55 protein-coding genes and 1 pseudogene (1 of these 56 running past the window's edge) are annotated in these 56,060 nt (G+C 74.1%); 28 read left to right on the top strand and 28 right to left on the bottom strand.

The window, feature by feature from the left end; all coding sequences use genetic code 11:
- Positions 1-1,886, top strand: partial view of a glycogen debranching protein GlgX gene (gene glgX / locus MY526_RS17535; RefSeq protein ID WP_436704706.1) — the 3' portion only. Its footprint begins 238 nt before the window's first position; 1,886 of the gene's 2,124 nt are visible here — the last part of the coding sequence; its start codon lies beyond the left edge, outside the window; its stop codon occupies positions 1,884-1,886.
- A gap of 100 nt (positions 1,887-1,986) precedes the next feature.
- Here the strand turns inward: glgX and MY526_RS17530 are convergent, their stop codons facing one another.
- The 3 genes from MY526_RS17530 to MY526_RS17520 are packed head-to-tail and all read right to left on the bottom strand — an operon-like array spanning position 1,987 to position 3,474.
- Complete coding sequence (locus MY526_RS17530; protein WP_436694023.1) at positions 1,987-2,499, bottom strand: DUF1269 domain-containing protein; 513 nt, start codon at positions 2,497-2,499, stop codon at positions 1,987-1,989.
- 59 nt (positions 2,500-2,558) lie between these two features.
- The gene (locus tag MY526_RS17525; protein ID WP_436694022.1) at positions 2,559-2,831 is read right to left on the bottom strand and encodes an SHOCT domain-containing protein; all 273 of its coding nucleotides are present in this window, start codon (positions 2,829-2,831) and stop codon (positions 2,559-2,561) included.
- A gap of 58 nt (positions 2,832-2,889) precedes the next feature.
- Entirely contained in the window at positions 2,890-3,474 is a 585-nt protein-coding gene (locus tag MY526_RS17520; protein WP_436694021.1) for an HdeD family acid-resistance protein, read from the bottom strand.
- Positions 3,475-3,588: 114 nt separating this feature from the next.
- On the opposite strand from MY526_RS17520, the gene MY526_RS17515 reads away from it, so the two are divergent.
- From MY526_RS17515 to MY526_RS17505, 3 genes are read left to right on the top strand one after another with little or no spacing between them, the layout of a single operon-like run.
- Entirely contained in the window at positions 3,589-4,017 is a 429-nt protein-coding gene (locus MY526_RS17515; protein WP_436694020.1) for a hypothetical protein, read from the top strand.
- Complete coding sequence (locus MY526_RS17510; RefSeq protein WP_436694019.1) at positions 4,011-5,453, top strand: DUF2252 domain-containing protein; 1,443 nt, start codon at positions 4,011-4,013, stop codon at positions 5,451-5,453. Before MY526_RS17515 ends, MY526_RS17510 begins: the two co-directional genes overlap by 7 nt.
- A 56-nt stretch (positions 5,454-5,509) precedes the next feature.
- Positions 5,510-6,079: a potassium channel family protein gene (locus MY526_RS17505; RefSeq protein WP_436694018.1), complete on the top strand. Its 570-nt coding sequence runs from the start codon at positions 5,510-5,512 to the stop codon at positions 6,077-6,079.
- Between the two features lie 9 nt (positions 6,080-6,088).
- On the opposite strand, the gene MY526_RS17500 is transcribed toward MY526_RS17505, so the two are convergent.
- Positions 6,089-7,669 (bottom strand): hypothetical protein, encoded by a 1,581-nt coding sequence (locus tag MY526_RS17500; protein ID WP_436694017.1) that lies wholly within the window; start codon positions 7,667-7,669, stop codon positions 6,089-6,091.
- Positions 7,670-8,010: 341 nt separating this feature from the next.
- On the opposite strand from MY526_RS17500, the gene MY526_RS17495 reads away from it, so the two are divergent.
- Positions 8,011-8,364 (top strand): carboxymuconolactone decarboxylase family protein, encoded by a 354-nt coding sequence (locus tag MY526_RS17495; RefSeq protein WP_436694016.1) that lies wholly within the window; start codon positions 8,011-8,013, stop codon positions 8,362-8,364.
- Positions 8,365-8,447: 83 nt separating this feature from the next.
- Here the strand turns inward: MY526_RS17495 and MY526_RS17490 are convergent, their stop codons facing one another.
- The 4 genes from MY526_RS17490 to MY526_RS17475 form a co-directional block, all read right to left on the bottom strand.
- Complete coding sequence (locus MY526_RS17490) at positions 8,448-8,879, bottom strand: DUF7144 family membrane protein (protein WP_436694015.1); 432 nt, start codon at positions 8,877-8,879, stop codon at positions 8,448-8,450.
- Between the two features lie 72 nt (positions 8,880-8,951).
- Positions 8,952-9,326, bottom strand: a complete 375-nt coding sequence (locus tag MY526_RS17485) for a PLD nuclease N-terminal domain-containing protein (protein WP_436694014.1) — start codon at positions 9,324-9,326, stop codon at positions 8,952-8,954.
- An 84-nt stretch (positions 9,327-9,410) separates the two neighbouring features.
- A complete protein-coding gene (locus MY526_RS17480; protein WP_436694013.1) occupies positions 9,411-9,890 on the bottom strand; it encodes a hypothetical protein in 480 nt (159 codons plus the stop codon).
- A 6-nt stretch (positions 9,891-9,896) separates the two neighbouring features.
- On the bottom strand, positions 9,897-10,100 hold the full coding sequence (locus MY526_RS17475; RefSeq protein WP_436694012.1) for a hypothetical protein: 204 nt from the start codon (positions 10,098-10,100) through the stop codon (positions 9,897-9,899).
- Between the two features lie 425 nt (positions 10,101-10,525).
- On the opposite strand from MY526_RS17475, the gene MY526_RS17470 reads away from it, so the two are divergent.
- Together MY526_RS17470 and MY526_RS17465 are read left to right on the top strand one after the other, a co-directional pair.
- Positions 10,526-10,927 carry an SHOCT domain-containing protein gene (locus MY526_RS17470; RefSeq protein WP_436694011.1) on the top strand — a complete coding sequence of 134 codons (402 nt, stop codon included), beginning with the start codon at positions 10,526-10,528 and terminating at the stop codon, positions 10,925-10,927.
- Positions 10,928-10,981: 54 nt separating this feature from the next.
- Positions 10,982-11,614: an Rv1733c family protein gene (locus MY526_RS17465; protein WP_436704705.1), complete on the top strand. Its 633-nt coding sequence runs from the start codon at positions 10,982-10,984 to the stop codon at positions 11,612-11,614.
- Between the two features lie 324 nt (positions 11,615-11,938).
- Here the strand turns inward: MY526_RS17465 and MY526_RS17460 are convergent.
- The 3 genes and pseudogenes from MY526_RS17460 to MY526_RS17450 form a co-directional block, all read right to left on the bottom strand.
- Positions 11,939-12,303 (bottom strand): annotated as a pseudogene (locus MY526_RS17460) (IS5/IS1182 family transposase); the annotation flags it as partial.
- A 366-nt stretch (positions 12,304-12,669) separates the two neighbouring features.
- Positions 12,670-13,179: a DUF6325 family protein gene (locus MY526_RS17455; protein WP_436704704.1), complete on the bottom strand. Its 510-nt coding sequence runs from the start codon at positions 13,177-13,179 to the stop codon at positions 12,670-12,672.
- Positions 13,180-13,410: 231 nt separating this feature from the next.
- Positions 13,411-13,956 carry a DUF7144 family membrane protein gene (locus MY526_RS17450; protein WP_436704703.1) on the bottom strand — a complete coding sequence of 182 codons (546 nt, stop codon included), beginning with the start codon at positions 13,954-13,956 and terminating at the stop codon, positions 13,411-13,413.
- A 324-nt stretch (positions 13,957-14,280) separates the two neighbouring features.
- Here MY526_RS17450 and MY526_RS17445 point away from each other — a divergent pair, with 324 nt between their 5' ends.
- Entirely contained in the window at positions 14,281-15,024 is a 744-nt protein-coding gene (locus MY526_RS17445; RefSeq protein WP_436704702.1) for a YhjD/YihY/BrkB family envelope integrity protein, read from the top strand.
- Positions 15,025-15,605: 581 nt separating this feature from the next.
- Here the strand turns inward: MY526_RS17445 and MY526_RS17440 are convergent.
- Positions 15,606-18,287 (bottom strand): LuxR C-terminal-related transcriptional regulator, encoded by a 2,682-nt coding sequence (locus MY526_RS17440; RefSeq protein WP_436704701.1) that lies wholly within the window; start codon positions 18,285-18,287, stop codon positions 15,606-15,608.
- Between the two features lie 452 nt (positions 18,288-18,739).
- On the opposite strand from MY526_RS17440, the gene MY526_RS17435 reads away from it, so the two are divergent.
- The 5 genes from MY526_RS17435 (at position 18,740) to MY526_RS17415 (ending at position 22,593) form a co-directional block, all read left to right on the top strand.
- Positions 18,740-19,717 (top strand): hypothetical protein, encoded by a 978-nt coding sequence (locus MY526_RS17435; protein ID WP_436704700.1) that lies wholly within the window; start codon positions 18,740-18,742, stop codon positions 19,715-19,717.
- On the top strand, positions 19,714-20,214 hold the full coding sequence (locus MY526_RS17430; RefSeq protein ID WP_436694005.1) for an RDD family protein: 501 nt from the start codon (positions 19,714-19,716) through the stop codon (positions 20,212-20,214). Before MY526_RS17435 ends, MY526_RS17430 begins: the two co-directional genes overlap by 4 nt.
- Positions 20,207-21,469, top strand: coding sequence for an AI-2E family transporter (locus tag MY526_RS17425; protein ID WP_436694004.1), 1,263 nt, complete (start codon positions 20,207-20,209; stop codon positions 21,467-21,469). Before MY526_RS17430 ends, MY526_RS17425 begins: the two co-directional genes overlap by 8 nt.
- Before the next feature lie 135 nt (positions 21,470-21,604).
- Entirely contained in the window at positions 21,605-21,859 is a 255-nt protein-coding gene (locus tag MY526_RS17420; RefSeq protein WP_436694003.1) for a hypothetical protein, read from the top strand.
- Between the two features lie 89 nt (positions 21,860-21,948).
- Positions 21,949-22,593 (top strand): hypothetical protein, encoded by a 645-nt coding sequence (locus MY526_RS17415; protein ID WP_436694002.1) that lies wholly within the window; start codon positions 21,949-21,951, stop codon positions 22,591-22,593.
- A gap of 25 nt (positions 22,594-22,618) precedes the next feature.
- Here the strand turns inward: MY526_RS17415 and MY526_RS17410 are convergent, their stop codons facing one another.
- The 6 genes from MY526_RS17410 to MY526_RS17385 form a co-directional block, all read right to left on the bottom strand.
- Positions 22,619-24,016 carry a dipeptidase gene (locus MY526_RS17410; RefSeq protein ID WP_436704699.1) on the bottom strand — a complete coding sequence of 466 codons (1,398 nt, stop codon included), beginning with the start codon at positions 24,014-24,016 and terminating at the stop codon, positions 22,619-22,621.
- A complete protein-coding gene (locus MY526_RS17405) occupies positions 24,013-24,840 on the bottom strand; it encodes a class II glutamine amidotransferase (RefSeq protein ID WP_436694000.1) in 828 nt (275 codons plus the stop codon). Before MY526_RS17405 ends, MY526_RS17410 begins: the two co-directional genes overlap by 4 nt.
- Before the next feature lie 144 nt (positions 24,841-24,984).
- Positions 24,985-26,253 carry a cation:proton antiporter domain-containing protein gene (locus MY526_RS17400; protein WP_436704698.1) on the bottom strand — a complete coding sequence of 423 codons (1,269 nt, stop codon included), beginning with the start codon at positions 26,251-26,253 and terminating at the stop codon, positions 24,985-24,987.
- 81 nt (positions 26,254-26,334) lie between these two features.
- Positions 26,335-27,210 (bottom strand): DUF1028 domain-containing protein, encoded by an 876-nt coding sequence (locus MY526_RS17395; protein ID WP_436693998.1) that lies wholly within the window; start codon positions 27,208-27,210, stop codon positions 26,335-26,337.
- Positions 27,211-27,285: 75 nt separating this feature from the next.
- Positions 27,286-27,846, bottom strand: a complete 561-nt coding sequence (locus MY526_RS17390) for an STAS domain-containing protein (RefSeq protein ID WP_436704697.1) — start codon at positions 27,844-27,846, stop codon at positions 27,286-27,288.
- 285 nt (positions 27,847-28,131) lie between these two features.
- Entirely contained in the window at positions 28,132-28,530 is a 399-nt protein-coding gene (locus MY526_RS17385) for a response regulator transcription factor (protein WP_436693996.1), read from the bottom strand.
- A 174-nt stretch (positions 28,531-28,704) separates the two neighbouring features.
- Here MY526_RS17385 and MY526_RS17380 point away from each other — a divergent pair, with 174 nt between their 5' ends.
- Complete coding sequence (locus MY526_RS17380; RefSeq protein WP_436704696.1) at positions 28,705-29,754, top strand: AraC family transcriptional regulator; 1,050 nt, start codon at positions 28,705-28,707, stop codon at positions 29,752-29,754.
- 185 nt (positions 29,755-29,939) lie between these two features.
- Positions 29,940-31,307 carry a diacylglycerol/lipid kinase family protein gene (locus MY526_RS17375; protein WP_436704695.1) on the top strand — a complete coding sequence of 456 codons (1,368 nt, stop codon included), beginning with the start codon at positions 29,940-29,942 and terminating at the stop codon, positions 31,305-31,307.
- Positions 31,308-31,337: 30 nt separating this feature from the next.
- Here the strand turns inward: MY526_RS17375 and MY526_RS17370 are convergent, their stop codons facing one another.
- From MY526_RS17370 to MY526_RS17355, 4 genes are all read right to left on the bottom strand, one after another.
- Complete coding sequence (locus tag MY526_RS17370) at positions 31,338-33,101, bottom strand: SulP family inorganic anion transporter (protein WP_436693993.1); 1,764 nt, start codon at positions 33,099-33,101, stop codon at positions 31,338-31,340.
- Between the two features lie 8 nt (positions 33,102-33,109).
- Positions 33,110-33,436: a three-helix bundle dimerization domain-containing protein gene (locus tag MY526_RS17365; RefSeq protein ID WP_436693992.1), complete on the bottom strand. Its 327-nt coding sequence runs from the start codon at positions 33,434-33,436 to the stop codon at positions 33,110-33,112.
- A 100-nt stretch (positions 33,437-33,536) separates the two neighbouring features.
- Positions 33,537-34,253, bottom strand: coding sequence for a CPBP family intramembrane glutamic endopeptidase (locus tag MY526_RS17360; RefSeq protein ID WP_436693991.1), 717 nt, complete (start codon positions 34,251-34,253; stop codon positions 33,537-33,539).
- Positions 34,254-34,286: 33 nt separating this feature from the next.
- On the bottom strand, positions 34,287-36,017 hold the full coding sequence (locus tag MY526_RS17355) for an alpha/beta hydrolase (RefSeq protein ID WP_436704694.1): 1,731 nt from the start codon (positions 36,015-36,017) through the stop codon (positions 34,287-34,289).
- Positions 36,018-36,122: 105 nt separating this feature from the next.
- Here MY526_RS17355 and MY526_RS17350 point away from each other — a divergent pair, with 105 nt between their 5' ends.
- A complete protein-coding gene (locus MY526_RS17350; protein WP_436704693.1) occupies positions 36,123-38,108 on the top strand; it encodes an alpha/beta-hydrolase family protein in 1,986 nt (661 codons plus the stop codon).
- A 63-nt stretch (positions 38,109-38,171) separates the two neighbouring features.
- Complete coding sequence (locus MY526_RS17345; RefSeq protein ID WP_436693988.1) at positions 38,172-38,663, top strand: hypothetical protein; 492 nt, start codon at positions 38,172-38,174, stop codon at positions 38,661-38,663.
- Positions 38,664-38,718: 55 nt separating this feature from the next.
- Here MY526_RS17345 and MY526_RS17340 read toward each other — a convergent pair whose 3' ends face one another.
- Entirely contained in the window at positions 38,719-40,005 is a 1,287-nt protein-coding gene (locus tag MY526_RS17340; protein ID WP_436693987.1) for an MFS transporter, read from the bottom strand.
- A 289-nt stretch (positions 40,006-40,294) separates the two neighbouring features.
- Here MY526_RS17340 and MY526_RS17335 point away from each other — a divergent pair, with 289 nt between their 5' ends.
- Complete coding sequence (locus MY526_RS17335; protein ID WP_436693986.1) at positions 40,295-42,142, top strand: glycoside hydrolase family 15 protein; 1,848 nt, start codon at positions 40,295-40,297, stop codon at positions 42,140-42,142.
- Positions 42,143-42,320: 178 nt separating this feature from the next.
- On the top strand, positions 42,321-43,730 hold the full coding sequence (locus MY526_RS17330) for an MFS transporter (protein ID WP_436704692.1): 1,410 nt from the start codon (positions 42,321-42,323) through the stop codon (positions 43,728-43,730).
- Positions 43,731-43,839: 109 nt separating this feature from the next.
- Here MY526_RS17330 and MY526_RS17325 read toward each other — a convergent pair whose 3' ends face one another.
- On the bottom strand, positions 43,840-46,416 hold the full coding sequence (locus MY526_RS17325; RefSeq protein WP_436704691.1) for a LuxR C-terminal-related transcriptional regulator: 2,577 nt from the start codon (positions 46,414-46,416) through the stop codon (positions 43,840-43,842).
- 412 nt (positions 46,417-46,828) lie between these two features.
- Between MY526_RS17325 and MY526_RS17320 the strand changes: the two genes are divergently transcribed.
- The 3 genes from MY526_RS17320 (at position 46,829) to MY526_RS17310 (ending at position 47,778) form a co-directional block, all read left to right on the top strand.
- Positions 46,829-47,059, top strand: a complete 231-nt coding sequence (locus MY526_RS17320) for a hypothetical protein (protein ID WP_436693983.1) — start codon at positions 46,829-46,831, stop codon at positions 47,057-47,059.
- Between the two features lie 109 nt (positions 47,060-47,168).
- Entirely contained in the window at positions 47,169-47,360 is a 192-nt protein-coding gene (locus MY526_RS17315) for a helix-turn-helix transcriptional regulator (protein ID WP_436693982.1), read from the top strand.
- On the top strand, positions 47,350-47,778 hold the full coding sequence (locus MY526_RS17310; RefSeq protein ID WP_436693981.1) for a hypothetical protein: 429 nt from the start codon (positions 47,350-47,352) through the stop codon (positions 47,776-47,778). The genes MY526_RS17315 and MY526_RS17310 overlap by 11 nt, the downstream gene beginning before the upstream one ends.
- 45 nt (positions 47,779-47,823) lie before the next feature.
- On the opposite strand, the gene MY526_RS17305 is transcribed toward MY526_RS17310, so the two are convergent.
- Positions 47,824-48,489 carry a response regulator gene (locus tag MY526_RS17305; RefSeq protein WP_436693980.1) on the bottom strand — a complete coding sequence of 222 codons (666 nt, stop codon included), beginning with the start codon at positions 48,487-48,489 and terminating at the stop codon, positions 47,824-47,826.
- On the bottom strand, positions 48,486-50,462 hold the full coding sequence (locus tag MY526_RS17300; RefSeq protein WP_436693979.1) for a sensor histidine kinase: 1,977 nt from the start codon (positions 50,460-50,462) through the stop codon (positions 48,486-48,488). Before MY526_RS17300 ends, MY526_RS17305 begins: the two co-directional genes overlap by 4 nt.
- Positions 50,463-50,615: 153 nt before the next feature.
- Between MY526_RS17300 and MY526_RS17295 the strand changes: the two genes are divergently transcribed.
- Together MY526_RS17295 and MY526_RS17290 are read left to right on the top strand one after the other, a co-directional pair.
- A complete protein-coding gene (locus MY526_RS17295) occupies positions 50,616-51,317 on the top strand; it encodes a hypothetical protein (RefSeq protein ID WP_436693978.1) in 702 nt (233 codons plus the stop codon).
- A 64-nt stretch (positions 51,318-51,381) separates the two neighbouring features.
- Positions 51,382-51,882: a DUF2505 domain-containing protein gene (locus tag MY526_RS17290; RefSeq protein ID WP_436693977.1), complete on the top strand. Its 501-nt coding sequence runs from the start codon at positions 51,382-51,384 to the stop codon at positions 51,880-51,882.
- Between the two features lie 6 nt (positions 51,883-51,888).
- Here the strand turns inward: MY526_RS17290 and MY526_RS17285 are convergent, their stop codons facing one another.
- A complete protein-coding gene (locus tag MY526_RS17285) occupies positions 51,889-52,398 on the bottom strand; it encodes a universal stress protein (protein ID WP_436693976.1) in 510 nt (169 codons plus the stop codon).
- Positions 52,399-52,585: 187 nt separating this feature from the next.
- Between MY526_RS17285 and MY526_RS17280 the strand changes: the two genes are divergently transcribed.
- The 3 genes from MY526_RS17280 to MY526_RS17270 are packed head-to-tail and all read left to right on the top strand — an operon-like array spanning position 52,586 to position 54,507.
- A complete protein-coding gene (locus MY526_RS17280) occupies positions 52,586-53,800 on the top strand; it encodes a serine/threonine-protein kinase (RefSeq protein ID WP_436693975.1) in 1,215 nt (404 codons plus the stop codon).
- Positions 53,801-53,856: 56 nt separating this feature from the next.
- On the top strand, positions 53,857-53,985 hold the full coding sequence (locus tag MY526_RS17275) for a hypothetical protein (protein WP_436693974.1): 129 nt from the start codon (positions 53,857-53,859) through the stop codon (positions 53,983-53,985).
- A 15-nt stretch (positions 53,986-54,000) separates the two neighbouring features.
- The gene (locus tag MY526_RS17270) at positions 54,001-54,507 is read left to right on the top strand and encodes a mycothiol transferase (protein WP_436704690.1); all 507 of its coding nucleotides are present in this window, start codon (positions 54,001-54,003) and stop codon (positions 54,505-54,507) included.
- Position 54,508: 1 nt separating this feature from the next.
- Here MY526_RS17270 and MY526_RS17265 read toward each other — a convergent pair whose 3' ends face one another.
- Positions 54,509-55,540, bottom strand: coding sequence for a potassium channel family protein (locus tag MY526_RS17265; RefSeq protein ID WP_436704689.1), 1,032 nt, complete (start codon positions 55,538-55,540; stop codon positions 54,509-54,511).
- A gap of 196 nt (positions 55,541-55,736) precedes the next feature.
- Here MY526_RS17265 and MY526_RS17260 point away from each other — a divergent pair.
- On the top strand, positions 55,737-56,060 hold a 324-nt coding region (locus MY526_RS17260; protein WP_436704687.1), incomplete at its 3' end, for a DUF222 domain-containing protein.

Here is a 56,060-nt window from a genome sequence, read left to right as displayed (position 1 = left end):
ACCGCCCCGCCGAGGGTCCGCGGTGCAACCCGCACAAGCTGCTGTTCGATCCCTACGCCAAGGCGGTCGGCCGCGACGTGCGCCACGACGACAGCCTGTTCGGCTACGGCCTCGGCTCGGCCGACGAGGACCTCACGATGAACCTGGCGGACAGCGCCGGCAGTGCGCCCCTCGCCGCGGTCGTCGACACCGCGTTCAGCTGGGGCGACGACGTCCCGCCCCGCCGGGCACCGGCGGACACCGTGATCTACGAGCTGCACGTCAAGGGCTTCACCAAGCGCCACCCCGGCGTCCCCGCGCCGCTGCGCGGGACGTACGCCGGGCTGGCCTCCCCCGCCGCCGTCGAGCACCTGCTCGATCTCGGCATCACGGCCGTGGAGCTGCTGCCCGTCCAGTACCGGGTCAGTGAACGCTTCCTGGTCGAACAGGGACTGACCAACTACTGGGGGTACAACACCCTGGGCTTCTTCGCCCCGGACCCGCGGCTGGCCGCGGCCACCGATCCGCAGGGCGTGGTGCGGGAGTTCAAGACGATGGTCGCGACGCTGCACGAGGCGGGGATCGCCGTGCTGCTCGACGTCGCGTACGACCACACGGCAGAGGGCAGCGAGCTCGGCCCGACCCTGGCGTTCCGCGGGCTGGACAACGCGGCCTACTACCACCTCGCCGACGAGCACCGGTACACGCACGACGACCAGGGCATCGGCAACGCGCTGGACGTGGGCCACCCGCGCACCCTCCAGCTCATCACCGACAGCCTGCGCTACTGGGTGTCGGAGATGCACGTCGACGGGTTCCGCTTCGACCTGGCGCCGGCGCGGGCCCGTGCCTTCGCCAAGTACGACCAGCTGCCGGCCGCGTTCGAGCTGCTGCAGCAGGACCCGGTGCTGGCCGGGGTCCACCTCGTCGCCGGACCGTGGGAGGACGGCGAGGCCGGGCCTGCCGCCGGCTCCGTCCCTGGGAAGTGGTGGGAGTGGAACGGCCGCTTCCGCGACACCGTGCGCCGGTTCTGGGCCGGCGCGCCGCAGCAGAGCGGCGACCTCGCCGGCCGGCTGTCGGGGTCGCCCGACCTGTACGGAGACGACGACCGGCGCCCCTCGACGAGCATCAACGTCGTCACCGCCCACGACGGGTTCACCCTCGCCGACCTCGTCAGCTACGAGCGCAAGCGCAACGAGGCCAACATGCGGGACAACGCCGACGGCACCGACGCCGACGACAGCTGGAACTGCGGCGTGGAAGGGCCGACCACCGATCCTGCGGTCACCGCCCTGCGGCGACGGCAGGTGCGCAACATGCTGCTCACGCTCATCCTCAGCCCGGGCGTGCCGCTGTTGCAGGCAGGTGACGAGCTGGAGCACACGCAGCTGGGCAACAACCACGCCTACTGCCAGGACAACGAGCTGACGTGGCTGGACTGGACGGCGGACGACGAACGCCGGTCGCTGTTCGACTTCACGCGGCGACTGCTGCGGCTGCGCGCGGACGAGCCGGTGTTCCGCCGTCGCCGCCACCTCTCCCCGGGCCGGCCGCTCCCCGGCGGGGACGTCACGGGCGTCTCCTGGCTGCACCCGGCGGGCCGGGAGATGCGGCAGGAGGACTGGACCACGCCGGTGCAGAGCCTGGGCGTCCTCCTGGTCGGCCAGGAGGTCGGCGAGCGGGACGAGCGGGGCCGTCCCGTCATCGGGAACAGCTACCTGGAACTCCTCAACGCCGCGGACGAGCGGGTCGACTTCGTGCTGCCGGCCGAGCTCACGGCCCTCGGCATCGACGTGGTGCTGCACACCGCCGGCACCGACACGGGGAGCCAGCGGGGAACGGGCGTCGTCGACCTGCCCCCGCACTCGGCGGCGGTCCTGCAGATCCGCCCTCCCGAGGCGGACTGACCGCCCACCCGGGCGGACGGACCGGCCGAGACGACTCAGGGGCCGACACGACTCAGGGCCCGGCTGCCGTCGCAGTCGGGCCCTGAGTCGCTGGTGGTGCTCAGTTCGCGGTCGCGTGCGACTTCTCCTCTTCGGAGAACACCTCGCGCAGCTTGTCCTCCTGCTCGTGGCTGAGGTTCGTCTCGACGAGGATCATCTGCTGGCCCTCGAAGGCCTCCCTCACCTTGTCGGTGACCGCGCCGGAGGAGAGGACGAACAGCGCCGAGGTCCCCGGCTGGATCTCGTCCCGCATCCGGCGGATGAAGGCGTCGTCGATGCCGACGTCGGTCATGCTGCCGGTCAGCGCCCCCATCCCGGCGCCGATCGCCATGCCCAGCAACGGCACGAAGAAGATCAGACCGAACAGCATCCCCCAGAACGCGCCCCCCAGGGCCCCGGCACCGGTCATGCTGGTGAGCTGGCGCGTCTTGGGCTTCTTCGCCCCTTCCGGGTAGGTGACGATGGCGGCGTCGTGGATCCGGATGAGCTCCTTCCGCTGAAGGGTCTTCAGCGTCTCCTCCGCTATCGCTGCGCCGTTCGCGGTCGGGAACTTCCAGACGGTCATGGTGGCCATCGATCTCTCCTTGGGTTGCGCGGCCGGAACCGTTCGGTCCGGGGTCATCGGGTCCGGGGTCAGGAGTTGAGGATCTGACTCTTCTGGAGCTCGAACTCGGCCTCGTCGAGGACGCCGGAGTCCCGCAGCTGGGCGAGCTCGCGCAGCTGGGCCAGCTTGGTGTTGGTGTCGGTGCGTTGCGGAGCCGGCTGGGCGTACTGCGGCTCGGGCGCGGCGGCGGCCTGCTGGCTCGCCCAGCGGTTGCCCTGGCGACGCGAGACGCGGTTGGACACGGCGGTGGCCGTTCCGGCGACAACGGCGGTGCGGGCCACCCCGCGGAGCAGTCCTGGCATGTCGACTCCTGTGTGGTCGGGGCAGCGCCGGTCCGCGGGCCGGCACTGCGGGGACGGGTCAGCTTCCGGTCGGAGTGGCCTCGCGTGCGCCGGGGTGCCAGAAGGCGGCGACGAGCAACAGCACGCCGAAGACGGCGATCTGCGCACCGAGGACCAGGGAGAGGACGAGCACGGTCGCCTCGGGCCAGAGGATGGCGAGCAGGCCGACGAACACGTTCACCGCGCCGGCGAGGGCGAGCCACCCCCAGCCGGGGATCTCGGCGCGACCGACCACGGCGATGCCGACCCGCGTCGCACCGTGGACGATGAGCGACAGGCCCGTGATGAGCGCCAGCGAGAAGAGGGTGATGCCGGGCCACACGATCGCGAGGACGCCCCCGAGCACCAGGACCGCACCCAGGACGAGCGAGCTCCACCGGCGCTGCTCCGCGCCGGCCCAGCCGACGGCGATCTCGAGCAGCCCTCCGACGACGAAGGAGAGACCGACCAGCAGCGCCAGGGTGCGCGCGGCGGCGACCGGCTGGAACAGCAGCACGATGCCCAGGACGACGGCGGCAAGGCCCAGCACGCCCACCAGGACGCGCACGCCGGTGTGCCTGCTCGGGGTCGAACCGGCGTAGTGGCTGGAGACGTTCGCGGTCATGCCGGCTCCTCCCCGGGCGGATCCATCGACGCCGACCCTGCCGCCCTCGGCCCCGGTCGACCTCATCCCCCGCGGATGACGCGGCCGCACGCCCCTGACCGGCACGGTCACGTCATGTCGATGCGTGTGGCCGCGGTAGCGACCGTGGTCGTCGGGGTGGGGCTCACCGCGTGCTCGTCGGACTCGGAATCGGGGACCTCCGCGGCGACCGCCACGACCCCCAGCGTGTGCGACTCCGCCGACGACCTGCGGACGTCGCTGGCCCAGCTGCGCGACGTCCAGGTGGTCCAGGAGGGCACCGGCGCACTGGAAGAGGCCTGGGCGACCGTCCAGGACGCCTGGGACCAGTTCGCGGACGCCGCCCGCACCGAGTACAGCGACGACGTCGACCGCGTGCAGGCCTCGGCCGACGGCGTCCAGGACGCGCTCGACGAGGCGCAGGACACCCCGTCCGCCGCCACGCTGAGCACGGCGGCCACCGCCACCGGGCTGTTCCTCCAGGATGCCGATGCCCTCGTGGACGAGACGGAGGCGACGTGCTGACCGTCGAACGCCCGGGACCTGCCCCCGAGGCCGCCACCACGCACGCGCGGCGACCGACCCCGAAGGAGCGGCGAGCCGCGGGCAAGGCCATCCGGGCGAGCGTGCCGCTCGCCGCGCACGCCGAGTTCTCCCGGACCCAGTCCTCGCCGGACCCGCTGACGCTGCTCGAGGAGCAGGCCGCCGACCGGCTCCCCGAGCTCGGGCCGATCCGGTACGGGCGCATGCTGCAGTCCCCGTTCGCCTTCTACCGCGGGGCCGCCCGGGTCATGGCTGCCGATCTCGCCGGCGCACCGCGGTCCGGCCTGACCGTGCAGATGTGCGGGGACGCGCACGTGTCCAACTTCGGCCTCTACGGGTCACCGGAACGACGGCTGGTGTTCGACGCCAACGACTTCGACGAGACCCTCCCGGGACCGTTCGAGCACGACGTCAAGCGGCTGGTCGCCAGCCTGGTGATCGCCGCGCGCGCCCAGGGTCTCGGCCGCAGGCAGCGACGCGTGCTCGCCGTGGCCGCCGGCGCCCGCTATCGGGAGGCGATGGCCCAGTTCGCCGGGCTCCGCGACATCGACGTGTGGTACTCGCACATCGACGCCGACGAGCTCCAGCTGAAGCTGGCCCCGCAGCTCGACGGCAAACCGCGCCGCCGGCTGGCGCGGGCGCTGGAGAAGGCGCGCTCCCGCGACACCCTCCAGGCCTTCGGCAAGCTCACCGAGGTGGTCGACGGCCGGCTGCGGATCCGCGCCGAACCGCCGCTGATCGTGCCGCTGCGGGACGTCCTCCCCCAGGCCGAGGAGCAGGACCTCGCCTCGGCGTTCCGCGGACTGATCCGGCAGTACCGGGGGTCCCTGCAGTCCGACCGCCGCACGCTGCTCGAGCGCTACTCGTTCGTCGACATGGCCCGCAAGGTCGTCGGCGTGGGCAGCGTCGGCACCCGCTGCTGGGTCGTCCTGCTGGTCGGCCGCGACGAGGACGACCCGTTGCTGCTGCAGGTCAAGGAGGCCTCGTCCTCGGTGCACGCGGAGTTCGTCGGCAGGAGCCGGTACACCAACCAGGGTCAGCGGGTCGTCGCCGGCCAGCGGCTGATGCAGCAAGCCACCGACATCTTCCTCGGCTGGCAGCGGACCACCGGCATCGACGGGATCCAGCGCGACTTCTACGTCCGGCAGCTGCGGGACTGGAAGGGCGCGATCGAGATCGAGGAGCTGCGTCCGGAGGGCCTGCAGAGCTACGGCGAGCTGTGCGCCTGGTGCCTCGCCCGAGCGCACGCGCGTTCCGGGGACCGCATCGCGATCTCCGGGTACCTCGGCTCCTCCGCGGGGTTCGAGGAGGCACTGGCCGACTTCGGGGAGACGTACGCCGACGCCAACGACGGCGACCACCGCCTCCTGGCCGAGGCCGTCGCCGCCGGTCGGGTGCAGGCGCACTCCGACCTCTGAGCGGCTCACCCGGCGCGGGTGACGCCGGTCCGGTCCCGCAGGGCGAGCATCCGGGCATGGACGCTGCCGCCCGAGACCGCCTGGAGCCGGAGCAGGGCGCCCCCGTCCCCGACCGGCGGGCCCTGCTCCTGGGCCTCGGCCGGACGTTGCTGACCGTCGTCGGCCTCCTCGTCCTCTACGGCACCCTGCCGCTCGACGGCCGGTTCGGCGCGCGGACCCTGCTCGCACTCGTCGCCGGCCTGCTGATCGTCGGTCTCCTCGTCGGGTGGCAGGTGCGGGCGATCCTGCGTTCCCGCCACCCCGCCATCCGGGCGGTGGAGGCGATCGCGCTGTCCCTCCCGCTGTTCCTGGTGCTCTTCGCCGCGGCGTACGTCGTCCTCGCGGGCACCGACCCGGACGCGTTCACCGAGCCGCTGAGCCGGATCGACAGCGTGTACTTCGTGGTCACGGTCTTCGCCACGGTCGGCTTCGGGGACATCTCGCCGGTCAGCGATGTCGCACGGGTCCTCACGTCGGTCCAGATGGTGGGTGACCTGGTGCTCATCGGACTGGTGCTCCGGGTCTTCCTCGCCGCGGTCGACCGACGCCGCCAGCGCCCGGAGGCGGACTCCGACGGCCTCCGCTGACCCGACGGGTCACGAGCCGAGGAGCTGGCCCTTCTCTCGACTGAACTCCTCGTCGGTCAGGACGCCGGCGTCGCGTGCCTCACCCAGCCGCACGAGCAGGTTGAGCCGGTCGTTGAGGGCCGAGACCGCCTCCGGCGTCAACGCGGTCCGCACCGGCGGCTCCGGAGCGGGCGCCGGGGGCGCCACCGTGTCGACCATGGTGAGGACCGACCCGTCCCTCGGGCTGCCGTCCGAGGACGGTGCCGCGACGGCGCGCGGGGACGGGACCGGGGACGCGACCACCGCCGACGGCACGGCAGAGGGGGTGCCGGGTGCGGCTGCGGACGTGGGCTCCGGCTCGCCGGTGACCGGCTCGGGGGCCCGGTTCTGCAGCCACTCCAGCGCGCCGAGGTAGAGGGCGACCAGCGCGGCGATCCAGATCAGCACCGACAGCGTCGGCTCGGGCCAGAAGAGCAGCACGACCGCGCCGATCACGATCCCGGTCCACCGGGCCGGGCCGAGGTGTGCGCGGACCTGCGCGCCGAGGCGGGCACTGCGCCGTGGCAGCTCCAGCCCGTCGGCGAAGGCCTGCGTCCACGCGGCGACCCGCCGGGTCCAGGGCTCCTCGGCGGCGGCGGCAGCGGGCTGGTCCGGCGTCCCGCCCTCGGCCGCGAGCGCCCGCGCAGCCTGGGCGTCCGCGCGCCGGCGTCGCAGCTGCGCCTGGGCCGACGCGATCCCGCTCCGCACGCCGGCCACGACGCCGAGCCGGCCCCACACCAGGGTCAGCACGAGCACCAGGAGCACGGCGGCCAGCAGCCACAGCGTCCAGGAGCGCAGGCTGCCGGCCACGACGTCGTAGATCGCGCCGACGGCGTCCCGGTTCTGCGGGCGCACCTGCGGGAGGAGCAGCCCTCGGGTCACCCGGAGGGCGGCGAGCACCAGCAGGGTGAGCACCGTGGCGGTCACCGCCCACGCGCGCAGGGTGCGGCGACGCCGGCGGGAGATGCCGAGGGCGCCGGCGAGCGTGCCCAGGGCGATCAGCCCGAGCCACCACCACACCGACCTCAGCAGGTCGATCGCCGTGTACAGCTGCGGCGCGTCGGCCGGGGTCACGATCGTCACGCCCACGTCGTCCGGCAGCAGGTCCAGCACCTGGCCGGCGATGCCGTCCTGGGCCGCGGCGGGCACCAGGTCCTTCGCCTGCCCGAGGGTGAACTGCACCGGCTCCCCGCCGACGAGCTGGTCGTGGGCGGAGGTCATCGCGGCGGTCGTGAGCGGCCGGAACGGGTCGTTGGACAGCAGCCGCTGCACGCCCGCCGAGATCAGTGACCGGATGCCGTTCTCCACGGTCGGCCGGAACTGCTGCAGCCGCTCCGGCAGCACCGTCACGGCCTCGTCGATGGCGTCCTGCACCTGCGGCTGGGCCATCACGGTCTCGGTCACGCGCTCGGTGATGCGGGTCTCGACCTCTGGCAGGTCGACCATGGTCTCGACGTTGGTCACGAACGTCTCGGTGTCGACGACGTTCTGGCGCGTCCAGAGCGACACGCTGGCCAGGAGCAGCGTGAGAGCGCTCACCAGGATCAGCAGGCCGGTGACGAAGCGGCGCATCGGCTCTTCCTTCCCGCAGCAGGCGGGCGGGGCGCCCGGTCGACAGGGATGAGGCTGGTCCCGGGGGGCGCGCCGCTCATCACCCATCGGGGATGATGACCACGAGGGGTCGGCGCACGGCCGGCGGGCGGCCGGGCGATCTCCCTCGGCCAGCAGAGCGGCGACTCCCCGCAGGCGTGCACGCACGTGGCCCTCGTCGACGCCACGGTCACCCGCGATGCGGCGCTCGACGGACCCGGCCCCCGCTGCCCATCGCGGCGTCGTCCGCACGGGATGAGGACCGACGGCGCGGCCTCTCCCGAGGCTGGGCACCGTAAGCCCCCGCCCGCTCAGGAGGAGCCATGACACAGACCACCCCGGACAACGCACTCGGCCGCATCGCGCAAGGCGAGGCCCCGGTCCTCGAGACGCTCCTGGCGATGAACCTGGACGCGCTGGAGCGCTCGGGGCTCGACGACGAGACCTACCTGCTCGTCCGGCTGGCCGCCCTCGTGGCCATGGACGCCCCACCGGTCTCCTACCTGATCACCCTCGGCGTCGCCGAGGAGGCCGGGCTGACCGTCGAGAAGGCGCAGGCCGTCCTGGTCGCGATCGCCCCCGTCGTCGGCAGTGCCCGGGTGACCGCGGCGGCCGGCGCCATCGTGCGCGGGGTGCTGGGGGCGGCTGCGCTCACCGAGTCGGGCCTCCCGGAGTAGCGCACCGGGTGAGGCGAACCCTCTCGCCCCGGCGCCGGCTCAGAGAGCGGGTTCTCGGGACGCAGGCCGCGGGGCGGGGCCCCTCAGCGCTCGTCCAGCTCCCAGCCGTGGACCGTCAGCGCGTAGAGGGCCACGACGGCCAGCGCGATCATGATCGTCGACCACACGGGCGAGGCACCCAGGAAGCCGAGGTTCACGACCGCGCTGACGCCCGCGACGACGATGGCCGTCCGCCGGGCCCACCGGTGGCCGCCCCACAGGATCCCGGCACCGGCGGCGAGCGCGAGCAGCCCGCCCAGCAGGTGCGCCCACCCCCATGGGGCGTACCCCTGGATGACGAACAGCTCGTTGGTCCGGTAGGTGAAGTACTCGTCGCCCAGCAGGGCGACCACTCCCAGCAGTGCCCAGACCATGCCCAGTACCGCCATCACGCCTGCGCCGAAGTACCCACGGTCCTGCCACGCCGGCGACGGCCTCCGCGCCGTGGCCGGTGAGCCGCGTGAGGCCTGGGACATGACCTGTCCTCCAGAGACGACGGACGGGTTCGGGCCGGCCGGACGCCGCGTCGCGGGCCGTCCGGCCGGAGGTCAGGCGCGTCCCGCCGGCACCATGTGGCGGTACTCCTCGGGCGTGATGGCACCGCTCTCCAGCAGTCCGCGGGCCTTCGCGAGCTGCTCGGCCTCCGCGCCGGCCGCCACGGACCGGACGTAGGCATCGGTCGCGGCCCGCTGCTGCTCGATCGCGCTCGCGGACCGCTCGACCATCCCCCGGCCCTGTCCGATCAGGTAGATGAACACCCCGAGGAAGGGCAGGACGAGGGTGAGGACGACCCAGCCGGCCTTCGACCAGCCGCCGATGTCGCGACGCGTGAACAGGTCCCCGTAGACGCGGAACAGCAGCATGAACCACAGGACCCAGCTGAAGATGATCAACGAGGTCCAGAACAGGTCGAGCAGGGGCATCGTTCCTCCTCGGAAGAGGGAGCTGTGGCAGATCGTGGCCACAGCGTCCCGTCGGCTCATCACCCCGACGGGGTGACGAGGTGCTCAGTCGCCGCGTTCCCGCGGCGCGTCGGGCAGCCTGGACAGGGCGGCCGTCAGGAAGGGGCCGACGAGGCGGTCGGCACTGTCGGCGCCGACGGCGATCTCCAGCTCACCGGCGTCCCTCAGGGTGAACCGCAGGGCGACCGGGTGCGCCCCCAGGCCACGGACCTCTCCCGGCTCGAGGGCCCGGACGGTCACGTCCCCGGCAACGCCGACAGGGAGCGGGTCCAGCCACAGCCGCAGCGCGCCGGCCCGGATCAGCAGCACGTCGCCGACCCAGGTGGCCCGTGTGCGCCGCAGGCGCCACCGCGCGCGGTCCCGGCGCCAGCCGGCGGCCGGCGGTCCGACGCGACAGGGGAAGGACGGCAGGCGGCGGGCGTAGCGGACCCTCCCCCACACCGTCAGGACGGCGAGGGTCAGCAGCACGGACGCGGCAGACCCGATGAGCACGGTCACCCCGGACGCCGCCAGGACGGGGGACACCGTCGCTCACGGGGAGCCGGTGTCGGACGGCTCCGGTCCCGCGGTGCGGACCTCCAACAGGTCCAGTCCCAGGCTGCGCAGCCGTTGCAACATGCCGTGCAGCCCCGGTTGGTCGGTCGGTTCCGTCCGCAGGATGGTCAGTGGCGGTTCCTCGCCGAAGTCCTCCGCGCCGATCTCCTCGAGCAGTTCGGCCGAGACTGGTCCACGCACCCGAAGCTCGTACACCTGACGTCCCATTCTGCGCGCTCCCTAGTGATCGGTGCGGGCTCGTGATCGGTGCGGGCACCATTCCGCAGGGCCCTGCCCCGAAGCCGCTCCGCCGGCCGAACCGCCGGGACGTCCGGCCCCGGGACGGTTGGCGGGTCCGATTCGATGGGCGGAGCCTCGTCCACCCCGGCGTCGGCGGCCTCCTCCAGCCCGGATGAGGCGAGCCTCTGGTCGCTCGACGGGCGTCGGCCACCGGTCGGCGGCAGGTGGTCGTCCCACCTCCGGTCCGGACCGGGCGTCCGGCCCCGCGCCGTCGGCATCACCGCCGGCCGGGCGCTGCGGCGGGACCCAGTCATCCAGGCGGGACGATGGTCGCCGGCCGGCTGGTCCTCATCCTGAGCAGGACGCATCTCTCACGGAGGTAGACCATGACCACGGCCGCTGACGACTACCCGCTCGTCGACCTGATGTGGACGTTCGTCCTCTTCTTCGCGTTGATGGTCTACTTCTGGCTGATCATCACGGTCTTCGGAGACCTGTTCCGACGACACGACCTCTCCGGCTGGGCCAAGGCCGGCTGGATCGTCTTCGTCCTCGTGGTGCCGTTGATCGGCTCGCTCACGTACCTCGTCTCGCAGGGACGCTCCATGGGCGACCGCGACGTCCGGCAGGTCCAGCAGGCGAAGCAGCAGACGGACGCCTACATCCGGTCGGTGGCTGCCCCTGGCTTCCACGGTGTCGACGAGATCGCCCGCGCGAAGGAGCTGCTCGACAAGGGCGCCATCAGCGAGGAGGAGTTCCAGCAGCTCAAGCGGCGCGTCCTCGTCTGAGCCCGGGGCCCACCACCCTGGCCCATGATCCAGCCGCGGACGGAGGGCCGCAGGATGACCGCACCACGGGACACCCTCTTCCGCCGGTCGCTGCGCCGGTTGACGCTCGGCTCCGGGCCGCTCAAGCGCCGCTCGGACCGGATCGAGGTGATCGGCCGGCTCGCCGTCGTCCTGTCGTTCCTCGTCGCCCCGCTGCTGGCCGTGGTCGCGTCGACCGCGACGACGGCGCACCTCCAGGCGGCCGCGGCCGCCCAGGCCGCGGAGCGCTCTCGCACCCACGCCGTCGTGCTGGTGGACGCTCCGGGACCGTTGCGGCCCGGGGGTGACGCCTACGGTGTCCCCTCGACCGACGACCCCTCGCCATCGGTGGTCCCGGTACGGGCCGCATGGTCAGCGCCCGGTGGGATCTCCCGGGAGGGCGTCGTGCTGGTGGAGCCCCGCACGCCGGTCGGCACGGCGGTGCCGGTGTGGGTCGACGGGGAGGGGCGCCTCACCTCGGCACCGCTCGACCAGGCGAGCATCTCGGTGTCGGCGACCGCGATGGGTCTGTTGCCGCTGATCGGCGTCCCCCTGGCGACCTGGACCCTCCACGTCTTCCTCGCGATCGCCCTGGACAACCGCCGGGAGCGCGCGTGGGAGGACGAGTGGGCCGCGGTCGAGCCGGACTGGAACTCCCGGCTCCTCTAAGAGCCTGCGGGATGAGGGGCAGGGCGCCTCGTGGCAGTCTTCGCTGCAGTGCGGTCAGCAGCCAGGGGTGCGACAGAGAGGTCGCCCTGCCCGCGGCTCACGGTGGTGCGGCGGGTGGCGTGAGTCACGTGTTCAGCGCCCAGCGTCCGTCGGTGCCTGTCAGGCCGGGGATGAGCAGTCTGCGAAGGTCGGGCGCAGCGACCCGCGGGTGCAGCCAGGCGTCGTTGTCTGCCACTCCACGGTAGGACTCGCCGGTGGCCGCGGGTGAGCCAGGCGATGCTGCGTTCGTCCATCCTCCGGGTCGGGCACGTACTCGACGTCCTGCCCGTCGACCAGGGCCGCCCGGGCGGCCTCGTCCCAGGCGATCCGCGGCTTGCCGGTGAGAAGTAGTCGTGCCCCGCGGCGGTGCCCGCCGCGGTCGCGACCAGCTCGGCGCCGCCGGGTTGCGACCGACCCGGCGGATCGCCGCGTCAGCTGGGTGACGGAGTCCTGGGTGGCCATCGCGTCCTCCAGCACCGTGAGGTCCAGCGCCCGCCGCGTTCGCACCGACAGGTCACCGGTGGGGGCCACGACCTCCCGGACCGCGTCGAGGATCCGCTGCGGCCGCCTCGAGGCGGCCAGCCGGCGTCGCCAGTAGGTCAGCACCGTGGGATGGACCCGGCCGTGGCCACCGGCAGCCCGCAGGCGGCCCCGTTTCACCGCAGAGTGGTCATCGATCAGGGAGTGGTCGTAGCCGTCGCCGACTTCGGTGGCCCGGTCGTGGCTGGCGCTCCCGGCGCCGCAGCCGGTGCGCGCCGGCCACCACCATCGGGGATGCGCGGTCCGAGCAGCGGTGGGGAACCGACCTTGACCGAGCTCGTCGGGTCGACGTCCGGACCGCACGTGGAGCGCACCTGCTGAGGGCGCCCCGTTCCACGCGGCCGGGAGATCTGCTCTCGGCCGATGCCGCATGGCTCCACGGGCACCGCCCGGCCGGCCCCAGCACACAGGGCGAGCCGGACGGCGCCCGGTCCGATCCGGAGGAGGGGCGGGGAGTGCCCGTGCCGTGGCCGGCGTCAGCCGACCGGTGCCCCCGGCGGAGAGGCGGGCACCGAGCCCACCGACTCCTCGGCCTCGACGGCGTCGAGGGCCGCGACGAGTGCCTGCACCGGGATGTGACCCGAGGCCACGAGCTGACCGCCGGAGCGGCGGAGCGCGGCGGCGAACGGGGTCGCCCAGACGTTCTCGTAGACGAGCACGCCGGCCGCCGTGCCGGGGTCGAGCGCCGCAGCGGCCTCGGCGACGTCGTCGGGCCCGAGGAGACCCGACGCCGCGCCGTCGAACAGCGCCGCCTCCAGGACCTTCATCTGGTCCAGGTCGACCTGGGTGAGCGTCGTGACGACGCCGTCGTGGTCCTTGCGCAGGAACACGAGGTCGAGGATGCGGATGATCCCCCGGTCGACCAGGTCGACCAGCAGGGGAAAGGCCTCACCCGTCATGCGGTCGGTCGGGAACGCCACCACGATGTAGTCGATCGGGCCCATCTGGTCGAGGTCGGAGGGCTGCTGTTCGAGGTCTACGGTCATGTCTCCCCCAGCTGACGAGGAACGGGAGCGGACGCCGCCCACCGTTCTGGAACCTGCGGACGGCGCACGTCACCCGCGGCGGACGATCCGGCTTCCACCGAGGCCACCGCGGCGGCCCGGGCGCACACGACGACACCTGCACTGCCGTGCACGGCCCGGGCGGGTGTCGCTCGTCGTCGACCGCCGATCACCGGGGACGACCGGTCCATGAGGAGGTGGCAGCGGTCTGGGTCACCGCCTGACGTCCCGCCCGTGGACCACGATCGCGTAGATCACGATCACATCGATGGTGATCATGATGGCCGACCACAACGGGTAGGCCGAGATGAACGTCATGTTCACCAGCGCGCTCAGGCAGGCGATCACGACGCCGACCACGCGGGCCACCATGTTCCCCGCGAGGAGTCCCAGCCCGGTGAGGACCCCGACGATGCCGATCGTCGTGTGGATCCAGCCCCAGGTATTGTAGTCCACGTCGACGATGAGGCCCGCTGATGTGACCGCGTAGAAGCCGTCGTCGAACAGGGCCACGAGCCCTTCGATGATCTGGAAGGCGCCCAGCATGATCAACATGACGCCACCGAAGACCACCCAGCCGGCCCAACCCGACGTCGGTTCGCCGTAGGGGACGGCGGTCTCCGTGGATCTGCGATGCGAGGTGTCCGTCATCTGCCTGCCCTCCGAGGTCCGAGCCTGGCTCCGGCCGCCCCTGATCTGGAGACGGTCGGGCGAGGTCCTGATGGTGTGCGTCGACAGCGTGGGGACCCGGGCGGCCACCCCGCATCGTCCGCCCCGCATGAGACCGAGGACGACGGCGGGACCGAACTCTCCCCCAGGCGGGAGGATCCGCCGCGACGTCCTGCGGTGTGGGCTGCCCCCGCGGCCCGGGACTGCTCGATCGGTAACGACGTCCCCGCGCGCGAGGACGGAGGTCTGCGCATGCCGTCGGCCGGTTCCGACTCGCGAGCAGGTGATGACGCCTCAGCGGAGGCGCGACCGCGCCTGACCCGGGCCCGGGCGCGCGCGACCGGCGTCGCGGAGCGAGGCCGGCAGCGGGCGGCGGCCGCGGCCGAGCGCGCGCGGTCCGGGACCGTCGGCTCCGTGCGGGTCCGGATGCGCGATCTCCGGACGAGTCACCACGCCCTCGTCTTCAGCGCGCTGGGCATGGTCCTCTTCGTCCCGGCGATGATCACCTTGGCCACTGTGCTGCCGCTCGGCAGCGACCACGGTCTCGCCGACCGGATGGCCCACCACATGGCGCTGTCCGCGGAGGCCAGGGCGTCCGTCCGGGAGCTCTTCGCCACCGACGACACCGTCCGCACGGCGACCTCGGCCTTGGGCACCGTCGTCACAGTGCTCGCCGCCTACGCCTGGCCGGCCGAACTGCAGCGGTTCTACGCAGCCGTCTGGGAGCTGCCCGACCTGGGCTGGCGACACCTGTGGCGACCGCTGGTGTGGCTGGGCTCGCTCCTGGCGGTCCTGGCCACGGTCGCGGCCGTGGGCAGCCTCGCCGGCGGGGTCGCGGGCGCGCTCCTGACCGCCGTGCTGTGCTCACCGCTCGTCGTCCTGTGGGTCTGGTGGATGCAGCGGTTCCTGCTCGCCGGGCGCGTGGGCTGGGCAGCGCTGCTGCCGGGCGCGCTCGTGACCGCCGGCGGCCTGGCCGCGGTCAGCGTGGCGACGAGCGTCTACCTGTCGCGCGCGGTCGTCTTCAACGCCGAGCGGTACGGGCCCATCGGCGTCGTCTTCGTGCTGATGTCCTGGCTGACCTGGTTCAGCGTCGTGCTGCTCGGAGGTGCCGTGGTCGGCCACCTCCTGCACCTCCGGCGGATCGACTCATCGGGCTGAGCAGTCCCTGGGGGGCCGGGCCCCCGTCCTCGGGACGAGCACCGGCCCCCGGCGTGGTGTCGTCCGCCGACCGGCCGTGCTCGGTCTCCGCCCGGAAGGGGACGACGACGCCGTCCTCGGCCGGGGTGGAGTCTCCGGTGTGCTGGTGGCACTCCCCCTCCGGGATCGGCGCCGGACCCCGGCCCCGGCGTGGTGGTTCGGGGCACCGGCGGATCTCCAGGACCTCCACGTCGCCCTCGATCAGCCGGTCGAGCACGTGGGAGAGGTCACGGTCGGCGGGGACACGGAACCGGTACAGCGTCTGGCGCGGCACCGCGGTCGATGTCACGGGGACCCGGAAGGTGGCGCACGCCGCATTGCTCACGAGCGTTCCCACACGGACCTCGTATCGGGTGGAAGCCGCCTCCATCACTACCGCCCCTCCATGACGTCTGCCCTCCATGCCATGTGCACCGACGTGAGGCCTCTGCCTGAGGTGGGTCCTCGGCCGGGACCTCTCCTGTTGGTCGTTCCGCTCGCGACGCTCCCGGGTGGGACGGAGCCGGGCCTCATCCGCAGCGCACGAGGCCCGGCGGCGCCCCTCAGAGGAGGCCGTGCTCGCGCGCCTTCCGGACCGCCTGGTTGCGCCGGCTCACGGCGAGCTTGCGCAGGATGCTGCGGATGTGTGTGCGCACCGTGTTCACCGAGACGAACATCGTGGCCGCGATCTCGGCGGTGGAGAGCATCTCCGCCAGATGGCGGAGGACCTCCAACTCGCGCTCGCTCAGCTCCTGCACCACCTCGGACGCCGCCGGCGCCGCGGCCCTCTCGCCGGCACCGACCGGCTGCGCCCCGCTCGACGGGTTGAGCCACGCGCCGGGCGCCTGCAGCCGGGGGTGGGTGCGCAGCAGGCGGCGCGCCTGGGGCGGCGTGTCGACGAACGGCCAGCGGAGGAGCTCGGGGCGGGCGCGTTCGAGTGCAACCGCGAGCTCCTCGGCCGCGGCGGTCACGAGACCGCGCTCCAGGAGCTGGCAAGCCCGGACCACCGTCGACTCCACCATCTCCGCGGCCGACCCTCCGGGCTGCTCGCCGAGCGGCACGTCGATCGCTGACGTCCCGGCGGCGAGGCTCACCGACGCCTGCAGGCGCCGGCTCCACGGCTCGTCGCGGCCCCGGTCCCGCAGCATGACCAGTCCGTCCTCCACGTGCCCGCGTGCCATCGCCAACCGCACCACCTCGGTGACCACCTGCTCCGCGACCCAGCGCGGCAGGGGCGGACCCTCCAGGTGGGGACGCAGCACCTGCTCCGCCAGCTCGTACTCGTGCCGCAGCCGGAAGTGCTGACCCTGCAGCACGGCTTGCAGCGCGCCGTGCCCGATCGCATCGGGGTGGGCGGCCCGTTCCCGCGCCCGGGCCCGTCCCAGCCACTCCCGCGCCTCGACCAGCGCGTAGCGGCGGAGGTGGACCCAGGCCAGCGCCGTCGCGGCGGCCGGGTCGAGCGCGGACTCGTCCGCGCCCTCCTCGGCGGCGAGCGCCTCTGCCTCCAGGGCGAGCCGGGCGGCCCGGGTGAGGTGCCCCTCGAGCGCCTCGAGGAGCGCGAGGTTGCCGACCGCACGGCACCGGAGCCGGCGCGCGCCGGCAGTGTGCGCCGCGGCCGCCGCCGCACGCAGCACGGGCAGCAGCTGGCGGGTGGGGGCATTGGTCCCGAGGACGGCGAGCGAGCGCAGGTGGCTCAGCACCGCCATGGCCTCGTTGCGCGCCCGTTGCTGGTGGTCCGGGAGCTCGGCGACCAGGGCGGCAGCGGCGTCGAGACGGGTGAGGAACGCCGTGGACGCGCCGTCCGTCCCTGCGCCGTCCGTCCCCGCACTGTCCGTCCCTGCACCGGCGGCCAGGCAGGCGAGGGTGGCCGAGATGCGCAGCGGCAGCCGGTTGCCGTCGTCCTGCGCGCCCATCGACACGGCGAGGTCGGACGGTGCCGGGTGGTCGCCTCCGGCGAGGGCGGCGACCACCCGGATGACCGCGGCTTCGGCGCCGCGCAGACCGGGCGGGAGCGACTGCAGCCCGCGCATGGCCGTGTCCGTGCCGTGCGCCAGCAGGCGCGGGACGAGGAGGTCGTCGATGAGCAGGCGAGTGGCGAAGCCCCAGTCCTCCGCGGCGACGGCGTGTCCCACCGCCCCCTGCGTCCGGCCGGCCGCCGCGTACCACGCGGCACACGTCCGGTGCAGCCCGGCGAGCTCTCCCGGGTGCTCGTAAGCGAGCTGGGCCTGCAGCATCTCCCGGAACAAGGGGTGCACGCGGAAGCCGCCGGGGGAACCCGGGGACTCCTCGACGAAGGCGTTCGCCCGCGCCAGCCCCGCGAGAACGCGCCGGGTGTTGCGGCGGCCAGTGAGCTGATCCACCAGGGCGGGCCACAGCTCCGGGGTCACGCTCGTGCGGAGCAGGACACGCCGGACGCTGGCCGCTTGACCCTCCAGGACCTCCGCGAACAGGTACTGCGCCACGCTGCCGTCGTCGTGCGCCAGCGACGTGACCAACCGCTCGGGTGGCACGCCCTGCTTGAGGGGGGCAGCGGCGAGCCGGAGGCCGACCGCCCAGCCCTCCGCCTCCGCACACAGGTCCCGCGCGACCTCCGCCGTCACCGAGACGCCCATCGCGGCGAGCAGGGTGCGGGTCTCCTCCGGAGTGAAGCTCAGCTGGTCACTGCGGATCTCCGACAGCGTGCCGGCGAGCCGGTACCGGTGCAGAGGGAGCAGCGGGTCGGCCCGCGTGCACACCACCAGCCGGAGCCGGCTGCCCGCGCGTTGCAGGAGCAGGTCGAGGCCGGCGGCGATGGACCGGTCGGTGATGTGGTCGCCGTCGTCGAGGACCAGCACGATCGGGCGGGGGCACGCGGCGATGTCCGCCACCAGGCGCGGGATCAAGGAGGCGGCCGGCGGCTTCCCCGGGATCAGCGCAGCGACCTCGGTCAACCGCACGCCGCCGCGGGCCAGGGCCTCGACCACGTAGCTCCAGAACGTGGCCGGGTCGTCGTCGTACTCGTCCAGCGCCACCCATGCGATCGGCCGTCCGGCCCCCTGGCTCTGACGCCACGAGGACGCGAGGACGGTCTTGCCCGAACCCGCGGGACCGCTGATGAGGGTGAGCGGGGACCGCTGCACCTCCCGTGTCAGCAGGTCCAGCAGGCGCCGGCGGAGCACGGTCGCGTGGGCCGGCTCGGGCGGCGCGAGCTTCGACGCCAGCAGCGCCAGGCCCTGCTGTTCGGCCGGCCCAGCCGGCTCTGCCATCGGGTCGGGAGCTCCCGCGGTCGACAGCCTCGTCACACGCACCCCCCGAGCTGCTCAGGAATCGCGTCCGTCCCGTTCCGTCCGCGGCCAGCTCGTGCCTCGGACTGCTGACCACCAGCGTCGCGAACGGCGATCGCTGCGGTCGGGGTCGGACGTCACGCGGTCGGGGTCGATTCGTCACGGCGCGGATCTGCTCCGCCGGGGCCACGTCGGCCCATCCGCGAGCATGGCCCGACCACCCCGGTGACCATCTCACCCATACCGGATGAGGGAGCCTCGCCTCCGCTTCACGATGCTGACGGCTCCGACGGACCAGGAGGCCGCATGAGTGGGGCAGCGGACGGCGGTCCACAGTGGCCGTGAATCGTGTGCACCCACCCCCGGGTGGGACCCGACGAGCCGGCCCGCCGGGTCCCCCGCGTGGCCCCGCGCTGCCGGCCGCCGGCAGCGCGGTGGACGACGCGGTGAACGGCGCCTACGCGGTCCTGGCGGTCGCGGCCGCACTCGCGCGGTGGGCCGCGGAGGCGGCCGCCGTCCACACGCGTCGCAGCCTCCTCCCTCGCCTGCCGTTCATCCGGCAGGACCCGGTCCGCCGGGCGTTGCACGGACCGGTGGCTCACGTGCTGGCGCATCCAGCGGCTGCCGCGGTGCGGGCCGTCACCGCGGCGGCGGACGAGCTGGTCCCCGACGTGGCCCGGGCGGTGCTCGCCCGGGTCGACGTCCCGAGCCTCGTCCGCGAGTTCGTCGACCTGGACCGGCTGGCCGCGTTGCTGGACGTGGACGGGATCGTGGCGCGGGTCGACCTCGACGCTGTGCTGCAACGGGTCGACCTGGACGCGCTGGTCGACAGGGTCGACGTCGCCCGGGTGATCGACCGGGTCGACCTCGACGAGGTCGTGGCCCGGGTCGACCTGGACCAGGCGGTGGCCCGGGTGGACCTGGACGCGCTGGTCGACAAGGTCGACGTCGCCCGGGTGATCGACCGGGTCGACCTCGACGAGGTCGTGGCCCGGGTCGACCTCGACCGGGCGGTGGCCCGGGTGGACCTGGACGCGCTGGTCGACAAGGTCGACGTCGCCCGGGTGATCGACCGGGTGGACCTCGACGAGGTCGTGGCCCGGGTCGACCTCGACCGTGCGGTGGCCCGCGTCGACCTCGACGGTGCGGTGGACCGGGTCGACATCGACCGGGTCATCGCTCGCACCGACGTCGTCGGCCTCGCCCACTACATCGTCGAGGAGATCGACCTGCCGGGTCTGCTGCGAGCCTCGACGGGCTCGGTCACGGGCGAGGTGGTGCGCGGCGTTCGCGACCAGGGCGTGGACGCCGACCGGGCCGTCGAGCGGGTCGTGGACCGACTGCTGCACCGCAGCGGCCGGCGCACCGCGACCAGGCCCGCTGAGGACGGCACTCCAGGGGGTGCACCGTGACCCGCGCAGCGGAGCGCTCCTCCTACCCGTGGCACGACGGCCCGCACCCGGCGGGCGGCGTGGACGCGGTCCGGGCATCGGTCCGCGGGCGCCGCGCCGGCGTGGTCACGCGCTGCCTGGCGAACGTCGTCGACGCCGCGGTGGTGCTGCTCGTCCTGGCCGGTGGCTACGCCGTCTTCGCGGCGTCCCGTTTCCTCCTGTCGCCGACGAGCTTCCGGTTCCCCGCCCCGTCGCTCTCGCTCCTCATCATGGTGGGACTGGGGGTGCTGGCGGTCTACTTCGCCGTCACGTGGGCGGTGGTGGGCTCTACCTACGGTGACCGGCTGCTCGGGCTCCGCGTGGCGGACGACGAGGGTGGGAGGCTGGGTTGGGGCCGCGCGTGCGCACGAGCGGTCCTCTGCACGGTGTTCCTCCCGGGCCTGCTCTGGGTGCTGCTGAGCAAGGAGAACCGCTCGGTCCAGGACCTGGTGGTGCGTTCCTCGGTCATCTATGACTGACGGACACGGACCGGCGCGGAACGAGGCCGAGGCCGAGGGAGCTGAGCCGGAGGTCCGCGGTCCCCTCCCCCTCTGGCTCACCGTGGTGCTGGGTGTCGCGGGCACCGCCATCGCGTTGTGGGGTCTCCACGCCGCCTCCGCGATCCTCGGTCCGGTCGTCCTCGCGTTCGTCCTGGCCGTCGTCGTCCACCCGCTCATCGGTGCGCTGGTGCGTCGAGGGATCCGGAGGGGGGTCGCGGTCGCGGTCGCCGTCGTGGTCGTCGACGGCGGGTTGATCGCCTTCGCCGTCGCCCTCGCCGTCTCCATCGGCCAGTTCGCGACCGTGCTGCCCCAGTACTCCGCCGAGTGGCGGGCGCTGGTGGACGGCGTCCGCTCCCTGCTCGTCGGGGCGGGGGTCGGCCCCGAGCAGGTGGCGGACATGCTGCCGTCGGTGGAGCTGCAGTCGGTACTCGCGGTCGTCGGGGACCTCCTCGCGGGCATCGCCGGCTCGGTCGGCGCCCTGTTCCTGCTGCTGGCGACGGCGCTGTTCATGACCGTCGAGGCGGCCGGGCTGCCGGAGCGCCTGGCGGCGGTCCCAGGGACCACGCGTCTTCGCGCGGCACTCGGGGACTTCGCGCGGTACACCCGTCGCTACGTGGTCGTGACGACGGTCTTCGGCCTCCTCGTTGCCGTGGTGGACACCCTGGCGCTGATCGTCCTCGGGATCCCGTTGCCCCTCGTGTGGGGCCTGCTGTCGTTCCTGACCAACTACGTCCCCAACATCGGCTTCTTCCTCGGGCTGGTGCCGCCCGCGCTGCTGGCGCTGCTGGTCGGGGGCCCCGGACTCGCCGTCCTCGTGATCGTCATCTACACCGTCGTCAACTTCCTCCTGCAGTCGGTCCTCCAACCTGTGGTGGTCGGGAGCGCCGTCAACCTCTCGGTCACGCTGTCGTTCCTGTCCGTCATCGTGTGGACGGCGGTCCTGGGTCCGATGGGCGCGATCCTCGCGGTCCCGCTGACCCTGTTCCTGCACGCGGTCCTCATCGGGCAGGACCCGGACCGCCGGTGGGCCAGGACCCTCCTCGCGGGCCCGTCCGGCACCGCGACGACCGGGGGACGAGGCTCCGCGTGGCGCCGCCCCGGCCGGCCGGCACCGGCTCGTCGTGACGGGGAGGACGGCGGCGAGCCGGGAGAGCCGGTCCGACGCGGGCATCAGCCGAGCCGGATGAGCGGCACGGCCCCCGCCGCGCCGGGCGATCGGATCGCGGGAGCGTGAGGGCCCCGTGTCGTCTGCCGAGGACGATGCCGCCTGCCCGAGGTGGCGTCACGCTGGACTCTCCGAGCGGCATCCGAAGCGGCCGCTCCGACCCCCGGAAAGCGACACGACACCACCACCAGCGGGAGTCCCGCCATGACAGCGCCCGCGCCGCCCCTGGAGGGTTTCGCCCTCCTCGACCGGCTCATCCTGGAAGCCTTCACCGATCTCCGCTCGGCCCGGGCCGCGGCAGCGCGGGCGGGCAACCGCCAGAACCTCGACCTCCTGACACGGGCCGAGGAGCACCTGAACGCGTTGCTCGAGTACCGCCACGCCGCCGCGCGCCGGTTCCCCCCGGTGGGGGTCGGCCTGGCGGCGGAGCCCCGCGGCCGCCGCACCCGACCGCGGTGACCCTCCGACCTGGCGGCCCGTCCTCGTCCACCACGGGCGAGGAACTCAGCCGCCGCCTCCGTAGTACTCGGTGAACAGGAGCTGAGACCATGTCCGAGTCTGCACCCGACGAGATCGTGGCGACGCCGGTGCCGGACGCGATGCCCGTGCTCAACCGGGGCAAGCACCGGAACCCGTCCCGGGGCGCGTGTTTCATGGAGTACACGGCGCTGCTGGCCGGCGAGCCCTTCACCGACCAGCCCCGCTGCGTGGACGGTCAGCTGGCCGACGTCCTCCGCGTCTCCAACGACCTGCTGTCGGACGTCGACCGCCACCTCCTCGTGCCGCTCCTCGGGCGGGCCATCGGCCTCGCGGTCGTCCCCCCGCCGCCGGGCCCGACGGGGTACCGGCGCGCCGCGCGCCGGTACCGCCGCGAGGTGGTGGATCCGTACCGGGAGCGGACCGCACGGTTGCGCCGCGAGGCGACGCGCCGGTTCGTGGCGACGATCGGACCGTCGTCCTCACTGGCCACGAGGGCCTGGTCCGGGCGCAGCGGAGAACTGTCCTGGGCGTTCTGGGAGCTCATGGCCGAGCCGTCCCTGCTGCCCACGTCGCCGGAGTACGTGCGAGAGCTCATCCACCGTCTGCACGTCCTCCACGACTGCTACGAGCGGGCCATGGACGACCTCGGCCTCCCGCGCGCGGCGCCGACCAGGTGCGTGCCGGCCGACGAGGGCTCGACGGTCGGGACGTGACGTCCGGACCCTCCTGCGGATCGGCTCAGCGGCGGGCAGCGGCGTACCGCCGCAGGAAGACGGCCTCCGTGAGCGCCAGGTCGGCGATCTCCTCCGGGGCCACGCTCTCGTTCGGCGCGTGGATGGAGGCCGACGGCTCCTCCACCCCGATCAGCACGATGTCCGCTCCGGGGTAGGTGTCCGCGAGGACGCTGCAGAGCGGGATCGACCCGCCCTGACCCAGCTCGACGACCGGCCTGCCGTACACGGCCTGCATGGCGGCGGCCATCGCCCGGTGCGCGGGTCCGTCCGTGCTCGCTCGGAAGGGCGGGCCGGAGGCCTGGACCTCCGCCGTCACCCGGACCTGCCAGGGCGCGACCTCGTGCAGGTGGTCGACGAGGGCGGTCCCCGCCTGCTCGGGAGCGACCCCCGGGGGGATGCGCAGGTTCAGCCGCGCGCTGGCCCGGGGCACGATGGCCGCGGCCGACCCGACGACAGGAGGGCAGTCGATGCCGACGATGGTGATCGCCGGCCGCGTCCACAGCATGTCGGCGACCGTTCCGTCGCCCACCAGCGAGACGCCGTCCAGGACGCCGGCCTCGCGTCGGAACCTCTCGGCCGGGTAGGGCGCACCGGTCCAGACGCCCGTGCCGGGCAGGCCGTGCACGGTGGTGTTGCCTCTCTCGTCCCGCAGCGTCGCCAGCATGGCGACGAGCGCCGCCAGGGCGTCGGGTGCGGCGCCACCGAAGATGCCGGAGTGCCGCTCCGTGGCCAGGGCCTCCACCGTGACGACGACGTCGACCGTGCCCCGCAGGCTGACGGTGACCGCGGGGTGCCCCACGGCGGCGTTGCCGGTGTCGGCCACGACGATGGCGTCCGCCCGGAGGAGGTCGGCATGGCCGGGGACGAACGCCTCGAGTCCCCCGGTGCCCTGCTCCTCGGATCCCTCGACGACCAGGACGAGGTCGACCGGGACGTCGTTCCCCAGTGCCCGCAGGGCGGTCAGGTGGACGACGACGTTGCCCTTGCAGTCGGCCGCGCCGCGGCCGTACCAACGGCCCTCGACCTCGGTGAGGCGGAACGGTGGGGTGCGCCAGGCCGTCTCGTCCAGCGGGGGCTGCACGTCGTAGTGGGCGTACAGCAGCACCGTCGCGGCGTCCGGATCGCCACACGGCCGTGCCCCGATGACCGCGTTGCTCCCGTCGGGTGTCTCCACGAGCCGCACGTCGGCGAAGCCGACACCGGCGAACCGGTCGGCCACCCACTGCGCCGCGCGCAGGCACTCCTCGGGCGGGAACAGGCGCGGGTCGGCGACCGACGGGATGGCGACGAGCTCCGACAGCTCCTGGCGCACTGTCGGCATCAGCTCGGCCACGCGGGCGCGCAGGCGCTCGACCTCGCCCGTCGCGGTGCTGTCCGGGAGGGTCACCTGCCGTCGACTCACGCGGGGACGGCCGGCCGGAACGGCTGGACGTCGTGCTCCCCTCGCCGTACGAAGCCCCACGAGCCCTCAGGGACCTCGTTCCACGCGCCGGGGAGGTCCCGCAGCGGCTCGGAGACGATGAGGCGGGTGTCCGTGCCCAGGCCGTCGAGGACCTCCAGCTCCGGGTACAGCCGGCGCAGCTGGGAGATCTCGGTCGAGTAGTAGAGCGAGCTCGTGTCCTTCTCGCTGGAGTAGCGGAAGACCCAGACGGACTCGCCGTCGGTCGTCGCCACGGTCATGTGCACCGGGTGCTCGATCCCGTGGCGCCGGCCGACGTCCTCCACGAGGCCCACGGCGCGGGCGACCGCAGCGGGCGGGTCGTCGGTCAGTCCGTGGGTGAGCGCGAGGTAGAACAGGGTCTCGGTGTCGGTCGACCCCTCGATCCCCGGGTACAGCGACGGGTCCACCTGCATCACGAGGTCGTGCTTGACCTCCTGGAACCCGGCGAGGGACCCGTTGTGCATCCACAGCCAGCGCCCGTACCGGAACGGGTGGCAGTTGCTGCGCTGCACCGGCGTCCCGCTCGAGGCTCGGACGTGCGCGAACAGCAGCGGCGTCCGGATCTGGCCGGCGACCTCGCGCAGGTTCTCGTCGTTCCACGCCGGATGGGTGCTCTTGAACACCGCCGGCGTCGTACCGCCACCCTCGCCGTACCACCCGATGCCGAAGCCGTCCCCGTTCGTGGTGAAGCCCCCGAGCTCGGCGTGCAGGCTCTGGTCGATGATCGAGTGCCGCGGCCGGTAGAGCAGGTCGTGGGCGAGGATCGGGTCCCCGAAGTAGGCCATCCACCTGCACATCGCTCCCACGCCCTCTCGACGTCACGACTCGGACCAGGGCGCCAATGGACCACCTGGCGGCGTCCGGCGCGTCACTCGGCGAGGGTGAGCAGGCTCTCCGGGGCGTGCCCGTGTCCCTGGTCGGGTGCGGGCCTACGCGTGGCCCGGATCGTCCGGGTCCTGCACGCGTGGACCGCTCCGGTGTCGTGCCAACCCCTCACCGTCGCCGATGCCCCTGCGGGTGAGCGCCCGCTCGTACCGGGATGCCAGCGGTGCAGCGGTGAGCCCGTGCGCGAGGACGCTGAGGAGCACGGTCACGCCGATGATCGCGACGGCCCCGTCGGCGGCGTCCCCGAGCTCCTCGAGGGTGAGCAGCGCGAAGACCAGGGAGGCGAGCCCCCGGGGTCCGAACCAGCCGACGAAGAGCACGGTGTCGCGGTCGAGGCCGGCACCGAGACAGGCCAGCGCGACGGGCACCATCCGCACGACCGTGAGGCTCAGGACCGCGTAGAGCACGATGGAGAGGTCGACGTGGTCGACCGCGATCGGGATGGCGAGCGCGCCGAACGCGAGCCAGACGAGCAGGGACACCAGCCCGCCGGCCTGCTCGAGGAAGACCAGCTCGGCCGGCCCCCGTCGGCCCGCTGCCGCGCCGAAGGCCAGCCCGCCGCAGAACGCGGCGACGAACCCGTTGCCGTGGACGACGAGCGCGCCGGCGTAGGCGACGAGGGCGAGGGCCAGCACGGCGACGCCGACGACGTCCTCGGAGGCCCACCCCCGCCGACGCGCCCACTGCAGCAACCAGCCGCCACCCAGACCGACACCGGCGCCCACGACCACGCCGACGCCCAGCTCGACCAGCGCCTCTCCCAGCCAGGCCGCGCCGCTGTTCCCCTGGACCGCCGTCGCGCCGGCGAGAGCGAACAGGACCACGGGGGTGACGATGCCGTCGTTCACCCCGCTCTCGACGGTGATCAGCTGCCGGACACGTACGGGCACGGCGGGGTTGGTGACGACGGGGAGTCCCAGCGCGGCGTCGGTCGGCGCGAGGGCGGCGCCCACAAGCAGGGCCAGCCAGATGCCGAGGTCCGGGAACAGCGAGTCGGCCAGGACCCATCCGGCGAGCACGGTCAGCGGCAGCCCGACCGCCAGCAGCCGCAGGTAGCGGCCGGCATCACGACGAACCTGACGGAACGGGACGCCGGCGGCGTCGGAGAAGAGCACCCACACCAGCGCCACCTCGACCAGCGGCTGCAGCGCCTCCGGAGCGGACCGGGCGTCCACCAGGCCGGCGGCGGCGAAGAGTCCACCAACACCGACGAAGACGATCGGTGCGGTGAGGTCGGCGTGCTGGAGGCGGGCGGACAGGACGCCCCACAGGAAGATCACCGCGCTGGTGATCGCGATGGTCGAGACGGCCATGGAGCCTCCCCGTGCGTCCGGGCGGGATGACGCCGGTCGGCCCGGCGGCGCCGGGTGGCGGACGGTCCGCGGCGCCCGCCGTCACCCGGCGGCCTGGCCGTACCGGAGGTGCAGGTCGGCGAGCACGTCCAGGTCGAGGAGCTCGCCGCCGTTGATGCGGTTGTCGTAGTTCTCGCTGCCCAGGAACAGCTCCCACCGCTTCCGGGTGCCCGCGTCCCAGGTGCCGTCCGGTTGGCCTCCGTAGAAGCCCTGGGCCGCCATGAGGCCCTTCAGTTCGACGGCGAGTTCGGGGCCGATCGGGACCAGCCTCGCCGGGTCGCTCGGGAAGTAGGCGAGCCGGTGCAGCGCGTAACACCTGGTGAGCTCGTCCAGCGGCTGCGGGTGGTCGTAGACGGAGATCACCACGTGCCGGTCGTCCAGTCCCCCGTAGCCACCGTCGCGCCGCAGGACCAGCAAGGCAGCGGACTGCTGGCCGCGGATGTCACCGCCGGCCCGCCGGCCGGCCTCCAGGGCCGTCGTCAACCGGTCGGCGAGCGAGGCGTTCGAGCCCTCGAACGTCCGCACCATCTCCTCGACGACCTGGCGTCCGGCCAGCCCGTTGCCGAGGGCGACGCAGTGGCGGCCCGCTGCGCTCCCGGACCAGCCGTCCCAGTCGTGGAGGTCGGCACCCGTGTGGGCCGCGGCGCGGCCGCCCCGGGCGACGAGGGCGAACTGCCGCTGGTGGGCCTGCGGGTCGTCGTTGAGCAGGACATCGACCGCCTGCTGCGGCGTGGCGCCACACCTGAGCAGCGCCAGCCCGACGGAGCCGTGCCGGGGGTTGCCGAATCCCTGCGTCGCGACGACGCCGACCTCGGCCTCGCCGTACGGCACGAGGCTGCCCACCCCGGGGAACTTGGAGGCACACGCCACACCCAGATCGCCGTCGGTCGTCTGCCAGCCGAGGATCGAGTACGTCATCGGCGTCCTCCCGGTGCGTGGCTCCCGACCGCCGAAGCCGACCGAGGCCGGGCTCGCTGGTGTGGAGCTCGGCGATCAGCCAGGTCCCGGATCCGCCGGGACGGGTGCGCCCTCCGCCGGCAGCACATGACGGTCCAGGCGCAGCAAGGTCAGCGCGTACTGCAGCGAGGGCGACGCGCCGACCACGGTGATCCGACGGCCGTGCCGCAGTGCCCGGCGGTACGCGACCAGGAGCGCGCGCAGCCCGGCATCGTCGGCGTCGGTGAGTCCGCCGACGTCGAGCGTCCAGCCGGGGTGATCCGCTCTGAGCAACGCCGAGACGGCGTCGTACAGCAGATGAGTGGTGCGCACGTCCAACCGCCCGGTCAGCGTCAGGCGACCGGTGACCAGGTCGACGTGCGCCCCGGACTCCGACGGTTCCCCAGCGGCGAGGGCGCGGGGGCGGCCGGCGGAGGACGTGGCGATCGCCCGCGCCCCTCTGCGGCGGGCCGCCGGACGCCGCAGCGGACCGGCCGGCCCCCGGACGGAGTCAGGCCCCGGACGGAGGATCGACGGCACCACGCCGAGCGACGTCTCGGTGGGATCAGCGGCCACAGCATGCCCTTCGGGTGGACAGACGCGGGGGTGCCCCGACATGGCCGACACACCCCGGGGCAGCCTGGCGGGGACCCCGCTCGCGGGCCTCATCCTGTGCGGATGAGCGGAGCGTCCACGGGTCGGCGGCGGACGTGCGGGTGCGCCGGCGGGCACCGCCGGTCTCCGGGAGGCGGAACCGACGTCGGGGCCGGCCGGGACACATCCGACCGGCTCCGGAGGGTGGCTTGCCCCCGCCAGGCGGCCGCGCCACGGACCCGCGGGCCCTCTGTCGGCCCCCTGGCGGGGGTGCGACCAGTGTGACACCCACCTCGGGTGGTCACCCGTTCAGTCAGAGGAACCCGGTCGGGGCACGATCGCGAGGACCCCGAGGTGCTGAGCTGCCTGCACCGCCGCGCCCCGGCCTGCGACGTCCAGCTTGCTCTGCACCCGGCGGATCCTGGTGCGAGCGGTGTTGCTCGACACCGAGAGGCTCGACGCGATCTGGGCCGTCGACCTCCCGCGAGCCAGGTGGGAGAGGACTTCGAGGTCGCGGCGGTTCAGCGCCGACGCCGGAGCCGGACGTGGGAGGTCCCTGACCGGTTGCGGATCCGTGGGTCGCTCTTCACCCCCACGACGCGGAGAGCCGGACGAGGCGAAGCTCCAGACCGCCGGTGGGGCGGGGCGGGGCGCCGGCAACGCGCCCGCAGGAGGGACATCGTGGCGGGGAGCTCGACGACGCGTCATCCGGGACCTCCCAGGTCCTCTGTGCGCCCCCCTCCGGCTCGGGCCGCTGAAGCGGCGCAGGACGAACCGGTACGAGACTGAGCGCGCCACCGAAGCTAGGAGAAGGGCGCCGACGCCGCTTTACCCATCCGGTCGTGGCCCTTATCTTTCGGCGCAGCGCGGAGGGAACCGGTCATGCGCCCTCGCATTCGGACGAACGTGCTCACCGAGTACGCGGGGTTGGCCCGATCCTCGGGGCTCGACCCAGCGGTCGTGCTCGGACGGGTGGGTCTGGACCTCGCCGTGCCCGACCGCTGGATCCCGGCCGCTCCGGTGGCGCGGCTCCTGGAAGTGTCCGCACAGCAGTCGGGCTGCCCCGACTTCGGCCTGCGCCTGGCGCAGCTGCCCAGACTCGGGACCCTCGGTCCCCTGAGCGTCGCACTCCGCGACGAGCCCGATCTGCGCAGTGCCGTGGCCCTGCTGACGGAGTACGCGCCTGCCTACAACGAGGCGCTGCGCCTCCGTCTGAGGGAGGACGGCGACCGGGCCGTGATCGAGGTCTGGCTCGAGTTCGGCGAGCCCGCACCGCGCGATCAGGTGCTCGATCTGGTCATGGCGGAGCTGTCGGGGATCATCCGGGCTCTGCTGGGCAGCGGTTGGCGACCCCGGTCCGCCGGCTTCGTCCGCTCCCCGCCCGCGGACGCGGAACCGTGGCGCCGGCTCTTCGGCCCCCGCGTGGTCTTCGCCCGCCGGTCCAACAGCCTGGTCCTCCAGGCGCAGGAGCTCGGCGCCCGGGTCATCACGTCGGATCCCTCGCTGCGGCCGTACACCCGGCGGTTCCTCGACACGGTGGTGGCCCCTCGACCACCGGCTGCCACCGCGGGCCTGGCGGACGTGGCGGAAGCCGTGGAGCTCCTGCTGCCGCTCGGGCGCCTGTCGTTGACGCGGGCGAGCCGGCGCCTCGGCCTCCGTCCCCGGGAACTCCAGCGGTACCTGGCCCAGCAGGACCAGACCTTCTCCTCCGTCCTGGACACCACCCGGGCGCGCCTGGTGGAGCGCTTTCTCACGAACGGGCGGTACTCGCTGACCGAGGTGTCACAGCTGCTGGGGTTCAGCGCACCGAGCGCCTTCTCGCGCTGGTTCCGCCGGCAGTTCGGCACGAGTCCCACGGAGTGGCGGCGGGCGGCTCGCGCCAGGTCGGAGAGCGACGCCACGTCGGCGTGGGAGTCGAGGGGCTGGCCGTAGGCGACGCACGTGGCTGACCCCGGGCTGGGTCACGAGGCTGCGCTGCCCGGCCGTCGCCGGGCCGGTGTCGGTCCAGACGCTCGTCCCGGGCACGACCGTCCGGACGGGGTGATCCCCCCGCGCAGCGGAACGGCCATGCTCCCTCGGACACCGAGGATCACCGCTGGAGGTGCGCCGTGGGATCGATGCGTGCCAGGCGGTGGTGTGCCCGGTGTGGCTTCGCCCTCGTCGCGATCGCCTTCGTCGTGCTGCTCGCGTTCGCCGGCCGTCGCGGCTTGTGGCTCGTGCTGCTCACCGCCGGAGCGGCCGTCGTGGTCGTCGCCGCTCTCTACTGGTTCCTCCTGCAACGTGGGCCGCTGCGCTGGCTGGCGCTGGCCCTCGCCGTGGGCGCACCGGTGGCGGTCATCGCGGTGTTCGTGGCCGACCGGCTGCTCTGGGTCGCCGTCGTCGCCGCTGCGCTGCTCGCCACCGGGGTCGCCGCCGCCCGCCTGGCGCTGCGCCCCGACCGGTCGCGCTGGACGATGGAGGTCACCGACGCGCCGGCACCCCGGCACCCGTTCTTCGTCATGAACCCGCGGTCCGGCGGGGGCAAGGTCGGCCGCTTCCGGCTGCGGGAGCTGGCCGAGGAACTCGGTGCCGAGGTGGCCCTGCTGGACCAGCCGGGCACCGACGTCCAGGAACTCGCCCGACGTGCCCTGGCCCGGGGTGCCGACCTCATCGGCGTGGCCGGTGGCGACGGCACGCAGGCGCTGGTGGCCCAGGTCGCAGCCGAGCACGACGTGCCGTTCCTGGTCATCAGCGCCGGTACCCGCAACCACTTCGCCCTCGACCTGGGGTTGGACCGGAGCGACCCCTCACGGTGCCTCGACGCCCTGCGCGACGGCGTGGAGGCACGGATCGACCTCGGCGACATCAACGGCCGCACGTTCGTGAACAACGCGTCCTTCGGTGCCTACGCGGAGATCGTGGAGAACCCGGCCTACCGCGACGACAAGCGCGGCACGACCCTCGACGCCCTCCCGGACCTGCTGGCCCGGCGACGCGGCGCCCACCTCGTCGCCGAGGTCGGCGAGTCGCGGATGGACGCGCCGCAGGCCCTGCTGGTGAGCAACAACCCGTACGCGGCCTCCGACCTCGCGGGGACGGGACGTCGGTTCAGGCTGGACCGGGGGGTCCTCGGCGTGATCGCCGTCCGCGTGGACAGCACGCGGCAGGCCGTCGGCCTGCTGAACGGCGCCCACCGGGAGGGACTGCAACTGGCGGAGGCACCCGAGGTCGTGGTCACCGCGGACGTCGCCGAGGTCCCGATCGGCATCGACGGCGAGACCGTGCGGCTGACGACCCCGGTGCGCTGCACGATCCGTCCCGGTGCCCTCCGGGTCAGGCTCCCCCGCAACCGGCCGGGGGTGCCGCCGCCGCGGGCGCGTCTGGACTGGGCCGCGCTGTGGGGTCTGGCAGTCGGCCGGCCGGTCGCGCTCGACGGTTCCTCTGGAGTGGACCGCGGCCCCGTGGGCCCCGACGCCGCCGCCCCGTCGAGGAGCCGCGAGAACTGACGCCCCGGCGGCCTGCCGGCCCCGGCGCCCTCACCCGGGGTGCTGAGGGGGCGCCTGTGGCTCCGGGAGAGCGGTCGCCTGCGGCGTCGTGCCGGTGGTCCCGTCGGTCCAGCTGGCGCCGGTCTTGGCGCGGAAGGCCTCGACGGCGGCCTCGACGGTCGGGAAGAAGTGCTGGGGCTCGATCTCGCGGGTCAGCCCGTAGCGCTCGATCTTGCGCCGCACCGGGTCCTTGAGCTCGGCGAACACCAGGGTCTGGCCGTTCTCGTCGAGCAGCCGGTCCAGGTCGAACAGCATGTCGGCCGCCGTGGTGTCGACGTCGGTGATGGGCTCGGCCGCGACGACGATCCAGCGAGGCGGCGGCTCGCCACGGGAGAGCGTCCTGCACTCGTCCCGGAACGTCTTCGCGTTGGCGAAGAGCAGCGGCGCGTCGAAACGGTAGATGACCAGCCCCGGGAGCCGGCGCGCCTGCGGGTACGAGCGGACGTCGTGGTAGCCGGCCACGCCGTCGACGAGCCCGAGCGTCGTCTGGTACGGCCGCCACGCACGGCGGAAGACGTTGAGGATCGACAGCCCGACCGCGATCACGATCCCGGGCAGCACGCCGAGCAGCGCCACCCCGGCGAAGGCGATGATGGAGAGGCTGAACTCGACCTTGCGCTGGTGCCACAGCCGTGCTGTGCCCGGCAGGTCGGCCAGCGAGAGGCACGCTGTGATCACGACCGCGGCGAGCGCGGCCTGGGGCAGGTTCCGGAACAGCCCCGGCAGCAGCAGGATCATCAGCAGGATCAGCGCGGCGCCGGTGACCCCGGTCAGCTGGGACCGTGCGCCGGCGCGCTCGGCCACCGCGGTGCGGGATCCACTGGTGCTGACCGGGAACCCCTGGAACAGGCCGGCCGCGAGATTGGCCGTGCCGATGCCGATCATCTCCTGGTTGCCCCGGACGTCCTGCCCGGTCCGCTCGGCGAACGACGACGCGGTGGAGATGGTGTCCGCCAACGCCACCAGCGCGATCGCGACCGCACCCCCCGCCAGCGGAACGAGGTCGGACCAGGCGACGTCGGGGACGGTGAGCGGCGGGAAGCCCTGCGGCAGCACGCCGACCAGGTCCACCCCGTGCTGCTCCAGGTCCAGGAGGTTGGTGAAGGCGATGGCGAGGACGACCATCACCAGCACCGCAGGGACCCTGGGCCACCACCGCTGGAAGGCCAGGATCACCACGACGCCGCCGAGCCCCACCGCGGCCGCGGCCGGCACGACGTCCCCCTGCGTCACGCCCCGCGCGAACCCGGCGATCTCCCCCAGGAGTCCGTCCGCGTCGACGGAGAAGCCCAGGAGCTTCGGCAGCTGGCCGACCAGGATCGTGAGGGCCAGCCCGTTCATGTACCCGATCATGGTGGGCCTCGACAGGAGGTCGGCGACGAAGCCGAGACCCGCCCACCCTGCCGCGACCATGACGATCCCGACCATCAGCGCGAGCATCGACGCCAGCGCGACCGCTCGCCCGGGATCCCCGCCTGCGGCCACCAACGGCAGGATCGTCGCCGCGATCATCGGGCCGAGCGAAGAGTCCGGCCCGAGCACGAGGATCCGCGAGGGGCCGAACACCGCGTAGCCGAGGAGGCACGTGATCGTCGTGTAGAGGCCGGTGATCGGCGGCAGGCCGGCCAGCTCCGCGTAGGCCATCCCCTGCGGCACGAGCAGCGCGGTCAGCACCACCCCGGCCACGAGGTCCTTGACCAGCCACGAGCGGCGGTACCCGCGGAGCGCTCGGACACCGGCCGGCAGCAGGCGCACCGGCGGGCTCACCGGTGATGGCGGTCGGTGTCGGCCGGCGGACCCGGCCGGACGTCCGGCGCCCCGCCCGACTGCGGTGTCCCGCCCCGGTGACGCAGCGCCCGGTAGGTGTCGCGGAGCTTCTTCTCCACCAGGATGGGGACGAACGCCTGCACACGAGCGGTCGCGAAGGTCTCGAGCACCTCTGTCGCCAGGCGGCGGATCTCGTGCCGGTCCACGCCGTACTCGGCGTGCAGCCGCCCGACGAGTGAGTCGACGAAGGACGCGGCGACCGGCACCAGGCCGTTGAGCGGATCATCGTCCTCGGCAACGACCACGGTGGCGGTCACGGTCATCTCGCGCCTCCTCGCGCCGCCGTCCTCCCGGCGGAAACGCCCCGAGTGTGGTGTGCGGCCCGGGCACCGGTCCTCATCCGTGCCGGATGACGGCGTCCGATCAGCCCTGCCGGTCCAGCCGCCAGGCCACCAGACCGAACAGGACGCCGAGGGCGTTCGTGGCCCAGTGCGCGGCGACGCTGGCGAGGACGCTGCCGCTGCGCCGGCGCAGCTCGCCGAAGACCAGGCCGCCGATCGCGGTGAACGCGACGGTTCCCGCGACGACGACGGCGCTCCCCGCGCCGCCGACCGCGTCGGACACGCCGCGGTTGGTCTCTCCCAGGCCCAGCGACGGGAGGATGTGCCACAACCCGAAGAGGGCCGAGGTGGTGACCAGGACCTGCCACTGCCGCAGGTGCCGCGCGAGCACGCCCCAGAGGACCGATCGGAAGGCGAGCTCCTCGAGCGCCACGGTGCCGAACGGGATCACGACGAACGCCTTGTGCAGCGCCCCCGGGACGGGCAGGTCGTAGCGGACGTCCTGGAACGCCGGCCGGGTGGCCGGCAGCAGCAGGCCCACCACGTAGACGCCCGCGACGACGGCGATCGCACCCAGTCCCCACCGGGCCCCCGACCCCAGGCGGTCGCGGCCCAGCCCGAGCTGCGACCAGGTCAACCCCTCCCACCGCGCCCAGGCGAGGAGGGCGGCCCCCTCCAGCCCGCGGACCCACCAGGGCGGGTGCAGCAGGTGGTCGACGACGTTGATCGCCGCGAGCGCCACCACGACGGCGCCGGAGACGACGCGGTAGCGCGCCCGGCGGGCGGCGGACGTGGTCACGCGCGCCCTCCTGCGCGTCCCCCCGCCACCGGGTCAGTTCCCGCCGAGCAGCTGCCGCAGCCGGTCGGTGTCGGCGTCGGTCCAGCCGGGTGGCTGTGCGACGTCCGCCCAGCCGTCCACGTAGTCGGCCTGGTACTTGTGCCCGTGCCCGTCCGGCACACCGGTCGAGAACACCAGGTCCGCGGTGACCTGCCAGAACGTGACGAACGGCAGCCACACCGTGCTCTCGGAGACGTCGGGTCCCCGTTCGCCGCGCAGCCAGTCCGGCCGGCCCAGGATCAGCCGCGGCGACCACCACACGATCGGGTCCGAGGCGTTCTGCAGGTACACGACCCGCGGCTCGCCCCAGGGACCCGGCGGGCTGCCGAGGTCCGGCGCCTCGTCGGCGAACCGCACCGTGCGGCCGTCGTCGTAGACCGGCAGCCACTCCGGGGACCCGGCCTCGCGGTCGGCGACCAGTCCGCGCCACAGCTCGTTGAAGTTGGGTGGCCCGGCCCACAACACACCACTCGTGCGGTTCTGGATGTCGGCGAGTCCGCTGAAGGCGGCCTCCCCGCCGAAGGTGCCGAGGCTCTCCCCGAAGACGTACAGCTGCGGCCGGCTGCGCTCGGGCAACCTCGACCAGGTGCCGTAGACCGCGTCGAACAGCGCGCGGCCGGCGTCGCGCGCCTTGGCCTGGTCGACCAGGAACGACAGCCAGCTGGGCAGGTAGGAGTACTGCATCGCCACCATCGCGGTGTCGCCGTTGAACTCGTACTCCAGCGACCCGCTCGCCGCCGGGTCCACCCAGCCGGTCCCCGTCGTCGTCACCACCACGAGGACGGCCCGGTCGAAGCCGCCGGCCCGCTCGAGTTCGCGGGCGGCGAGGGCGGCGCGATCCCCGACGTCCCCGGCCGACGCCAGCCCGACGTACGCGCGGACCGGCACCTGGGCCGGCCGGCCCGAGAAGTCCGCGAGCTCCTCGACCGTCGGCCCCGTGCCGACGAAGTTGCGTCCCTGCAGGCCGAGGTCCTCCCACGGCACCAGGGAGTCCGGGCTCCCCGACCGCTCGGGCGCCGCGGGCTCCACCGCGCCCTCCTCCGTGCCGTCGTCCTTGACGCTGAACGCCGAGTTGGCCGCGCTCACCAGCCCCTGGAACAGCACGCCGTTCAGGAGGAAGACGACCAGGACGGTCACCGCGATGACGCCCAGGGGCCGGGCGACCCGCGACGGCAGGACCCGACCGAGCACCCGGACCAGCCAGTGGGCCAGCCGCCGGACGCCCCGGCCGATGGCGACGACGCCGGCGAACACGAGCACGGCGACGACGACGATGCCGAGCGACGAGTAGCCCTCGGGCGGCGTCAGACCCATCAGCTCGTGGATCTCCCGCTGCCAGCCCGCGCCGAGCCACAGCATGACCAGGCAGAGCAGGGTGCCGGCCACGGCGAGCACCTGCCAGGCACGGTGGCGGACACCGGCCGGGACCCGGCTCTCCGTGACCTCTGCGACGAACCACGCGACGGTGACGCCTGCGCCGTAGCCGATCGCCGCGGTGATGCCGGCGATCAGCCCCTGCAGCAGCCAGCCCCGGGGCAGCAGCGACGGCGACAGCGAGCTGCAGCCGAACAGGAGTGCGCCGAGGGTGCCGCTCCAGGTGTAGCGCGGCAGCCTCCTCCGCCACCCGCGGGAACGGTCCCGGCCCGGCGCCGACCCCTCCGGGGAGGACGAGGGCCCGACGACCGTCCTGGCAGGAATGGGCCTCGCCGTCGGTTCCGCCGTCATGCCCCGCTCCGCTCGTCGGACCACCGACGCTAGGGGCCCTCCGGCGGAGCGGACTCCTACCGGCAGGATGAACCGCGGTCGCCGCGCGGGGCCCACCATCCGGTCATGCCACGTTCGCGATCACGGTCGGTGCGGCCGGCCCGCGGGAGTCTGCCCGGGACGAGCACCGCGGCCGACGTCGGTCTGGTCGTGGCCGCGGCGACGGCCCCCGGCACGTTCGCCCCGTCGCTCTCCCACCGCAGTGCGGTGGACCAGGGCCTGGTGACCGGGCTGGCCACGGGTCTGCACCACCTGCTCACGGCCGGGGCGCAGGACGCGCTGGAGACGACGGCACGGTTCCTCGTCGGCGGAGCGGCGTCCCCGTCCAGGCAGCGCGCCACCACGATCGCGGTCGACGCCGCGGCCGTGCCTCTCGGGCTGGCGGCGCTCAAGGCGTTCCCGCCGCGGCCCGACGACCCGCTCCGCGGGGTCGTCCGCCAGGCGGCGTGGCGGCTCGGCGCCACGGGCCTCGGCGGCGCGCTCCTCGGCGGAGCCGAGATCGGCGCGCAGGCGCTCGACGACCGCCTGCGGCTGCACGGACGCCTCGCCGCCGTACCGCTGGCGGTGCCCGTCGGCCTCGGCATCGCCTACGTCGTGGACCGGCTGCGCTCGGAGGAGCACGCCGAGGCCACCGACGGGGCGGAAGCTCCGCCGCCGCTGTCGTCCCTCGGCGTCGCGGCGGGGGTCGTCGGGTGCCTGGCCGGTGTCGCCTACGGCGAGCACGCACTCGCCGACCTCGCGGCACGCCGGCTGGCCGCGGTGCTGCCCGGGCCGCCCGAGCTCTGGCGGCTGGCGGGCCACGCGGGCTTCCTCGTGGGGCTGGGGGCCGGCGCCACCTCGCTCTGGCACCGGGCGATGCGGCGGATCGAGGCGATGACGGCGGCCGACGTGCCCGTGATCGAGGCGGGCGAGGCCGACAGATGGGTGCCGTCGACGGTCAGCGGTGGCCCCGGCAGTCTGGTGTCCTGGGCGGGGATGGGCCGCGACGGCCGGCTGCACGCCCTCGCATCCGTGCGGCCGCAGCCGCTCGCGACCCGCCCGGACGGCGTGCCGGACCTGTCGATCGAGACCGTCATGGGCACGCCCGCCCGCGGTGCACCCGTGCAGGTGTACGTCGGGCTGGACAACGCCCCGACCCCGCGTGCACGGGTGGACCTCGCGATGGCCGAACTGGAGCGGACCGGCGCGTTCGACCGGTCGCTGCTCGTCCTGGTCTCGCCGACCGGCACGGGGTACGTCAACTACGTCGCCGTCGCCGCGCTCCAGTACCTCGCCCTCGGTGACGTCGCCACGGTGGCCCTGCAGTACTCGCGCCGCCCGTCGCCGCTGTCCCTCGGCATGGTGCCCGGGGCCCGGGAGCAGAACCGGCTGCTGTGGCTGCGGATCCTCCAGCGCCTCCGCGATCGGCCGGGCCCCCGCCCGCGCATCGCGGTGTTCGGCGAGAGCCTCGGCGCGCACACCAGCCAGGACGTGTTCCTGCACTGGGGAACGCTGGGGCTCGACGCCATGGGCATCGACCGGGCGCTGTGGATCGGGACGCCGTACGGGAGCGGGTGGATGCGCCAGGTCACCCGCGGCAACCGCCTCGACGTCGACGCCGACGCCGTCGCCGTCGTCAACGACCACGAGCAGTTCGTCGCGCTCCGCGAGGAGCGCGGCTCCCCGCCGCGCTTCGTCCTGGTGAGCCACGACAACGACGGTGTGACGAAGTTCGGCCAGGACCTGCTCTGGTACCCCCCGGACTGGCTGGGCCCCTCACGCCCGCGCCCGGAGCCGGTCGCCGCCGGGAGCCCCCGCGGCATCCCCCCGGCCATGCGGTGGCGGCCGGTGACGACGTTCTTCCAGAGCCTCATCGACATGAAGAACGCGCAGACGTCGGGGGCCTTCGGGGCGTGGCAGCACGACTACCGCGCGGACCTGCCCCGCTTCCTCAGCGACGTGTTCGGGCTCCCCGCGTCCCCGGAGCAGCTGCTCCGCATCGAGGAGACCCTCCAGGTGCGCGAGACCGTGCGGGAGCGGCTGTTCGCCGTCGTCCCGGGCGCCGTCGGTTGACCGTCCCCACATCCTCCGCGGCGGACGGTGTCCCGCCGGGCCGGCCCGGGGAGGCTGCGACGCATGCGGGTGAGCCTCGAACAGCACCTCGGGTCCCGGCAGGTCGGCAGGGTGGTCTACGGCTCGATCATCGGGCTGGCCCTCGTCGTGGCGATCGAGAGCCACCCCCCGAAGCCGTGGGTCATGGCGGTCTGGCTGGTCGGGACGGCCCTGGCGGTGGGGCTGGCGGAGGTCTACAGCGAGGTGGTGGGCACCGAGACGAGGACCCGCCGGCCGGTCACCCGCAGGCAGGTCGGGCACATGGCCGAGGACGCGGTGGCGGTCGGCTTCGGAGTCGCCTTCCCCGCCGTGTTCTTCCTGCTCGCCGCCTTGGGGCTGTTCGACGTCGACGCCGCGTTCACCGTCGCGAAGTGGACGGGGCTCGGCCTGATCGGCTTCTACGGGTACTGGGCGGCGCGCTTCGCCGGCTCGGCGCCCCACCAGGCGCTGCTCAAGGGTGCCGTCGTGGCCCTGATCGGAGCCGGGCTGATCGCCCTCAAGGCCCTGGTCCACTGACCGTGGTCCCCGTCGCGGTCGCCCCGGCCGGGCACCGCGACGACGGTCGCCGCGGTCAGGGGGTCCGCTCCGCGACCCGGGCGAGGCTCCCGGGATGGGCCGCACGGCCGACCAGCAGGGCGACCAGCGCGCCGACCGCCGCCACCGGCACGATGCGCATGGCGCCGACCAGGCCGACCCGGTCGGCCAGGATGCCGGTGACCACCGGTCCCGCGGCGAGGCCGAGCAGGTTGTTCGCCAGCGTCAGCGTGCCGAGCGCGGTGGCGCGGATGGACTCCGCGGTCAGGGTCGCGACCATCGCACCGGCCGGCCCCGAGGTGCCGGCGGCGACGAACACGCCGACGGCCAGCAGGAGCAGCTGCACGCCGCCCGGGTCGAGGGAGAACCCCAGCCCGAGGAAGAGCAGCGACGCGGCCGAGTAGACGATCGCCGTCGTCCACGTGCGGATCGGCACCCGCCGGCTCAGCCGGTCGGTGACGGCACCGCAGACGATCATGCCGACGCCCATCAGCAGGATGGCGATGGCCGCGATCCCCGCCGCCTCGCCCGGCGGCAGGCCGTAGGCGCGGTTGAGGTAGCTGGGCAGCCAGGCGAACAAGGTGCCGGCGACGAACAGCTGCAGCCCGCTGCCGACGTAGGCGCAGAGGACCGCCGGGGTGTCGACGAGCGTGCGCAGCCGCGCCCGCCCGCCCGTCGGTGCCGACGGGTCGCCGTCGGCGGCCCGGTGGCGGCGGAGCTTCTCTTCGGTGATGAGCAGCCGGTACACCGCCACGAGGACGAGACCGAGGATCGCCATGGCGCCGAAGGCCCAGCGCCAGCCGAACCGGACGGCGAGGGCGCCGCCCAGGGCGACCCCGATGACGCTGCCGAACGAGCCGCCGGCCATGAAGGCGCCGGTGAACGAGGCCCGGCGGTAGGCCGGGAACACGCTCAGGACGACGGCCAGGCCGACGCTGCCGTAGGCGGCCTCGCCGACCCCGATGAACAGGCGGGACAGCATCAGCTCGCCGTAGCCCGCCGATACCGCGGACGCGGCGGTGGCCAGGCTCCAGACGACCGCCATCAGGACGATCGCGCGGACCCGGCCCCAGCGGTCGGCGAGGAGCGACAGCGGTACGGCGAGGATGCCGACCGTGATCGCGACGACGCCGGTCAGCGCGCCGAGCTGGGTGTCGGTCAGCGCCCACTCGGTCTTGAGGATGGGGAAGACGGCCGAGAGGACCTGCCGGGACATGTAGTCCGACAGCAGGAGGGCGAAGGTGAGGGTGAAGACGAGCCAGGGGAAGAACCGGCGAGCGCGGGTCGAGGGCGCCTGGCCGCTGACCAGGCCTGGAGAAGCCACGACGGCCATGGTGGACGGTCCGCTGCCACGAGTCGATGCCATGAGGGCAGGGGCCCCGTCGACCGGGTCGTCCACCGTCGAGAACGCCGCGTGGGGCGCGGGAGGGGGGCCCACCCCCACGCGGCTGGCTCGAGCTTGCCAGGTCGGCGCCAGTGTGCTGTACCGAACCGGACGACTGTCATGGCCGTTTCGGACACGTCCTGGCAGCCGGCCCTCCACGACGGGCACTGCGGTCGATCACCCCCGGGGGATGAGGTACCGCCGACCTCCGTGACCGACGGTCACCGGCATGACCGAGACCGTCCGACGCGAGACCGCGATCGCCGACCACGGCATCGTCGGTGACCTGCAGACCGCCGCACTCGTCACGACCGACGGGTCGATCGACTGGTTCTGCTGCCCACGGTTCGACTCCCCCAGCGTCTTCGGTGCGCTGCTCGACGACGAGCTCGGCGGACACTTCCGCATCCACCCGGCCGGGACGTCCTACACGTCCAAGCAGATGTACCTGCCGGACACCGCCGTCCTGGTCACCCGGTTCTTCTCCGACGACGGCCTGGGTCAGGTCGTCGACTTCATGCCCCCGACCGACGCGACCGCGACCGACCAGCACCGGATCGTCCGGATCGTCCAGTGCGTGCGCGGCCGCATGACCTTCGCGATCGACGTCGCACCGCGGTTCGACTACGGCCGGCACCCGCACCGACTCGAGGCCACGGACCAGGGCGTCACGTTCGTGGCGAACGGCCAGCGGCTCACGCTGCACATCGTCCGGGAGCCCGAGGACGAACGGCTGGCCGACGTGCGGGTCGAGGACATCGACCTGCACGGCACCCTCAGCCTGGTGGCAGGACAGACGCGCGGGGTGGTCCTCGAGTCCGCCGCCGACGGGCCACCCCGTGAGATCCGCCTCAGCGAGGTGCAGGCCCTCTTCGACGCGACCGTCGCCTACTGGCGCTCCTGGGTCGGCCGGTCCACCTACACCGGGCGGTGGCGGGAGGACGTCCAGCGGTCGGCGATCACCCTGAAGCTGATGACCTATGCGCCCTCCGGCGGTCTCGTGGCCGCACCGACCGCCGGCCTGCCCGAGCAGATCGGCGGCGAGCGCAACTGGGACTACCGGTACACGTGGGTGCGCGACGCCTCGTTCTCGGTGCACGCGCTGCTCAAGCTCGGGATGACCGACGAGGCGGCGCGCTTCGGGGCCTGGCTCGGGGACCGGATCCGCGAGCGGCTCAGCAGCGACAGCGGGCCGCTCAACATCATGTACCGGATCGACGGCTCCTCCGACCTCAAGGAGGACGTGCTGGACCACTGGCGCGGGTACCGGGGTTCGGCACCGGTGCGCATCGGCAACGGCGCGGCGGAGCAACTGCAGCTGGACATCTACGGCGAGGCCATCGACAGCATCTACGCCGGTGTCCGGGCCGGGCTCCCCCTCCCCCACCAGGGGTGGACGGCGACCGCCCGGGTGCTGGACTGGCTCGCCGACAACTGGGACCAGCCGGAGGAGGGCATCTGGGAGACCCGCGGCGGTCGTGAGCCGTTCACCTACGGGCGGGTCATGTGCTGGGTGGCCTTCGACCGCGGGATCCGGATGGCCACGGAACACGGCCGGCCGGCGGCCGTGGACCGCTGGCGGGAGGAGCGGGACCAGATCTACCGGCAGGTCCTCGACCGGGGGTTCCACTCCACCCGCAGGGCGTTCGTGCAGCACTACAACACCGACGTGCTCGACTCGGCGCTGCTGCGCATGCCGACCGTCGGCTTCGTCGACGGGCGGGACCCGCTGTGGCTGTCGACCCTGACGGCGATGGACAGTGAACTGGTCACCGACAGCCTGGTCTACCGCTACGACCCCGATGCCTCACCGGACGGGCTGCGCGGCTCGGAGGGCACGTTCTCACTGTGCACGTTCGCGTACGTGGACGCCCTCACCCGCGCCGGGCGGCTGGACGAGGCCCGGAACGCCTTCGAGAAGATGCTGACCTACGGCAACCACGTCGGTCTGTACTCCGAGGAGATCGCCCTCACCGGGGAGCAGATCGGCAACTTCCCGCAGGCGTTCACGCACCTGGCCCTCATCGACGCCGCCGTCACCCTGGACGCGGCTCTCGACGGGCACCGCCCTGGCTGACCCATCGCGGCGTTCGTCCCGTCGGGTGGTACCCGACGGGACGAACGCCGCCGACGCCGGGTGGCCGTCGCCCCCGTCGAGGAGCCATGACACGGACCCGCCCGGCCGTCGCGAGCGCACGGATGACCGCGGCGGCCGGCGCGATCGTGCGCGCCGGCCGACGCCAGGAGGACACACCATGACGAGGACCGTGGCCGGATCCAGGGGCGTGGCCTCGGCGGGATCGGTCATCCTGCCGCTCGCCCTGGCCCAGTTCATCGCCAGCTATGCCGCCTCGAACATGAACGTGGCGATCAGCACGATCGCCGACGACCTGGACACCGACGTCGCGGGGATCCAGACCACCATCACGCTGTTCACTCTGACGATGGCCGCCCTGATGATCCCGGGGAGCAAGCTCACCGACATCTGGGGCCGCAAGTACTGCTTCATCCTGGGCCTGCTCATCTACGGGGCGGGTGCACTCCTGGCCGCCCTGGCACCGGGGCTGGCCCTGCTGACCGTCGGCTACTCACTGCTCGAGGGCGTCGGCTCGGCGCTGCTGATCCCGCCGATCTACATCCTCGTGACGGTGTTCTTCGACGACCTGAAGACCCGGGCCAAGTGGTTCGGCGTCGTCAGCGGGGCCGCGGGGCTCGGCGCCGCGGCGGGACCACTGATCGGGGGCCTCATCACCAGCTCCGTCGGTTGGCGGGCCTCGTTCCTGCTCCAGGTGGTCGTGGTGGCCCTGATCGTGTTCCTGGCGCGGCGGATCGACGACCCACCGCTGCCGGCCGAGCGGCCGCGCTTCGACGTCCTCGGCGCGGTGCTGTCGGCGGCCGGGCTCTTCCTCGTCGTCTTCGGCGTCCTCCAGACGAACACCTACGGCTGGGGGCTGTCCCGGGTGTGGCTCTACGTCGCCCTGGGCGTGCTCGTCCTGGCGGGCTTCTTCGTGCACGCGCGGGCCCGGGAGCGCGGTGGCCGCACACCGCTGGTCTCCGTCCGGCTGTTCCGGAACCGGACGTCGAACCTGGGCCTCGTGACGCAGACCGTGCAGTGGCTGGTGATGCAGGGCTCGTTCTTCGTGATCTCGGTCTTCCTGCAGCAGGAGCGCGGCTACTCGGCGATCCAGACGGGGCTCATGCTGGTACCGGCCACCGTCGGGGTCCTGCTGGCGTCCGCGATGGCGCAGCGGATGGCCAGCCGGCACCCGCAGCGGCTGCTGATCCGGGGCGGGTTCACCCTGACCGTCGTCGGCCTGGCCCTGCTCCTCGCCCTCTCCCGGCAGGACTCGGCCGTCTGGACCTTCGCGCCCGGCCTGTTCCTCATGGGCTTCGGCATCGGCGCCATGCTCACCGCGTCGGTGAACGTCGTGCAGTCGGCCTGGCCGGAGGAGGTCCAGGGCGACATCTCCGGGGTCTCGCGGAGCGTGTCGAACCTGGGCTCGTCGTTGGGTGTGGCCATCGCCGGCTCGGTCCTCGTGGCGGCGACGGCCGGCGGCAACCCGCCGTTCCTCACCGCCATCCTGGTCGTCGGCTGCTTCGCCCTGGTCGGGTGGGTCGCCGCGCTGCTGCTCCCGCGCGCACCGCGCCGGGTCCCGGCCACCTGACCCGACCGACACCCCCACAGCCCGGGTCGCTCGCGCCCACGGCACGGCCGGCCGGGCGCTCCGTGGGGGAGGCGGAGGTCCGCTGCGAGGGACGAGCGGCGCGGTCAGGTCACAGGATGCCGCGCTCGCGCGCCCGCCGGACCGCCTGGTTCCGCCGGCTGACCGCGAGCTTGCGCAGGATGCTGCGGATGTGCGTGCGCACGGTGTTCACCGAGATGAACATCGTGGCCGCGATCTCCGCTGTGGACAGCATCTGCCCGAGGTGCCGGAGGACCTCCATCTCCTTCTCGCTGAGGTCCTGGATCACCTCCGGCACGGGAGGACCCGCCACGGGACGGTGCCCGCCAGGCATCGGCTGCGCGGTCGACGACGGGCTCAGCCACGCGGCGGGCTCCTGCAGCCGGGGGTGCGTGCGCAACAGACGCCGGGCCTGGGGCGGGGAGTCGAGGAAGGGCCAGCGCTGCAGCTCCGGCCGGGCCAGGTCCAGAGCCGCGGCGAGTTCCTCCGCCGCGGCGGGCACCCGGCCGGCCTCCAGGAGCTGGCACGCCCGGACGACGACGGTCTCCACCGCCGCCGCCGGAGTTCCCGAGGGCTCGTCCTCGGACGCCGCGGCGCGCACTGCCGGGTCCCCGGTGACGAGTCCCACCGTGGTTCGCAGGCGCCGGCTCCACGGCTCGCCGCTGCTCTCGTCCCGCAGGATCGCCAACCCCTCGCCGACGTGCCCCCGGGCGATCGCGAGCCGGACCACCTCCGTGACCACCTGCTCGGCCACCCACGGTGGCAGGCGCGGTCCGCGGAAGTGGGGCGCCAGACCCTGCTCCGCGGAGTCGTACTCGTGCCGGTTCCGGGACAGCTGGCTCTGCAGCACGGCCAGCAGCGGTGCCGTCACCGTCGCCGCGGGGGTGTCGACCCGGTCCCGCCCGCGCACCCGCGCCCGGCCCACCCACTCCCGCGCATCACCGAGGGCGTAGCGGCGCAGGTGGACCCACGCGAGCGCCGCCGCCGCGGCCGGCTCCAGCTGGGCGTCCTCCCTGCCCTCCTCGCGCCCGAGCTCCTCGGCCTCGTTCGCGGCGTGCACCGCCCGGGTCAGGTGTCCCGCGAGCGCCTCCAGGACAGCGAGATGGGCGAGCGCGAGGCTGCGCAGGCGGCGGGAGCCCACCGACTGGGCGGCTGCCGCGGCGCCGCGCAGCCCGGTGAGGACGTGTGCGACCGGTGCGTCGGTCCCGAGGCCCGCCACGGCACGCAGTGCGCCGATCACCGCCGCGTACTCGCGCCACTCGCGCCGGTCCTCGTGGGGCAGGTCGGCCGCCAGGAGGGCCGCGGCGTCGGCTCCGGCGAGCAGCGCGACGGGGTCGGCGCCCGCGGCGGCGTCGGCCGCCAGGCAGGCGAGCGTGGCCGACGCGCGCAGGGTCAGACGCTGCTCCGCTCCACGCGCGCTCGCTGCCTCGACGAGATCGGCGGGTGCCGGCACGTGCCGGCCGCCGAGCGCGGCGGCGGTGCGGAGGACGGCGGCCTCGGGACCGGGGAGCCGGGCCAGCTCTGTCTGGAGTCCACGCAGCGCGGGATCCGTGCCGTGCGCCAGCAGGCGCATGACGACCAGGTCGTCGATCAGCAGGCGCGTGACCGAGTTCCAGTCCTCCGCGGCGGCCGCGTGCACGACGGCCTCTGCGGACCGCCCCGCTTCCGCGTACCAGGCGGCACAGGTCCGGTGCAGGCCGGCGACCTCACCCGGGTGGTCCCAGGCCAGCTGGGCCTGCAGCATGTTGCGGAACAGCGGGTGGATCCGGAACCCGCCGGGCGCGGCGGGGAACTGCTCGACGAAGGCATTGGCGCGGGCGAGCCCGGCGAGGACGCGCCCACCGATCGGCCGCCCGCAGAGCCGGTCGACCAGGTCCGGCCAGAGTTCCCCGGTCACGCTGATCCGCAGCAGGAACCGCCGGACGGTCGCCGGCTGCCGCTGCAGCACCTCCTCGAACAGGTACTGGGCCACGCTCCCGTCGTCCTGCGCCATCCGGGTCACCAGGTGCTCCGGTGACGCACCCTGCTTCAGCGGAGCGGCAGCCAGCCGCAGGCCCACCGCCCACCCCTGCGTCTCCGCGCACAGCGCCCGGGCGACCTCCGGCGACACCGGCACGCCCAGGGCGGTGAGCAGGTCACGGGTCTCGTCCGGCGTGAACGCCAGCTCATGACAGCGGATCTCGGAGATGGTCTCGGCCAGCCGGTACTGGTGGAGGGGCAGGAGGGGGTCGGCGCGAGCGCACAGCACCAGCCGCAGCCCCCGTCCTCCGTGACGGACGAGGCTGTCCAGACCGCTGGTGATCGACCGGTCGGTGATGTGGTCGGCGTTGTCGACGACGAGCACCACCGGCCGCGGCTGCCCGGCCAGGTGCGCGGCGAGCCTCGGCAGGAACCAGCTCGGCGGCGCCTCCCCGGGCACGAGCGCGGGGAGGTCGCTGCACCGGACACCGGCGCCGGCCAGCACCTCGACCACGTAGCTCCAGAACGTCGCGGGGTCGTCGTCGTAGTCGTCCAGCGTGAGCCAGGCAACCGGCCGGGCGTGCCCCTGCGCCTGTCGCCAGCAGGTCGCCAGCACGGTCTTCCCGGAGCCCGCGGGCCCGCTGAGCAACGTGACCGGGGACCGCTCCACCGCGCGCGACAGCAGTCCCATCAGGCGCGGCCGCAGCACGGTCGCGTGCGCCAGTTCCGGAGGTGCCAGTTTGGACGGGAACAGTGCGACGCCGCTCCGGCCGGCCGGCGAACTCGCGCCCGGGGTGTTCGCTCGGGCACTCGACGACCTGGTCATTACCCGTCCTCCAGGTGCTGGTCCTCGTCACCCGACCTGGCCCGATCGCTCCGGCGCCCGACAGATGTGTGATCGCTCGGTGCCCCAGGGTCGTCCCGTCCCCGGCGGTCTCTCAGGGTCGAAGGTCCCGAGACGGCCCAGCCTGACGGTGGCGGGCGGACGACGGCGCACCCGTCGTCCATCGCGGACGATGACCAGCTCCCGGCACGGGATCCACGCTCGCCACGTCCGGGGACGTCACAGGGCGTCCGCTCCGACCCGTTCCGCGGCCCGGACGACCAGCCGGAGGTACGCCATGACGACCATCGCGTCCCCCTCGGACCGCTTCGTCGTCCTGGACTCCCTCATCGTCCGTGCCCTCGCCGAGCTGCGCGCGGCCCGGCGTCCGTGCAGGAGGATGAGCGACCGGGAACTCCTCGACTCCCGGAGGCGGGCGGAGGCCGACCTCAACGCCCTCCTGGAGTACCGCCACGCCGCGCGGCAACGGGCGGTGCGGTCGGCCGCGGACGACGCGCCGACCCGCTGATCGACGGGGAGGCACGCCGGCGGCCGGCGGCCGACAAGGACCCTTGACATCCATGGGCGGTGTCAAGCATCCTTGTCGTGACAAGCACGCTTGACCTCCTGAGGTGTCCGTGAGGAACGACGTCCGCGAGCTGCGCCTGGCCGCCGGGCTCTCCCAGCGCGAGCTGGCGCAGTCGCTGGACGTCTCCCGGCAGACGGTCAACTCCATCGAGACCGGCCGGTACGACCCTTCTCTCCCCCTGGCCATCGCCATCGCCCGCCACTTCCACCGCACCGTCGAGGAGATCTTCCATGTCGGCTGACCGACGCACCGCCACTCGGACGACCCTCGCTCTCGGCGGCGTCCTGGCGGCCCTGGCGCTGGTGATCGCCACCGGCCTGCTGCTCCGGGAGTACGGGCCGGGCAACATGGGCGTGGGGATGCTGCAGGGTGCCGGGATCGGACTGGTCGGCGCCGCCGTCATGGCGTGGCGCGTGAGCAGGCGCCCGGGACGCGCCACGACGTTCGAGCGGGCGTGGACCCAGACCGGCGACGAGCGGGACGACGACCTGCTCACCCGCGCCCTGGCCGTCCTGGGCATCCTCGCCTTCCCGCTCACCAGTGTCGCGGCCATCGCGATCGGGTTCGGCGCCGCCGTGGAGATGGTGATCGCCCTGCTGCTCGTCGCGGAGGTCGGAGTCGGGGCGGTCGCGTTCGCCGTCATCAGCCGGCGGAGCTGACCCCCGCAGCGGCTCCGGTCCGTGCCAGCCGGGCCGACGGCAGGGTCAGTTCGTGCCGAGTCCCGGAGCCGCTCCGCCGAGGCCGGCGTCGCGGGCGCGGGCCACGGCCTCGGCGCGGTTGGCGACCTGCAGCTTGGCGAACAGGGTCGAGACGACGTTGCGCACCGTCTTCTCCGAGAGGAACAGCCGGCCGGCGATCTGCCCGTTGGTCAGCCCCGTCGCGACCAGGTCCAGCACCTCGCGCTCCCGGTCGGAGAGACCGGGGAAGGCGTCGAGCGCGTGCCGGGCCGCCGGCAGCCGGGACAGCGCCGCGCCCACGCCGCGGCCGAGGATGGTCTCCCCGTCGGCCACCGCCTCCAGTGCCCGGGAGATCTGCGCCCGGCTGGCCCCCTTCACCAGGTAGCCCCGCGCGCCGGCGCGCAGGGCCGCGGCGACGGCGTCCTCGTTCTCCACCATCGTCAGCACCAGCACCGCGGTCCCGGGCAGCTCGCCGGTGATCCGCGCGGTGGCGTCCAGGCCGTTGCCCGACGGCAGGTGCAGGTCCATCAGGACGATGTCCGGCCGGTGCTCCCGGGCGAGGTCCACCGCCTCGACGGCGTCCTCGGCCTCGGCCACCACCGTCGCCCAGTCAAGCGAGTCGACCAGCGCGGCCAGCCCGGCGCGGAACATCGGGTGGTCGTCGACGACGAGGACGGTGCGCGATGCCGTCACGACGTCCCCGTCGGCAGCGTCGCCCGCACGGTGGTCCCCCGGCCTCCGCTGACCACGCAGCTCCCGCCGAGCTCTGCCGCCCGTTGGTGCATCGACCCGAGGCCCACCCCCGTCGCCGCGCCCGGCCGGACGCCGACCCCGTCGTCCACCACGGTCAGGTGCAGCGCTCCGTCCCGGTGGTGGATGGTGGCCCGCACCCGCGAGGCCTGCGCGTGCCGGGCCACGTTGGTCAGCGCCTCCCCCATGATCCGGAAGGCTGCCACCTCCACGGCGGCCGGCAGCGGACCCGGCTCCTCGGGCACGTCGACGGTCACGTCGATGCCGCCGTCCCCCAGCCGCGCAGCGTGCGCCCGCACGGCACCCACGAGCCCGAGGTCGCCCAGCGCCGCCGGCTGGAGGTCGTCGACGATCCGCCGCACCTCCGCCACGCTGCCCCGCAGGTACTCCGCCGCCGAGTCCAGCATCGCCGCCGCCCGGGCCGGCTCGCTGCCCACCAGCTCCGCGGCCGCCTCCAGCTGCATGGCCGTGGCGGCGAGACCCGGGCCGAGGTCGTCGTGCAGGTCGTGCCGCAGCCGGCGGCGCTCCTCCTCGCGCGAGGTCACGATGGACTCGCGGGAGCGCTGCAGCTCCTCCGAGAGCAGGACGGCGTGCGCCGCCTGCGCCGTCTGCCGGACGAGCTCGTCGAGCAGCGAGCGCAGCCGGGGGCCGAGGCCACCGGCGGGCAGCTCCAGGTCCAGCTCCCCCACCGCACGGCCCTGGTGCACGAGCGGCACGGTCTCGGTGCGGGACGACGGCGACCCGACGGTCACCGCGGCCCGCCCGGGCAGCCGCAGCGCGACGTGCCTCAAGCGCAGCGTCCGCGCCAGCACCTCCACCACGCCGGGCAGCACCTCCGACGGCGAGGCGGCCGAGTCCACCCGCCGCCCCAGCTGGCCGACGGCGACCTCCGGCTCGAGCACGTCGCCGTAGAGCAACCGGTTCACCGCCCGCTCCAGCCCGTCCCGCGCCGGCTGCACGAGCACCGCGGCCAGGGCGAAGACCAGCAGGTCCGACCGCCCGGTCAGCCGGCCGAGGACGGAGCTGGCGAGCACCAGCAGCCCGCCGTACAGCGCGAGGGCCAGCAGGCTCATCGTCAGGTAGACCAGCGTGCGGCCCAGCGCGGCGTCGACGTCCCACAGCCGGACCCGCACCACCGCCCAGGTGACCGCCGCCGGCAGCGGCAGGAGCGCGGCGGCGATGAGCAGCGTCTGCGCGGCCGGCACCACCCAGGCCAGGACCAGCAGCAGCACCGTGCCCAGCGCGCCGGCCAGCACCCACAGCACCTGCTCGCGCTCGCGGCCGGCGCTGCGCCGCAACCGGACGACGAGCGAGGCGACGCCGAGGACGGCGCTGACGACGACGAGCAGCAGCGAGGCCCCGACGACCGACCACGCGCCCTCGATACCGACCGGGTTCGTGACCCCGCCGTAGGCGGCCGGCACCGGCTGGTCCTGCTCGCCGTACGGCGTGACCGCCCAGGCCACCGGGGCCAGGACGTTCGCGACGACGGCCACGGCGAGCGCGACCCGCCACCGCGCCCCGGGCAGCCGGCCGTCCGGCAGCAGCTGCAGCAGCAGGGTCGGCACGGGCACGTAGGCCGGCACCCACAGCCAGGTCGACACCCAGAACGCCAGGGACCCGAGCGGCGAGGACGGGTCACCGGGCAACAGCACGGCGGCGACCGTCGCCGCGAGGGACACCCCGCCGCCGGCCAGCCCGACGAGCAGCATCAGCCACCCGGCCGCCAGGCGCGGCCGCCGGCTCGCGACGACCGCGCCCAGCCCGCCGAACCCGGTCGCACCGACGACGCCCCAGACCAGCGCCGCGACATCCGGCTCGGCCGCCCGGGTCACCGCGAGCACCACCGCGGCCAGGGCGCACGCGACCGCGAGCCCCGCGGCGAGCACGGCGGGAAGGGTCCGGGCGGTGATCACGGGCGACATGGTGGCAGCGCCGATGTCCCGGAGGGCAGGGACACGGCACCCGCCCGAGGGAGGGACAGCCGGCAGATGCCGGCGGGACGGCGCCCCCGCGACGGTCGTCCCCGTCCGGCGACCCCGCCGGCCCCGATCCCTGGAGGACCCGACATGCACACCACGACCCGACTCGGCACCGGTCTCGTCGCCCCGCAGGCCACCGCCCCCGCGACCGACTCCTCGGCGTCGGAGGCAACCCCGCCGCACCCGCGCCGGCGCCTGCTGGCAGGCGCAGCGCTGGTGGCGCCGGTCGCGCTGGCCGGTCAGTTCCTGCTGTCGTCGGCCGGCCTCCCCCGCGACGAGGCGGCGACCTGGCTGGCCGGCCTGGCGGAGACCTCGACCCGGTCGACGCTGTCGGTCGTCGTGTACCTGCTCGGGATGGCGGCCGGCCTGGCCGTGGCGGCGTCGATCGCCCTGGCCGGCCGCGCGCGGGCACCGTGGCTCTCCGGTGCCGCCGCCGCGCTCTTGGCGCTCGGCGCCGTCGGCGGCGGTGGGTTCGCCGGGATGCGGTTGATCGCGATCGTCCTCGCCGAGCGGGGCGGTCCCGACGCCGTCGCGACGTGGACCGCCGTCCAGGACGGCGCTCCGTTCCTCGTGCTGGGCCCGCTGGTCCTCATGGCCGTGCTCGGCACGCTCGTGGCGACGGCCGCGCTGGTCCGCGCCCGGCGCGACGTGACGGTGTGGGCCGGGCCGGCGTACCTGGCCGGCTTCGTGCTCTCCAGCGGCGAGTTCACGGCGTGGGTCGCGGTGCTCGGCTGCGCCGTCCAGCTCGGGGCCCTGCTGCCGGTGGTGCGCGCCGCCGTCCGCGCCTGATCGGGCGGCGGAGGTGCTCCCGGCCCCGACGGGCGGGGAGCGCCTCCGCGGAGGAGGATGCGGCGTGCCCATCGACCACACCGTCACCTTCACCGCCGGCCCGGACGACGTGCTCGCCGTCCTCACCGACGAGGGGTTCCTCCACGACTACGCCGCAGCGCTCCAGGCCGAGCTGCAGAGCGTGGAGACCGCCGAGGTGGACGGCGGGCCGCAGACGACGCTGCGGCTGCTCGTCCCGACCACCGGCATCCCCGCGGCGTTCACCCGCTTCGTCGGGCGCGAGCTGGCCGTCGTCGACCGGCGGAGCTGGACGCCGGACGGCGACAGCGGGCACCACGGCGTGGTCCACGTCGGCGCGGAGGTCTTCGGGCGGACGGCGGTGGTCCGGGGCGAGCGGCGGCTCACCCCCGTCGAGGGCGGCACCCGCTCGACGGTGACCGGCGAGGCGGAGGTGGACGCACCGCTGATCGGCCGGCACGCGGAGGCCGCCGTCCGCCAGCTCGTCCTGGTGGTGCTGCGCCGCGAGGACGAGGTGCTGCGCCGCTGGCTCGGCGACCCCTCGTAGCCCGGGTCAGCCGACCGGGGCTCGCTGGGCCGCCGCCTCCCGGCGCAGGTGCAGCCGGTGCCGGTGGGCCTGCGGCGAGTGCACCACGGTCACCGGGCACGGCGCGTGCAGCGCGCACTGCATGCTCACCGAGCCCAGCAGCATGCTGGAGAACCCGCCGTGGCCGCGGCTGCCCACGACCAGCAGGTCCGCGCCGGTCGAGGCGCGCAGCAGGGCCTCGGCGGGCGCGCCCATCACCGCCGTGACGCGCACCTGGGCGGCCTGCTCCGGCACCACGTCGGCGACGAACGCCCGCGCCTGCTCCTCCGCGGCCACGCGGAGCTGGTCCGGCTGGAACTCGCCCACCGCGTAGAAGTCCATCCAGGCACCCGGCGGCCGGTAGGCGGTGACCGCCTCGACCGGCACGCCGCGGCGGGCGGCGTCCTCCACGGCGAACCGCAGGGCCGCCCGCGCACCGTCGGAACCGTCCACACCCACCACGATGCGGGAGCCCGTCGTCCCGTCCCGCTCGGCCATGACCCGCCTCCTCGGCCGCCGGCGCCCCCGGGGCGCCCGTGCCCCACGACCGGTCGGCACAGCCCCGAGCATGCGCGGGCCGACGGCGGTCGGACAGGGACCTTCGTCGCGCAGCCGGGCTCGCCCGGGCGGCGACGGCGGCCCGCTCAGGGCGGCATCGGCCCGCGCTCCGGCGTACCGTCCGCCCATGGCCGCGGAGCCCACAGCAGCAGACCGCCTGGTCGGTGGTCGCTACGCCCTGCGCCAGGTCCTCGGCCGCGGCGGCATGGGCGTCGTGTGGCTGGCCACCGACGAGAAGCTGCAGCGGCCGGTCGCGGTCAAGGAGGTCACCTTCGCGCTGCACCTGTCCGAGCAGGAGCGCCGGGTGCTGCGCGAGCGCACGCTGCGCGAGGCCCGCACCGCTGCCCGCCTCGACCACCCCTGCGTCACGGCCGTCTACGACGTGGTGGAGGAGGACGGCCGGCCGTGGCTGATCATGGAGCACGTCGAGTCCTGCAGCCTGCAGCAGATCGTCGACCAGCAGGGTCCGCTGCCCTGGTCCGCGGTGGCGCGGATCGCCCTCGACGTGCTCGCCGGCCTGGAGGCCGCACACCGGGCCGGGATCGTGCACCGCGACGTCAAGCCGGCCAACGTCCTCGTCTCCCCGGACGGCCGGGCCTGCCTCACCGACTTCGGGATCGCGACCGCGACCGGCGACCCGACGATCACGACGACCGGCGCCATCATCGGATCACCGTCGTACATGGCCCCGGAGCGCGCCAACGGCGAGCAGCCGCAGCCTCCGGTGGACCTGTGGTCGCTGGGCGCCACCCTCTACACCGCGGTGGAGGGCCGGCTCGCGTTCTCCCGCGGCGAGCCGATGGCCACGCTGCTGGCCGTGGTCTCCGACGAGCCGGCGCCGATGGAGCGTGCCGGACCGCTCGAGCCCGTGCTGCGCGGGCTGCTGACCAAGGACCCGGCCGCCCGGATGACCGCCGACCAGGCCCGCGGGTACCTCGAGCAGGCCCTGGCCGGCGCCGGCGTCGCGCCGGCGTGGTCGCCGCCGACCCGGGACGCCAAGGCAGCCCCACGGACCACCGACGACGGCAGCCGGGTGGCCCGGTTCGACGCCGCGGACCTCCGGGCGCTGGCGTCGGCATCGGCGTCGGCGCTCGGCTCGGTCGCCCGCGAGCAGGCCCGTCACCTCCGCGACCGGCGGCGCGACCGCCGCTCCCCCGAGGCCGTCGACGCCCGTCCGGCCGCGCCCGAGCACCCTCCGCAGCGGGTAGTGGAGGCGACCCCGTACCGCCGCCGGTTCAAGCGCCGCTGGGTCGTCGTCCCCGTGCTGCTGGCGGTACTGCTGACCATCGCCGCCATCGGCGGCCTGGTGGCCCTCGCCGCCTTCCTCCTCGGCTGGCTGTGAGGGCCGGCCGAGAGCGACGAGCGGCGGGCGCGCCCCATCTGCGGCACGCTCGCGGCATGACGACACCGGAGCCCGAGCAGCCGCAGCCGCGCGACATCGCGCTCGAGCAGCAGACGCCCGAACAGGCCGATGACCTCGAGGCGCAGAGCGAGCCGGAGGCCGACCGCCCCGGTTCCCCCTCCTGAGCGGGGCGGGCCGCCGTGCAGAGCCGGGACCTCCTCCTGTACGCCTACGGCCAGGTCGCCGAGACCTTCCGCAGCACGGTCGAGGGGCTGACCGCCGACGACCTGGCCCGGCGGGTGGGGCCGGACGCCAACCCCGTCGGCTGGCTGGCCTGGCACCTGCTGCGCGTGCAGGACGACCACGTGGCCGACGCCGCCGGCACCGAGCAGGTGTGGACGGCCGACGGCTGGGCCGGCCGGTTCGGCCTGCCGGTCGCGACCTCGGCGACCGGGTACGGCATGAGCGGCGAGGAGGTCGCCGCGGTCCGGGTGCCCTCGGCCGAGCTGCTGCTGGGCTACTCCGAGGCCGTGCACGCCCGGACGGCGGAGTTCCTGCGGGGCCTGTCCGACGACGACCTGGACCGGGTGGTCGACGAGCGCTGGGACCCGCCGGTGACCCTCGGCGTCCGGCTGGTCAGCGTGCTCTCCGACGACCTGCAGCACCTCGGGCAGGCCGGCTACGTGCGCGGGCTCCTCGGCGCGTGAGTCAGCGACCTCGACCGAGCTGGGCGGGCTCGATCCGCCGTCCGGCGACGTAGTACAGCGTCGCGCCCTCGGGGACCGGCGCGTCCCAGCCCGGGCTGACCTCCAGCCCATCCTCGGTGCGCAACGCGAGCACCGTGGCACCGAAGGTCCGGCCGAACCAGGTCTGGCAGTCGCCGAACGTGGCGTGCGGGAAGCCGGCCGGCACGCGGGTCGAGTAGGTGTTGCCGTGCCCGCCGCTGGTCATGAGGTCGTTGTAGACCTGCGCGATCCCGGGGTCGTTGGCCTCCTCGGTGAGCAGGTACGGCATGTGCCACTGCACCGCCTGCACCTCCGGGTGGACGTAGCGCAGCGTGCCCAGCCGGCCGAGGTCGCGCAGCGCGACGACCAGGTGGATCCGCGGGTTGGCGTGGGCGACCGCCAGCGCCACGGCCAGGGCCTCGTTGTCGTCGCGGACGTCGACGACCGCCGTCCGCGCGCGGGCGACCGCCGCGCGGACCATGACGTCCTCCGACGAGAGGTCGCCGCGCACGAAGTGGACGTCGGGCAGCTCGGGCAGCGGGTCCTCGGCGACCTCGTCCCAGGCGCAGAGCACCACCTGGACGTCCTGCTCGGCGGCCAGTTCGCCGATGATCCGCGCGGTGCGGCCGGGCGAGTAGCCGAGCAGGACGACGTGGTCGGCGAGGTCCAGCGTGACCAGCCCCCTCAGTCTCTTGCCCTTCACCGACTGCAGGGCGGCGGCCAGCGAGGTGAAGAGCAGGGTGAGCGTGACGATGCCGCCGACGATGACGTAGACCCCGACGAGCCGGCCGGCGGGCGTCGCCGGGAAGAAGTCGCCGTAGCCGACCGTCGCCGACGTGACGACGAAGTACCACCAGTAGGTGCCGGGTTCGGCGATGCCGCTGCCGGCCGGCTCCAGCAACGCCATCGCCAGCCAGCTGCTGAGGAAGACGAAGACGGCGACCGCCAGCGGCAACCGCCAGCCGCGCAGCCGCAGCCGCAGCAGCCGCACGACCCGCACGATGAAGAACGGCACCCGACCTCCCCGACGGCGACCCGGGGCAACGTAGCGGACGGGCGTCGACGTCGGTCGCGGGAGCGTCGTGACCGGGCTCGACACAAGGCCACCGCTGGATCTGTGGACAGCCCGCTGACCTGGGGATTCGCTCCGACCGCTGGCGCGTGCCGCGGTAGACTCCGAACGCCTGATCGAAGCGCGGTGGGAGGCGCACATGGGTGAGTTGGCGGTCGCGCTGGACGGGCTGGCCGACGACGAGCTGGACTCGTTGTTCGGGCCGGCGCTGCTGGACCGGCTGCGCGGGTTGCTGGTCGCGGAGAACCGGCTGGCCGCCGAGATCACCCGCACCGTGCGGCAGTGCGAGCTGGCCGGCGCCGCCGAGTCCGACGGGCTGACGACGATGCCGTCCTGGCTGCGCGGGCACGCCCGGCTGTCCCCGGCCGCGGTCCGGCGGGTGGTCGGCAACGGCCGGGCGCTGGAGCACCTGCCGGCCCTGGCCGCCGGGTTCGCCGCCGGACAGATCACCGCCGACCAGGTC

The sequence above is a fragment of the Geodermatophilus sp. CPCC 205761 genome, assembly GCF_051383655.1.
Lineage (GTDB): Bacteria > Actinomycetota > Actinomycetes > Mycobacteriales > Geodermatophilaceae > Geodermatophilus.
This window is presented reverse-complemented; position numbering and strand designations above follow the sequence as displayed.

Coding starts and splice junctions, on each gene's coding strand:
- MY526_RS17530 (WP_436694023.1), bottom strand. CDS start 2,499: ATGGCCACCATGACCGTCTGGAAGTTCCCGACCGCGAACGGCGCAGCG.
- MY526_RS17525 (WP_436694022.1), bottom strand. CDS start 2,831: ATGCCAGGACTGCTCCGCGGGGTGGCCCGCACCGCCGTTGTCGCCGGA.
- MY526_RS17520 (WP_436694021.1), bottom strand. CDS start 3,474: ATGACCGCGAACGTCTCCAGCCACTACGCCGGTTCGACCCCGAGCAGG.
- MY526_RS17515 (WP_436694020.1), top strand. CDS start 3,589: ATGTCGATGCGTGTGGCCGCGGTAGCGACCGTGGTCGTCGGGGTGGGG.
- MY526_RS17505 (WP_436694018.1), top strand. CDS start 5,510: ATGGACGCTGCCGCCCGAGACCGCCTGGAGCCGGAGCAGGGCGCCCCC.
- MY526_RS17500 (WP_436694017.1), bottom strand. CDS start 7,669: ATGCGCCGCTTCGTCACCGGCCTGCTGATCCTGGTGAGCGCTCTCACG.
- MY526_RS17495 (WP_436694016.1), top strand. CDS start 8,011: ATGACACAGACCACCCCGGACAACGCACTCGGCCGCATCGCGCAAGGC.
- MY526_RS17490 (WP_436694015.1), bottom strand. CDS start 8,879: ATGTCCCAGGCCTCACGCGGCTCACCGGCCACGGCGCGGAGGCCGTCG.
- MY526_RS17485 (WP_436694014.1), bottom strand. CDS start 9,326: ATGCCCCTGCTCGACCTGTTCTGGACCTCGTTGATCATCTTCAGCTGG.
- MY526_RS17470 (WP_436694011.1), top strand. CDS start 10,526: ATGACCACGGCCGCTGACGACTACCCGCTCGTCGACCTGATGTGGACG.
- MY526_RS17465 (WP_436704705.1), top strand. CDS start 10,982: ATGACCGCACCACGGGACACCCTCTTCCGCCGGTCGCTGCGCCGGTTG.
- MY526_RS17455 (WP_436704704.1), bottom strand. CDS start 13,179: ATGACCGTAGACCTCGAACAGCAGCCCTCCGACCTCGACCAGATGGGC.
- MY526_RS17440 (WP_436704701.1), bottom strand. CDS start 18,287: ATGGCAGAGCCGGCTGGGCCGGCCGAACAGCAGGGCCTGGCGCTGCTG.
- MY526_RS17425 (WP_436694004.1), top strand. CDS start 20,207: ATGACTGACGGACACGGACCGGCGCGGAACGAGGCCGAGGCCGAGGGA.
- MY526_RS17420 (WP_436694003.1), top strand. CDS start 21,605: ATGACAGCGCCCGCGCCGCCCCTGGAGGGTTTCGCCCTCCTCGACCGG.
- MY526_RS17415 (WP_436694002.1), top strand. CDS start 21,949: ATGTCCGAGTCTGCACCCGACGAGATCGTGGCGACGCCGGTGCCGGAC.
- MY526_RS17405 (WP_436694000.1), bottom strand. CDS start 24,840: ATGGCCTACTTCGGGGACCCGATCCTCGCCCACGACCTGCTCTACCGG.
- MY526_RS17400 (WP_436704698.1), bottom strand. CDS start 26,253: ATGGCCGTCTCGACCATCGCGATCACCAGCGCGGTGATCTTCCTGTGG.
- MY526_RS17395 (WP_436693998.1), bottom strand. CDS start 27,210: ATGACGTACTCGATCCTCGGCTGGCAGACGACCGACGGCGATCTGGGT.
- MY526_RS17390 (WP_436704697.1), bottom strand. CDS start 27,846: ATGTCGGGGCACCCCCGCGTCTGTCCACCCGAAGGGCATGCTGTGGCC.
- MY526_RS17385 (WP_436693996.1), bottom strand. CDS start 28,530: ATGACGCGTCGTCGAGCTCCCCGCCACGATGTCCCTCCTGCGGGCGCG.
- MY526_RS17380 (WP_436704696.1), top strand. CDS start 28,705: ATGCGCCCTCGCATTCGGACGAACGTGCTCACCGAGTACGCGGGGTTG.
- MY526_RS17375 (WP_436704695.1), top strand. CDS start 29,940: ATGCGTGCCAGGCGGTGGTGTGCCCGGTGTGGCTTCGCCCTCGTCGCG.
- MY526_RS17365 (WP_436693992.1), bottom strand. CDS start 33,436: ATGACCGTGACCGCCACCGTGGTCGTTGCCGAGGACGATGATCCGCTC.
- MY526_RS17355 (WP_436704694.1), bottom strand. CDS start 36,017: ATGACGGCGGAACCGACGGCGAGGCCCATTCCTGCCAGGACGGTCGTC.
- MY526_RS17350 (WP_436704693.1), top strand. CDS start 36,123: ATGCCACGTTCGCGATCACGGTCGGTGCGGCCGGCCCGCGGGAGTCTG.
- MY526_RS17345 (WP_436693988.1), top strand. CDS start 38,172: ATGCGGGTGAGCCTCGAACAGCACCTCGGGTCCCGGCAGGTCGGCAGG.
- MY526_RS17335 (WP_436693986.1), top strand. CDS start 40,295: ATGACCGAGACCGTCCGACGCGAGACCGCGATCGCCGACCACGGCATC.
- MY526_RS17330 (WP_436704692.1), top strand. CDS start 42,321: ATGACGAGGACCGTGGCCGGATCCAGGGGCGTGGCCTCGGCGGGATCG.
- MY526_RS17320 (WP_436693983.1), top strand. CDS start 46,829: ATGACGACCATCGCGTCCCCCTCGGACCGCTTCGTCGTCCTGGACTCC.
- MY526_RS17310 (WP_436693981.1), top strand. CDS start 47,350: ATGTCGGCTGACCGACGCACCGCCACTCGGACGACCCTCGCTCTCGGC.
- MY526_RS17295 (WP_436693978.1), top strand. CDS start 50,616: ATGCACACCACGACCCGACTCGGCACCGGTCTCGTCGCCCCGCAGGCC.
- MY526_RS17285 (WP_436693976.1), bottom strand. CDS start 52,398: ATGGCCGAGCGGGACGGGACGACGGGCTCCCGCATCGTGGTGGGTGTG.
- MY526_RS17280 (WP_436693975.1), top strand. CDS start 52,586: ATGGCCGCGGAGCCCACAGCAGCAGACCGCCTGGTCGGTGGTCGCTAC.
- MY526_RS17275 (WP_436693974.1), top strand. CDS start 53,857: ATGACGACACCGGAGCCCGAGCAGCCGCAGCCGCGCGACATCGCGCTC.